We start from the raw sequence: 50,695 nt of genomic DNA on the forward strand, positions 1-50,695 counted from the left end.
TGATCCCGGCCCGCGGAAACAGGTCCGAAACAGGCATCATCGCAGAGCCGATAATGCCAAAGGCATGCTCGATCCCGTGCAATTGAAGGGTTTTGACAAAAGACTCCTCAGTCGTCATCTTCATGGCGATGGCTCCTTATCTGCGCTCGTCGCGATAGTGGTAAAACTTGTAGAGGCCCCATTGGCCGAGGCGCCGGAACGGCGTCCGCCAGCCCTCATGCGGCAATTCGTTGTTGAAGATCGGCAGGTCCGGCACCGCCTCGCCCGCCACCAGCTGCGCCATGCGCCGCCCGGCCATGGCCGAATACATCACGCCGTTGCCGCCATAGCCCAAGGCGTAGAAGGCGCCCGGCAGGTCCGGCAGCCCGGTGATGCGCGGCATCATGTCGTGGCTGACATCCACCCAGCCCCACCAGCTGTAGTCCAGCGCGATGCCGCGCAGCGCCGGGAACTTGCGGGCCATCCCCTCGCGCAGTGCGTCCAGATGTGCCGGGTTCGCCGCGTCGCGGCCGGTGATCGCGGCGCGCGAGCCGATCTGCAGCCGGTTGTCGGGCAAGAGCCGGTAGTAATGCCGCAGCGTCCGCGTGTCGGTCAGCGGCGAGAGCTTTCGGATGCCCACCGCTTCCAGCTCGGCGGGCGTCAGCACGCGGGTGACGATGCTGTTCGACATGATCGGCATCAGCCGGTCCCGGAGCCGCGGATGCAGGCTGCGCGGCGCATAGGCCGCCGTCGCCACCGCCACCCGCCGCGCCCGCACCGTGCCGCCCGGCGTGCGCAGGTGATGCACGCCGTTCCGGTACTCCCAGCCCTGCACCGGGCTGTCGACATGCACCCTGGCGCCCAGCTCGCGGGCCGCGCGCAGATAGCCGAAGGCCAGCTTCGCGGCATGGATGCCGACGCCGTCCGCCTCCCACATGGCGCCATGCGCCTCCTGGTCGCGCGCCACGGTCTCGTGCAGCTCGTCGCGCGAGATCATCCGGGCGTCGTAGCCGAAGGTGTCGCGCAGCAGCGCCGTCTCCTTCTCCAGCGCCGGCATCGCCGAAGCCTTGTGGGCGATGTAGTAATGCCCGCCGTCCTGCGGATCGCAGTCGATCGCATGGTCGCGGATCAGCCCGCGGAACAGATCGAAGCCCTCGCAGACCTCGGCATGCAGGCGCCTGGCCACGTCCAGGCCCCAGCGCTCGATCCACTGGCTGCGCTTGAGCCGGCCGGAACTGACCTGCGCCTGCCCGCCGTTGCGGGTCGAGCAGCCATAGGCGACGCCGTTCGCTTCAAGCACCACGGCCTTGATGCCGTGCATCTTCGCCAGGTGGAGCGCGCAGGACAGGCCCGTGTAGCCCGAGCCGATCACCACCACATCGGCATCCATGTCGCCCGTCACCGGGCCGTCGTCCGGCGGCGGGGCGCCGGCGGTGCCGATCCAGTAGGTCGGCGCATAGTCGCTGCGCGGACCCAGCCCCCGGGCGGTGACCGGATCATAGAGCGGGTCGTAGGGCAGCGCGCCCGCACGTTTCTCGATTGCCTGCATCGCCGCCCTCATTTCCCGGCAAGGGCGGGCGCGGTGGCGGCGGGAATGGCCGGGCGCTGCTTGCGGATCGCCTGCTTCTCGACGATCCGGCCGTCCGCGATGCGGAACAGGTCGACGCCCTGCACTTCGGTCCGGCTGCCGTCGGGGTTGGTGGCGCGGAAGGTCCATTGCGAGACGCCGCGCGTGCCGTCCTCGGACAGGAAATGCGTGTGCTCGGCCCATTGAACGTCCGGCATCGTGGTCCAGACCGCCTCGAAGGCCCTGGCGATGGCCGCCTTGCCCTCGATCCGGTTGCCGTATTCATGCTCGCCGGAGACCGTGTAGAACACGCAGTCATCCGCAAAATGGGTCATCACACCGTCGATATCGTGGCGGTTGAAGGCATCAAAGGTCGCCTGCAAATCGGCGGCAGTCAAAGTGCGGGGCATTGGTAACTCCTTGGTCAGTAGCCCAGCAGGGCGGGAAGCCAGAGGGCGATTTGCGGGAACATGGCGATGACGAAGATCGCGGCGGTCGAGGCGATGGCGAAGGGCAGCGCGGTCGCGCTGATCTTCTCGATGGTCTCGCCGGAGATGCCGGAGGCGATGAACAGGTTCTCGCCCAGCGGCGGGGTCTGGAAGCCGACGGAGAGCGTGCAGATCATCACGATGCCGAAGTGGATCGGATCGATGCCCACCATATAGGCCACCGGCAGCATGACCGGGACGAGGATCATGATCGCGGCTAGCGTCTCCATGAACATGCCCACGATCAGCAGCATGCCGATGATCAGCGCCCAGATCGCATAGATGTTGGTGGTCAGGCCGAGGATGCCGCCGGCGATGATGCCGGGGACGTTGTTCTCGACCAGGATGCGGCCGAAGATGGTGGCGGCGAACAGCACCAGAAGCACCCGCCCGGCCAGCCAGGTCGTCGCCTCGAGCGCCTTGAAGACCTCGCCCAGATCCAGTTCGCGGTAGATGAAGATCCCGACGAACAGGGTGTAGAAGATGGCGATGATGGCGGCTTCGGTGGGCGTGAACATGCCGGTATAGATGCCGCCCAGGATCACCACCGGGGCCAGCAGCGCCCAGAAGCCCTGATAGCAGGCGCACATGAACTTGCGCAGCGACAGCGGCTCGGACGAACCGTGATAGCCCCGCCGCTTGCAGCGGACATAGTTCATCAGCAGCAGGCCGCCCGCCATGACCGCGCCGGGCAGGAAGCCGGCGATGAACATCTTCGAGATCGAGACCGACTGGAACTGGCCATGCGCCTCGACGGCGGCCGGATCGGGCGCGATGCCCATGGCCGAGATGCCGAAGATGATCATCGGGATCGAGGGCGGGATGACGATGCCCAGGCCGCCCGCGGCCGCGGTGGTCGAGGCCGCGTAATCGCGGCTGTAGCCGTTGCGGATCATCCCGGGGATCATCAGCATGCCGACGGCGGCGGTGGTGGCCGGACCCGAGCCCGAGATCGCGCCGAAGAACAGGCAGGCGACGACGGTCGCGGCGGAAAGGCCGCCGGTGAACGGACCGGCAAGGCTTTCGGCGACCGAGATCAGCCGGCGCGACAGGCCCGCGGCCTCCATCAGCGCCCCGGCCAGGATGAACGAAGGCAGCGCCATCAGCGGGAAGGACCCGACCGAGGACCAGGCCATCTGCACCATCTTGATCGGGTTGTCGCCCAGATAAAGCATGGCGGCCAGCGCGGCCACGCCAAGCGCGACGGTGATCGGGGCGCCCAGCACCATCAGCAAAGCGAAGGTGCCGAACAGGACCTCTACGACGTAATCGTTCATTTCTTGTGCTCCCGCTCGTAGGCGCGCTGCTCATCGGCGGCGAGTTCCAGCATTTCCTCGACCTCGACCTTGTCGGGGTCGCGCGGGTCGATGCCCTTCACGAGCTTCAGATAGTTCACCTGCAGGATGCGGATGGTCATCAGCGCAAAGGCGATGGGCAGCGCCATGTAGACGTAGCGCATTTCCCACCCCAGGGTCTGGGCCTTAACGAAGGGCTTCAGCCGGCTGATGAACTGGATGGCCTGCCAGATGAACACGACGTTGAAGATGATCCAGAACAGGTCCCCGATCGCCTCCAGCACGCGCGCCGTTTTGCGCGGCATCATGTTCAGGTGGAAGGTCACCCGGTTATGCGCCGACATGCGTGCCGCATAGGACGCGCCGAAATAGGCGAACCAGACGAAGAGGATGACGGACAGTTCCTCGATCCAGGTGATCGAGAAGCCGAAGATCTGCCGGGCGACGATCTGGACGAAAAGCAGCGTGACGAAGACCGCCAGCAGCGCGCGGCAGATGTAGCTCTCGAGATGATCGAGATGCTTCCAGAATGCAGACATGAATTGCCTCCGGGTAAGGGGCGTTTCAGGATGGATCGGGAAAAGGGCGGGCGCGGCCTGCGCGCCCGCAGTCGGGGGAGGAACCTATTCCACCGGATCGCGGCCCAGCGAGGTCAGCACGCCGTCGAGAACTTCCTTGCCGCCGATCTGGTCGTAGAATTTCGGCCAGACCTTGGTCGTCGCCAGTTCGATGAACTCCTTTTCCTCATCGGCGGGCTCGGTGATCTCCATGCCCCGGCCGACCAGCTCTTCCTTGATCTTGTTTTCCTGGTCGCGCAGGAACTGCGCCGAGACCTGCGTCGCCTCCTGCCCGGCTTCCAGGATCTGCTGCTGCTCTTCCGGCGAAAGGCTCTGGAACAGCGCCTCGCTGACGATCAGCGGCTCGATCGAGAACAGGTAGCGCAGGTTGGTGGCGTATTTCTGGACCTCGTAGAACTTCATCGCGTTGACGGTCATGTAGGGGTTGTCCTGACCGTCGACGACCTTCTGCTGAAGCGCGGCGAAGGTCTCGCCCCAGGCCATCGGGGTCGGGTTGATGCCCCAGCTCTTGTAGGTCTCGATCATGATCTCGTTCTTGGGCACGCGCACCACGACGCCCTGCAGGTCGGCCACCGTGGCGATCGGCTTTTTCGAGTTGGTCAGCACGCGAAAGCCCGAATAGGCCCAGCCGATGATGCGAACGCCCGCATCCTCCACGGTCTGGTCGACCATCTGCCGGCCGATTTCGCCCTGGGTGACCTTTTCGGCGTCTTCCTGGCTCAGGATGACGTAAGGCAGGGTCAGGGTGCCGACCGTGGGCGAGAAAGGCGTGATGTTGTTGATCGCGAGGATCGAGAAATCCAGCGTGCCGGTCGCGGCGGCGGTCACGGTGTCCTGCTCGTCGCCGAGCTGGCCGTTGAGGAAAAGCCTGCCGGTCATCTTGCCGCCGGATTTATCTTCCAGCGCCGCGACGAAGGCTTTACCCAGCGCCTCCTGCGTGCCCCCGGCGCCGTCGCCGACCGCGATGCGATATTCGGCCGCCGAAACCGGCAGGGCAGCAGCGCCAAGGCTCAGCGCAAGCGCGGTGCCGGACAGGATACGGGTAAGAAAAGACATCGGAGGCTCCCTGTTGAGATATGCGTCGCCTTTGTTTGCGATCGCTGATGCGGCAAAATGTTGCAGGTGACGCGGCGTAACGATATGTCCAGTTGAAAGCAAAGATAGGTCCAGATGAGCGACCGGATCCCCGTCGAGATGTTCTTCCTGCGCGACAGCGAGGCAGGGACGCTGCAAGCGCGGCTGGCGGCGGCCATCGTGCGGGCAATCCTGGAAACGCGGGCGCGTCCGGGCACGCGGCTGCCCTCGTCGCGCGGCCTGGCCGATACGCTCGGCATCTCGCGCATGACGGTGACGCTGGTCTATCAGGAGCTGATCAGCCAGGGCTATCTGGAGACGCGGCCGCGTTCCGGCATCATGGTCGCCGCCACCGTGCCGCACCGGCGGCTGAAGGTGCAGGAACCCCGGCCGCACGAAACCGCGCTGGACTGGGACAACTGGCTTGCCGACCAGTTGCCGCGCCAGCGGGTGATCCGCAAGCCGGCGAACTGGCGCGATTTCCGCTATCCCTTCATCTATGGGCAAAGCGACCCGGCGCTTTTCGACCACAACGCCTGGCGCGACTGCGCCCGCCGCGCCTGGGGCACGCGGGATTTCGGCGAACTGGCCTCGGATCTCTACGGGGCCGACGATCCGATGCTGATCGACTATATCTGCTCGCACTCGCTGCCCCGGCGCGGCATCCAGGCCGAATCGGACGAGGTGCTGGTCACGCTGGGCGCGCAGAATGCGCTGTTCATCACCGTCGAGCTTCTGGCGCGTGGCGACCGGCTGGCGGTGACCGAGGACCCCGGCTATCCCGATTTCGCCGAGACCCTGCGCCGCGCCCACAGCCCCACGACCTTCCTCGACGTGGACGAGGGCGGGCTGAACCCCGAACTGCTGCCGCAGGGCACGCGGCTGGTGATCGTCACGCCCAGCCACAACATCCCGACCGGCGCGACCATGCCGCTGGGCCGCCGCCGCGACCTTCTGGCCCGGGCCGCCGCACATGATTTCCTGATCATCGAGGACGACTACGATTTCGAGATGTCCTATCTGGCGCCGCCGGCGCCGGCGCTGAAGTCACTCGATCGCGCCGGGCGGGTGATCTATATCGGCAGCTTCTCGAAATCGCTGTTCCCGGGGCTGCGCATCGGCTACATGGTGGCACCCGCGCCGCTGATCGCGCGGGCCCGGGCCTTGCGCGCCATCATGCTGCGCCACCCGCCGAACCACCTGCAAAGGATCACTGCCTATTTCCTGGCGCTCGGCCATTACGACGCGCATATCGTGCGGCTGCGCGGCGCGCTGAAGCGCCGCCGGGCGCTGATGGAGCAGGCGCTGGCCGCCACGGGCCTGCGCATCGCCGGGGCCGCGCGGGCGGGAGGGTCGAGCCTGTGGATCGAGGGGCCGGCCGCCAGCGACAGCGGCATCCTGGCCACCCGGCTGCAAGCCGACAGCGTGCTGATCGAACCGGGCGAGGTGTTCTTCGAAACCCCGCCGGTGCCCTGCCCCTTCTTCAGACTGGGCTATTCCTCGATCCGCGAGGGCGACATCGCGCCGGGCATCGAGCTGATCGCCCGCCGGGTCCGCGAACTGGCCGCCGAACAGGCGGGCTGACCGGCCGCCGCACCCCCGTCCCGCAAGGCGGGATGCGCGACCCGCGATCTTGCGGACCAGACTGCCCCAGCGCTGCCCCGGCCACGATGCGCCCGGACGCGGCCGCCGCGGATCGGAAGGATCGGCCGCGGCAAGATGACCCGCGGCGTTTCCCGCTTGGGCAATTGCGGGCAACAGGGTGCAAAAACCCGGAAAACCTGCGCTCTTGCGCCTTGCCGGGGCGGAATGATAGACCCAAGGACAAGTTTCGCGCCGGCCTTGCCCGGCGGTGATCGCAGCAGATAACGCAACGTCGGATCGAGGGGAAAACACGCGCATGACGATGACAAGGACCAGCTTTGACAAGGAAGATCTGCTGGCCTGCGCCCGTGGCGAGCTGTTCGGCCCCGGAAATGCCCAACTCCCCGAACCGCCGATGCTGATGATGGACCGCATCACCGAGATTTCCGCCGATGCCGGCCCGCATGGCAAGGGCCATGTCGTCGCCGAATTCGACATCCACCCCGACCTGTGGTTCTTTTCCTGCCATTTTCCCGGCAATCCCATCATGCCCGGCTGCCTCGGCCTTGACGGGCTGTGGCAGTTGACCGGCTTCAACCTGGGTTGGCGCGGCTGGCAGGGGCGCGGCTATGCGCTTGGCGTGGGCGAGGTCAAGCTGACCGGCATGGTCCGCCCCGACCGCAGGATGCTGCGCTATTTCGTCGATTTCACCAAGGCGATCCAGACCCGCCGCCTGACCATGGGCGTCGCCGATGGCCGCGTCGAGGCCGACGGCGAAACCATCTACGAGGTCAAGGATATGAAGGTGGCCCTGTCGGCCGCCTGACACATGAACAAGGAGCACGCCATGCGCCGTGTCGTCATCACCGGGCTGGGCATCGTCTCTCCCATCGGCAACAATGCCGCCGAAGTCACCGAAAGCCTGCGCGCGGGCCGCTCGGGCATCGTCTTCGCCCCCGAATATGCCGAGCGCGGCTTTCGCAGCCAGGTCCACGGCATGCCGCAGATCGTGCTCGAGGACCATGTCGACAAGCGCAACCTGCGCTTCATGGGCGCCGGAGCGGCCTATAACTTCATCGCCATGCAACAGGCGATCGAGGATGCGGGCCTGGCGCCCGAGGATGTCTCGAACGAGCGTTCGGGCCTGGTCATGGGCTCGGGCGGGCCATCGACCGCGAACCTGTTCGAGGCGCATCGCACCGTGATCGAGAAGGGCGCGCCCAAGCGCATGGGCCCCTTCATGGTCACGCGCTGCATGTCCTCGACCAACTCGGCCTGCCTGGCCACCCCGTTCAAGATCAAGGGCGTGAACTATTCGATCACCTCGGCCTGCTCGACCTCGGCGCATTGCATCGGCAACGGCACCGAGCTGATCCAGATGGGCAAGCAGGACATCGTCTTTGCCGGCGGCGGCGAGGAACTGGACTGGACCCTCAGCTGCCTGTTCGACGCGATGGGCGCGATGTCGTCGAAATACAACGACACGCCGCAAACCGCCTCGCGACCCTTCGATGCGACCCGCGACGGCTTCGTCATCGCCGGCGGCGCCGGCGTGGTCGTCCTTGAGGAACTGGAGCACGCCCTGGCTCGCGGCGCCCGGATCTATGCCGAGGTGACGGGCTATGGCGCGACCAGCGACGGCTATGACATGGTCGCACCTTCCGGCGAGGGTGGCGAGCGCTCGATGCGGCTGGCCCTGTCCACCCTGCCCGAGGGCCGGCGCATCAGCTATGTCAATGCGCATGGCACCTCGACCCCGGTGGGCGATGTGGGCGAGATCAAGGCTCTGCGCCGGGTCTTCGGCGAGGGTGAGGTGCCGCCGGTTTCCTCGACCAAGTCGCTGACCGGGCATTCGCTGGGTGCGACCGGCGCGCATGAGGCGATCTATTCGCTGCTGATGATGCAGAACCGCTTCATCGCCGCCTCGGCCAATGTCACCGAGCTGGACCCCGAGATCCGGCCCGAGGAGATTGCGCTTGCGCGCGTGGATGATGTCGATTTCGATAGCGTCCTTTCCAACAGTTTCGGTTTTGGCGGCACCAACGCCACGCTGGTCCTGTCGAAATACCGCGAATAAACCAAGAAAAGGTTAAGCCATGGGCGAATTGATGAAAGGCAAGCGCGGCCTTGTGATGGGGGTCGCGAATGACCGCTCGATCGCTTGGGGAATTGCCCGGGCGCTGTCCGAGCAGGGCGCGGAGCTGGCCTTTTCCTATCAGGGCGAGGCTTTCGGCAAGCGGGTCGAGCCGCTGGCACAATCCCTGGGCTCGGATTTCCTGATGGATGTCGATGTGCTTGACGACGAATCGCTCGACCGCGCCTTTGCCGACATCGAGGCGCGCTGGGGCGGGCTGGATTTCCTGGTCCATGCCGTCGCCTATTCCGACAAGAACGAACTGACCGGGCGATTTGTCGACACGACCCGCGACAACTTTAAGAATTCCTTGACGATTTCCTGCTATTCGCTGATCGACCTGGCCCGGCGGGCGCAGCCCCTGATGACGAATGGCGGCTCGATCATCACGCTGACCTATGCCGGCTCGAACCGGGTCACACCGTTCTACAACGTCATGGGGGTGGCGAAGGCCGCATTGGAATCATCCGTCCGCTATCTGGCCAACGACCTGGGCCCCGAGGGGATTCGCGTCAATGCGATCAGCCCCGGCCCGATGAAAACCCTTGCCGGCGCGGCCATCGGCGGCGCACGCAAGACCTATCGCCATACCGAGGCGAACGCACCCTTGCGCGCCAATGCCACGCTGGAGGCGATCGGCGGCACGGCGGTCTGGCTCTGCTCGGATTGGGGCGCCTGCACCACCGGCGAGATCGTGCTGGTCGATGGCGGCTATCATGTGCTGGGCATGCCGCAATCGGACAATCTCTGATGGCCGTCCAGTTCTTCCAGGCCGAGGACGGCGCCCGGCTGGCCTATCGCGACGAGGGCGAGGGCCTACCCGTCCTGGCCCTGCCGGGGCTGACCCGGACGGGACGGGATTTCGACTATCTGGCGCCGCATCTGCCGGGTGTGCGCCTGATCCGGCCGGACTATCGCGGTCGCGGCGATTCGGACTGGACCGGCGCGGAGAGCTATACCGTCCCGCAAGAGGCCCGCGACGTTCTGGTGCTGCTGGATCACCTGGGCGTGGCTCAGGCAGCCGTGCTGGGCACCTCGCGCGGGGGGATCATCGGCATGCTTCTGGCAGCGACGGCGCGCGAACGGCTTCTGGGCCTGTGCCTGAACGATGTCGGTCCCGTGCTGCAACGCAGCGGGCTGGAACGGATCTTCGACTATGTGGGCCGGAACCCGGCCGCGAAAAACCTTGAGGATCTGGCGCAGCGCCTGCCCGCCGCCATGCCCGGTTTCGCCAATGTCCCGGCAAGCCGATGGCTGGAGGAAGCCGCGCGTCACTATGTCGAGACGCCCTCGGGCCTGAGCGTCAACTATGATCCCGCGCTGCGCGAGGCGTTCCTGGCGGCCTTCGACGGTCCCGAGACCGACCTATGGCCGTTGTTCGATGCCACGCAGGGATTGCCGCTGGCGCTGATCCGGGGCGCAAATTCGGACCTGCTGTCGCATGAGACCGCGACGGAAATGCTGCGCCGTCGCCCGGACATGATTCTGGCCGAGGCTCGGGACCGCGCGCATGTCCCCTTCCTCGACGAACCGGAATCCCTGGCCGCGATCCATGCCTGGCTGGCAGCGATGCGGTGAAACCACACCGGCCCCGGTCGCATATCTGACGCGGAAGCACCTGAAGAGACGCCCTTGATCCCCGAAGAAGGCGGCAGTCGGTGCCTTGCGATGGTGCGCTGCCGCCACTTCCCAGCCGCAACGATGCACTACCCCGGCCGAAAGCCTCTCCCCACCCAGGTGATCCGTCCCAATCGGGAAACGTCGCCGTTTTCCGCGCGGCGCGCGAGGCGAAGGCCCTTGCCGAAGATGAACGTCGAATCCGGCAAGAGCCTTGTTCACCCCCTGCCGGACCTCATGCGGTGCCGATGCCGGGAAGCGGCATCGCCGAACGAGACGTCGTTCGCACGATCCGCGCCCCGCGCAAGGCTCCTTCAGCCGCGGCGCAACTGCTCGAGCAGCGCGGCCGAGGGTTCGCCGGTGACGGGCAGTCCGCGCGACATCTGATAGGCCCTGATGGCGCTGATCGTATTCGAGCCGACATTGCCATCGACGCCCTGCGTGTCGAAGCCGCGTGCGGTCAGCAGGCGCTGCATTTCCTTGCGCTGCTCGATGCGCAGGCCGGGATGATCGGCCGGCCAGGGATTGGCAAGCCCTGGATACCCCTTCAGCCGGTCTGCCAGGTGCGAGACCGCCAGCGCATAGCTATCGGCATTGTTGTAGCGCAGGATGGCGTGGAAGTTGCGAGTGATCAGGAAGGCCGCGCCCGAGGCGCCGCCGGGAATGATCAGCTCGGTCGAGGCGCCGGCGGGTGGCAAGGGTCGCTGGTTGGCCTGGCGCACGCCCAGGGACTGCCATTCCGCGACGCTGCGCCGCTTGCCCTTGCCGGCCAGCCCGGTGTTGAAGCCGGGCGGAAGCGTGACCTCGACCGCAGCCGGCAGCCCGCGCTGCCAGCCCGATTTCGCCAGGTAGTTCGCCGCCGAGGCCAGTGCATCGGAGGGATCGTTCGACCAGATATCGCGCCGCCCGTCGCCGGTGAAATCGACCGCGAAGCTGAGATAGGTGGTCGGAATGAACTGGGTGTGCCCCATGGCGCCGGCCCAGCTGCCGGTCATGTGCGCAGGGTCGATGTCGCCGGCTTGCAGGATGCGCAGCGCCCCCATCAACTGGCTGCGGAAGAACTCGCCGCGATAACCCTCATAGCTGAGCGTGGCCAGGCTCTCGATCAGCGGCAGGTCGCCGCGCCGCTCGCCATAGGTCGATTCCATGCCCCAGACCGCCGCGACGACTTCCTTGTCGACGCCATAGGTCGCCTCGATGCGGCTCAGCACGCCGCCATATTGCGCCAGCGCCGCTCGACCATTGGCCTGGCGCTTCTCGGAAACCGCGTTCTCCAGGTATTCCCAGACGGATTTCTTGAACTCGGCCTGGCTTTGCGAGCGGCGGATGACCTCGGGGTTGTAGGTCACGTCGCGAAAGGCGAAATCCAGCGTGCTGTCGCTGATGCCCTGGCTGCGGGCATTGGCCTTGAAGCCCTGAACCCAGCTGTTCAGCCCGGCCACCTTGGCCGGAGGCGGATTCTGGTATCGACCCCACTTGATTTCCTGGCTTTGCTGGGGAACGCCCGTGCCGGGATAATTTCCGGCACAGCCGCCAAGCAACAGGGCCATGGCCGTAAGCGTCGCTGAAACTCGCAATGAAAGCCGCATGACTGTCCCCTCGGTCGGCGTTTTGGCCCAGCCTAGCGTCCCGCGCCCCGGGCCGAAAGCGGGAATCTCGGCGCCGGCAGAAGGCTGCTGTCCAAAGGGCACCCCTATGGTCGAAACGAGATCATATTTATCCGGTATCCATTTGATTTGACGTCAATCAATCAAGGGAGTCCAGATCACCTCGTCGATGCGCGGAGCGCCGGTGGCCAGCATCACCAGCCGGTCGAACCCCAGCGCACAGCCCGAGGCCGCCGGCATGAAGGCCAGGGCCGCCAGGAAATCCTCGTCCAGCGGGTAGCGCTCGCCATAGATTCGGGCCTTCTCCTCCATCTCCAGCTCGAAGCGGCGGCGCTGCTCGACCGGGTCGGTCAGTTCGCCGAAGCCGTTGGCCAGTTCGACGCCGCAGGCGTACAGCTCGAACCGCTCGGCCTCGCGCGGGTCGTCCCCGGCACGGCGGGCCAGCGCCGCCTCGGCCGCCGGATAGCGGTCAAGGATCAAGGGCCGGCCATGGCCCAGATGCGGCTCGACCTTTTCCACCAGCACGCGCGACAGGATGTCGGACCAGCCGTCATCCGGGGCCGTGCGGATCCCCTGCCGTTCGGCCTGCGCGCGCAGGGCCCGCGCATCAGTTTCGGTCCCGTCGCAAGTCGAAAGCAGGTCGATGCCGGCATGTTCGCGGAACGCCTCGGCGACGCTCATCACCTCGGGCGCGGCATAGGGATCGCATTCGGCGCCGCGAAAGCGCAGCAATTCGGCGCCCGCCACCTCGGCCGCATGCCGAAGGTATTGCGCGCAATCATCGAAAAGAACGCGATAATCCTCGCCGGCGCGATACCATTCCAGCATGGTGAATTCGGGACTGTGCAGCGCACCGCGTTCGCGATTGCGCCAGACATGGCTGAAGGCGAAGATGCGTTCCTCCCCCGCCGCCAGCAGCTTCTTCATGGCGAATTCCGGGCTGGTGTGCAGATACATCGGCTGGGCCAGCCCGTCATTGCCGATCCGGTGCGTGGCGAAGGCATGCAGATGCGCCTCGTTTCCCGGGCTGACGGCCAGCGCCAGCGGATCTGCCTCGATGAAGCCCTGCGTGCCCAGCCAGTCGCGGATCGCGGCCTGGATGCGGTTTCGTGCCAAAAGCAGCGGCCGGCGCCCCGCGTGCCGGTCGCGATCCCACCAGGGGCTTTCATCGGCGGATTTCATGCGCGGACCTCCTGCATCTGGGTCGTTTTCCGCTTGCGGCTGGCGCAAAGCTGCGAAAAACGCTATGGGACATCATCTTTGCCGGACTTCGTATCCGGCCCCCCGGAATTTGAAAAGCAGGCAAGGGAAACCGCCTTGAAAGTCATCGCCTCCAGCCTTCGCAAAGGCAATGTCGTCGAGATCGACGGCAAGCTCCACGTCGTCCTGACCGCGACCAACTTCCACCCCGGCAAGGGCACGCCGACGACGCAGGTCGACCTGCGCCGCATCTCGGACGGCAACAAGGTCTCGGAACGCTGGAAGACCACCGAACAGGTCGAGCGCGCGCATGTGGACGAACGCGCCTATAATTTCCTTTACGAGGACGGCGAAGGCTTCCACTTCATGGAGCCGGAAAGCTATGAGCAGGTCGTGGTCTCGCCCGACGTGGTCGGCGACGACAAGGTGTTCCTGGAGGACGGCATCAGCGTCTTCCTGCAAGTCCACAACGGCGTCGTCATCGCGCTCGAGCTGCCGCAGAAGGTCACCGTCGAGGTGGTCGAGACCGAGCCGGTGGTCAAGGGCCAGACCGCCTCGTCCAGCTACAAGCCGGCGATGGCGCATAACGGCGTGCGCATCATGGTGCCGCCGCATATCGGCGTGGGCACCAAGGTGATCATCAACACCGCCGACCTGACCTATGTCGAGCGCGCCAAGAGCTGACCTCTGAGACTTTCGGGGGCGGGGCGTCCTGGCGCCCCGCCCCTTTGCATTTCGCCGCATCATCCGCAGGCTCGCGGGATCATGCGGATCAATCCGCGGTCGCGGCGCCGATGGTTCCGCCCACGACCGCGCCGGCCGGGCCGGCGACGACCGCCCCGCCCAGACCGCCGGTCGCGGCACGTTCGGTGGGATTGTCGCCGCAGCCGGCAAGCGCAAGCACCATCGCGGAAACGGCAGTCGCAATCAGGCTACGCATCTTGTGTTTCCTCCTTTGAGGCGGCAGGCCGTGCCGTCCATATGGAACAAGACGCGCGGCCCCGCCCCGCGGTTCCGCGCGCCGCCATCGAGGAGCAGGGCCGAAATGCCGGCTTTCGGCACCCTTCAGGGAAAGATCGGCGCCAGCATCAGCCCTTCGGTTTCCGGCAGGCCCAGCATCAGGTTGGCATTCTGCACCGCCTGCCCCGAGGAACCCTTGCACAGGTTGTCCAGCGTCGAGACGACCAGCGCGCGCCCCGAGATCCGGTCGCCCGTCACGCCGATATGGCAGAAGTTCGAGCCCTGCACATGCGCCATCGCCGGCAGTTGCCCATAGGGCAGCACCACGACGAAAGGCTCGTCGGCATAGGCCGCCGCCAACGCGGCATGAACCGCCTGCGGTTCGCCCTTGAGATAGCAGGACGCCAGGATGCCGCGGTTCACCGGCACCAGATGCGGGGTGAACTGGATGCGCACCTCGCGCCCGGCCAGCACCGAGAATTCCTGGTCGAACTCGCCCAGGTGGCGATGCTTGCCGCCTTGGGAATAGCCCGCCACGTCCTCGGAGCGTTCGGCGAAGAGCATGTTTTCCTTGAGCGAGCGCCCTGCCCCGGACACGCCGTTCTTGAGGTCGCAGATGATGTCGTCAAGGTCGATCAGCCCCGAGCCGATCAGCGGCCGCAGCGCGAATTGCACGGTGGCCGCGTTGCAGCCGGTGCCGGCGACCAGCCGCGCCCCGCGGATCTGGTCGCGATAGAATTCCGTCAACCCATAGACCGCTTCCGGCTGGACCTCGGGCGCGGCATGGTCCAGCCCATACCATTTCTTGTAATCCGCCGGATCGCGCAGCCGGAAATCGGCGCCCAGGTCGACGATCTTCACATCGCGCGGCAATTGCCCGACCAGGGGCTGGCTAAGCCCGTGCGGCAGGGCACAGAACACCAGGTCGATAGCGGAGAAATCGATCTCTTCCATCCTGACCAGCGCCGGCAGCTTCAGGTGTCGCAGATGCGGGAAAACCTCGTCATAGCCCTGTCCCGCCTTGCGGTCGGCGGAAAGCGCGGCGATCTCGATCCGGGGATGGGTGGCCAGGATGCGGACGAGTTCCGCCCCCGTGTAACCCGAGGCCCCAAGGATGGCAGCTTTCAGCGTCATGTCTCGATCCCGAGGAAACGGCCGCGCGGACGCGGCGCTGGTTGGAGCGGCCCCGAAAGGGACCGGAACCGGCACTAGGCCCCGGTCCCTGTCATGTCAAGCAAAGGGGCATCGACGGGTCAGGCGCGAGCGCCGCGGAATCCTGAAATCGTTCGATATATGCCATGCAAAATCCTGTAAAAGAAAGGATTCGATGCGTCCTTTCTTGCAATATCCTTCGTCGCTCCGGCCCGGTTCGTCCGTTTGCACCGGATATTCCGCGTCCTGCGCCGACACCTGCTGCGTATCCTGCCAGGCTATTGAATTATCTTGGAAAATCTTCTTCCTGCGCAGCGGTCGCCATCGTCAGGCTTCTTTTCATGCGCAAGAATGCTGCATCTGCATCATTTTATTGCGAGACATGGCGGCGCGAATCCAATATTCGGGCAGCGGCCGCCAGGCCCCTGGAAAAACGGAGGAGTTGATGAGCGCGACCCCTGATCGCAAGGGCCAGCTTGGCCCCGGTGACATCCGTGCCCGCAAGGGCGGCGAACCCGTGGTTTGCCTGACCGCCTATACCACGCCCATGGCCCGGCTGGTCGATGCGCATTGCGACATCGCGCTGGTCGGCGACAGCCTGGGCATGGTGCTGCATGGCCTGCCCTCGACCATCGGCGTCAGCATGGAGATGATGATCCTGCACGGCAAGGCGGTGGCACGGGGCTGCTCGCGCGCCTGCATCGTGGTGGACATGCCCTTCGGCAGCTATGAAGAGGGGCCGGAGCAGGCGTTCCGCAACGCCGCGCGGCTGATGGCCGAGACCGGCTGCCAGGCGGTCAAGCTGGAGGGCGGGCGCCACATGGCCGAGACGGTGGCCTTCCTGGTCGCACGCGGCATTCCGGTGATGGGCCATGTCGGGCTGACGCCGCAATCGGTCAATACGCTGGGCGGCTACAAGGTGCAGGGCCGCGGCCATCACGAGGCCGACCGCATCGCCGCCGATGCCGCGGCGCTGGCGGATGCCGGCGCCTTTGCCGTGGTGCTGGAAAAGCTGCCCGAGGCGCTGGGGCGGCGCATCACGCAAGAGATCGCCGTGCCGACCATCGGCATCGGCGCCGGCCTCGATTGCGACGGGCAGGTGCTGGTGGTCGACGACATGCTGGGGCTGTTCTCGGATTTCCGGCCGAAATTCGTCAAGCGCTATGCCGAGTTGGGCCAGGATGCCGATGCCGCCATCGCCGCTTATGCCGCCGAGGTCCGCGCCCGCCGCTTTCCCGGTCCCGAGCATGTCTTCGGCGAGGGCAAGCCCGCATGAACGCCCCGATCGTCCGGCCGCTGGCCGAGCTGCGCTCGATGGTTCGCGGCTGGAAATCGCGTGGCGAAACCATCGGCGTGGTGCCGACCATGGGCGCGCTGCACGAAGGGCACCTGAGCCTTGTGCGCGCGGCGCGTGCCAGCTGCGACCGGGTGATCGTGACCCTGTTCGTCAATCCGCGCCAGTTCAACAATACCGAGGATTACGCGAAATATCCGCGCACCGAGCATACGGATGCGGCGTTGCTTGCCCCGCTGGGCGTCGATGCGCTGTTCGTGCCCGACGGCGATGAGGTCTATCCGCCGGACCACGCCACGGTGATCTCGGTCTCGGGCGTGACCGCGCCGCTGGAAGGGGCGCATCGTCCGGGCCATTTCGACGGCGTGGCCACGGTGGTGACGCTGCTGTTCAACATGACCCAGGCCGACCGGGCGTTTTTCGGGGAAAAGGACTGGCAGCAGCTGCAACTGGTGCGGCGGCTGGTTCAGGATCTGAAGCTGCCGGTCGAGATCGTGCCCTGCCCCTGCGTGCGGGCCGAGGATGGGCTGGCGCTGTCCTCGCGCAACCAGCGGCTGACGGCCGAGGGGCGCACCCGCGCCGCCGCCCTGCCCCGGACGCTGTTCGAGGTAGCACGCCGGATCGAAGCGGGTGCGCCGACAGCCGAGGCATTGGCGTTGGCACAGGAAGGGCTGGAGGCGGCCGGCATCGGGCCGGTCGAATACCTGGAACTGCGCGACGGCGAAACCCTGGGCGAGCCGCAGCTTGGCCGACCGGCGCGGCTGCTGGTGGCGGCCTGGCTGGACGGGGTGCGGCTGATCGACAACGTGGCCGTTACACTGCGCTGACAGGTTCCAAGCCGGCGGGCATTACCGCCCGGCCGCGCGGCTGTGTCAGGAGTATTTGGGGAACGAAGAAGCCGCCTCGGGCGGTGCCGCGTCGAGATGCAACTCGGCCAGAAAGCCGGGATGGGCGTTTGCAAGTCGCAATTCGCCCTGCGCAGCATCGACGATGTCGGCGACCACGGCCAGGCCGATGCCCTGCCCTTCGCCGCTGGGGTCGAGGCTCAGGCCGCGCCGGGTCAGCCGTTCCAGATCCGCCTCGGGCACGCCGGGGCCGTCGTCCTGGACGGAGATGACGACGCGGTTGCCTTCGGGGCGGGCCGCGACCTGGACGGTTTCACGGGCATGGCGCATGGCGTTTTCCAGCAGCGCGCCAAGCGCCTCGGTCAGGTCGTCGGGGTCGATGCGGGCGCAAAGCCCGGGCGGAGCCGAAAGCCGCCAGTCGATCCCGGCGCCCAGCGGCGTGCGGCGCAGCACGTCGACCAGCTTGGCCGCGATCCAGCCGGGCTCACTTCCCCCCGGCGCATTCCGCCCCGACTGGATGCGGGCGCGGGCCAGTTCGCGATCGACATGGCGGCGCATCTGATTGGCGACGGTTTCGATGCTGCGGGCGATCTCGGCCTCACCATTGCCGCGCAGCCGCGCCGCATCGCCCAGCAGCGCCTGCAGCGGCGTCTTGAACCCATGCGCCAGGTTGGCGGCGCGGTGGCGGGCGCGGTCCAGTTCCCGGTCGCGGGCGTCCAGCAGCTTGTCGATCTGGGTCGCCAGCGGGACGACCTCGGCCGGCAAGTCCTGGCCGATGCGCGGCCGCGCACCCGAGACCAGCGCCGCCACCCGCCCGCCCACCTGCCCAAGCGGGCGCAGCCCAACGGTGATCTGCACCCAGCTGGCCAGCAGCAGCGCCGCGCCCAAGAGGCCCAGATAGGGCAGCAGGTCGCCCAGAAAGCCGCGCCGGGCCAGCACCAGCTCATCCCGATCCGAGGCGACGACGATGCGCAGCGGCACCGCGTCCGGGCCGCGGCCGACCATCAGGCTTTGCTCGACCGCAAGCAGCGGCTCGCCCCGCGGGCCGGGCAGCGTCAGCACCGCGCTTTGGCCCGGCCTTGGCGCGGCCTGGTCGCCCGGCAGCGTATAATCCCAGAGCGAGCGCGAGCGGCGCAGCTCGTCGCCCAGCATGAGCTGCCAGTAATGGCCCGAGAAGGGTTGGTCGTAAAGCGGATCGTCGGGGGGCGCGCGCAGGCTGGCGCCGGCCGCGCCGCCGGGCCGCACCATGGCGGCCAGCGCCAGCGCACGGTCCTGGAGGTCGGCGACGGCGACGCGCTCGACATGGCGCTCGAACAGCACGGCAAGGCCCATGCCCGACAGCGCCAGGGCCAGCGCGATGGCCAGCGCCCCCGCCAGCACCAGCCGCCAGCGGATCGAGCGGATCATGCCCGGCCCTGCACCTGACCGGCCCCGTCCTCCAGATGATAGCCGAACCCGCGCCGGGTGCCGATGACGCCGGGCCCCAGCTTGCGGCGCAGCCGGGTGATGATGGCCTCGATGGCGTTCAACTCGCGCGACTCGTCGTCGCCGTAGAGATGCTCCAGCAATTCGGTCGGCGGCACGATACGGTCGCGGTTCAGCGCCAGATAGGAGACCAGCCGAAGCTCCAGCGGCGTGACCGCGACGGGGATGCCGTCGATGGCGGCGGTCATGCGGTTCAGGTCCACCGTCAGCCGCCCGACCTGCTGGGTCGCATTGCCCCGCCCGCCGGCGCGGCGCACCAGGGCGCGGGCACGGGCGATCAGTTCCTCCATGCGAAAGGGCTTGGGCAGGTAGTCGTCGGCGCCGGCATCGATGCCCTCGACCCGCTCGGTCCAGGCGCCGCGCGCGGTCAGGATCAGCACCGGGGTTTCGCAGCCCTCGGCCCGCCAGCGTTTCAGCACCGTCAGCCCGTCCAGCCGCGGCAGGTTCAGGTCCAGCACGATCAGGTCGTAATCCTCGGTGCCGCCGCGGAACCAGGCGGTCTCGCCATCGGCGACGGTCTCGACCAGAAAGCCCGCCGCCTTCAGCGCACGGTCCAGATCGGCGGCGATCCGGGGCTCATCCTCGACGATCAGGGCGCGCATCAGTCCTCGTCATCCTGGTCCAGGGCAAGGATACGTCCCGAGGCCGCGTCGATCTCGACCTCGATCAGGCGGCCGTCCGGGGTCACGAGTTCGATCTCATAGATCGTCATGCCGTCCTCCTCTTCAAGCTCGACCTCGCTTACCCGTCCGGGCTGCGTCTCGTGCAGCCGCGCCAGCACCTCGGCAAGCGGCAGGATCCTACCCTGCTCGACGGCATCGCGGGCATATTCGAAATCCGGCCCGGCGATATCCTGCCCGACCGTCGGGAACGGCGACAGCGAAAAGAACAGCGCGAATGCGGCAAGCGATCTCATGGGCCCGTCATAGCCGCAAGGAACTGACAGGCGACTGACAAAAGCCGGCGGCGAAGCTTGCAGCGGGCGCGACGTGCCGAAGCGGCAACAACCCCGGATCGGCGCCTTTCCGCCGGGCACGCGGTTTCTGACAAATCCCTGACAGGCCGGGTCAGAAGGCTGTCAGCCGGGCTGTGGCATGTCTCGCCCATCATCTTTGCGGCCGGGCGACCCGGACGCCGACACACAGGAAAGGACCACGGACATGGTGCGCAAGATCGGGACGAATTTCGCGGATGTGCTGAACGGCACGAAATTCAACGACTGGCTGTCGGGGCTGGGGGGCCATGACCAGCTGTCGGGCTTTGGCGGCAACGACAGGCTGCATGGCGGCGACGGCGACGACACGCTGAAAGGCGGCAATGGCAATGACGAGTTGGAGGGCGGCCGCGGCAACGACCGGCTATATGGCGGCAACGGCCGGGACGAGCTGGAAGGCGGTGCAGGCAACGACACCCTGTATGGCGGCGACGGCAATGACGAGTTGGAAGGCGGCGCCGGTGCCGACAGGCTTTACGCCGGAGCGGGCCGCGACGAGCTTGAAGGCGGCGCGGGCAACGACATCCTGTATGGCGGCGACGGCAATGACGAACTGGATGGCGGTTCCGGCAACGACCGGCTGAATGGCGGCAACGGCCGGGATCGGCTGGAGGGCGGCCGCGGCAACGACATCCTGACCGGCGGCGCCGGCGCCGATGTCTTCGAATTCGAGCGCGGCGACGGCCGCGACACCATCACCGATTTCCAGAACGGCATGGACCGGCTTGATTTCGACGATTTTAGCCGGACGCAGGTGCAGGCAATCATCGACAATGCCCGGCAGGTTGGTGACGATCTCGTGCTGCGGCTGTCCGCCGATACCACCATCACCATCGACGACATGCAGAAATCGCAACTCGACATGAGCGATTTCATCTTCTGAGCCGGCTCTCCGGCAGCCGGGATGATGCCGCCGCAACTCCCATGCGGCGGCATATATATTATGTATTACAGCTAACTGCCTTGAGTATTTGAAGCAAATTCAAGATCGCCTCACCCGCATACCCATGACCCTCAGGCTTGCCCGATCCTGACCTTGCCGCCGCTGATCGCCAGCGGCACGGCATCCAGTCCGCAATCGGCGCCCTGCACGGCCTCACCGCTGGCGATGTCGAACATCGCGCCATGGGCGGTGCACATCAGCCGCGTCCCATCGGCCGAGACGATCTGATCGCCGCGGTGATCCAGCGGCAGATACTGGTGCGGACAGGCATTCACATAGGCCCGGATGCCCTCCCCCAGCCGCACCAGCAGCAAGGGAAAGCGGCCATTGCGGCTTTCCACGGTCAGGCAGCGGATACGGTCCAGCTCGGCCTCGTCGCAGATCTCGGTCCCGGCGGGCGGGGCCGAGGCATAGTCGGTCCAGCCCATCGGTCACTCGGCCGCGTCGATCTTGAGCACGCCGCGGCGGACCTGGTCCTCTTCGATCGACTCGAACAGGGCGCGGAAATTGCCCTCGCCGAAGCCGTCGTCGCCCTTGCGCTGGATGAACTCGAAGAAGATCGGCCCGATCACGGTTTTCGAGAAGATCTGCAGCAGCACCCGCGTCATGCCGCCGCCCACGACGCCTTCGCCGTCGATCAGGATGCCGTGCTTCTTCATGCGCTCGATCGGCTCCTGGTGGCCCTTAACCCGGCGATGCGACATCTCGTAATAGGTATCGGGCGGGCCGGGCATGAACTCCATGCCGGCCGCGGCGATCTGGTCGGTGCCGGCATAGATGTCCTCGCTGGCGACGGCGATGTGCTGGATGCCCTCGCCCTTGTATTCGCGCAGGTATTCCTCGATCTGGCTGTGGTCGTCGGTCGATTCGTTGATCGGGATGCGGATCTTGCCGTCGGGCGAGGTCAGCGCCCGGCTGACCAGCCCGGTCTGCTTGCCCTTGATGTCGAAATACTTGATTTCGCGAAAGTTGAACGTGTCGTGGTAGAACTTGTACCAGGTATCCATGTTCCCGCGCACCACGTTATGCGTCAGGTGGTCGAGATAGTAGAAACCGAAACCCTCGGGGCGCGGGTCCGGCTCGCCCAGCCAGTCGTAATCGGCATCATAGGCGCTGCCCGCATCGCCGTAACGGTCGATGAAATACAGCAGAGAGCCGCCGATGCCCAGGACCGCCGGGGCGTCGATGGATTTGCCCGCACCCGTATATTCCTTGGCGCCCAGGTCCAGCGCACGCCTCAGGGCTGCCTGCGCATCGACCACGCGCCAGGCCATGGCCGGGGCGCAGGGACCGTGTTCACGCACGAAAGCGGCGGCATGGCCCTCGGGATCGGCGTTCAGCAGATAGTTGATGTCGCCTTGCCGATACAGCGTGATGTCCTTGCGCTTGTGCCGGGCCACCGGGACAAACCCCATCTGGCGAAAGATGCGGTCCAGGATCTCGGGCTGCGGATGGGCGAATTCGACGAATTCGAACCCGTCGGTGCCGGCGGGATTGCTGGGGCTGATCGTGGCTTTCGGGGCGTCATGCGGGAACGGTCCCATGGCGTCTCCTCCTGTGTTCGCGTGTCTGGAACCATGATCGCGCGAATGCGATGCAATCCGGGCGCAAACTGTGCCATGATCGGGGCGCGCAGGCATGAAATGCGCATGAGGGGGCAAATCAATGCAAGAAACCCGCATGGATGGATTCGATATCGCCATTCTCAACGCACTCCAGCGCGACGGGGGAATGACCAATGCCGCGCTGGCCGAACTGGTGAACCTGTCGCCCTCGCAATGCTCGCGCCGGCGGGCTGCGCTGGAGGAAGCGGGCGTGATCGAGGGGTATGCCGCGCGCCTGAACCCGCAGAAGCTGGGCTTCGGGCTGCGCGCCATCATCCGCGTGAACCTGCGCAGCCATGGCCAGGGCAAGGAGGACGATTTCGCCCGCTTCGTCGCCGCGCATCCGCAGATCCGCTCGGCCTTTTCGGTTTCGGGCGATGCCGATTACATCCTCGACGTGCGGTTGCGCGATCTGGAGGCGTTTTCCGATTTCATCCATCGCCACCTGCTGCCGCAGCCGCAAGTCGCGCAGGTGCGTTCCGAAATCGTGCTGAAAACGCTCAAGGACGACCGCAGCCTGGTTCTGGCCTGAGCCATGGGGCAAGTCCCGCCCTTGCCAAGACCGGCCAAGGGGTCGATAAACCGCCCTTCCCGTCCACCCCGAGAGGCCGTCTTGTCCCAGCGCCCCATCACCACCGTCCCTGCTCTGGTCGAGGCCGGGCTGGCCGATCCCGCCCGTGCCGAGGTGCTGGACAAGGTGGCGGCCGAGTTCCGCATCCGCATCTCGCCCGCCATGCGCGAGGCCATGGGCGCACCCGGCGACGGCATCGCCGCGCAATTCGTGCCCGATGCGCGCGAGTTGCAGATCCGTCCCGAGGAACTGGCCGATCCGATCAGCGACGCGGCCTTCAGCCCCACGCCCGGCCTGACGCATCGCTATCCCGACCGGGTGATCCTGCATGTCACCAGGACATGCGAGGTCTATTGCCGCTTCTGCTTTCGCCGCGAGGTGGTGGGCGAGGAAGGCACCCTGCCCGAGCCCGATCTGGCTGCGGCGCTGGACTATGTCGCCCGCACCCCGGCGATCCACGAGGTGATCCTGACCGGCGGCGACCCGATGGTGCTGTCGCCGCGCCGCATCGCGGCGTTGATGGCCCGGTTGGAGGCGATCCCGCATGTCGACATCGTCCGCTTCCATACCCGCGTGCCGGTGGTGGCGCCCAGCCGCATCGATGCGGCGATGCTGGCGGCGCTGCATCCCCGGCGGCTGGCGGTCTGGGTGGTGATCCATACCAACCACGCGCAGGAGTTGACGGCCGGGGCCCGCGCCGCGCTGGCCCGGCTGGCCGATGCGGGCATTCCGCTCTTGTCCCAGACCGTGCTGCTGAAGGGTGTGAATGCCGATCCCGAGGTGCTGACCGATCTGTTCCGGGCGCTGATCCGCAACCGGGTCAAGCCCTATTACCTGCATCATTGCGACCTGGCGCGCGGCACCGGCCATTTCCGCACCACCATCGCCGAGGGCCAGGCAATCATGGCGGGATTGCGCGGGCGGCTGTCGGGGACATGCCTGCCGACCTATGTGCTGGATCTGCCGGGCGGGCACGGCAAGGTGCCGCTGGGACCGGATCACGTCAAGGAAACCGGCCCCGGCCGCTATCTGATCCGCGACTGGCGCGGAAAGGATCACGAATATCGCGACCTGGAGGATTGAGGGCGGCGACAACGTGTCGCCGCCCCCAGGATCGGAAGCGCATCCCGGGTTGCCTGCCTACGCCCCCCGGGGTCGCCTTGTCCTGTCAGGCAGTCGCGGCGCGCAGCGCCTTGCGGCGTGCCACGCGCTCGCGGATCGCCTCGACATCCGTGATCGGAGTCGCGGCGAAAAGCTCGCGCGTATAGGGATGCTTGGGGTCGGCAAAGACCTCTTCCCGCGTGCCCTGCTCGACCGCCTCGCCCTTGTTCATCACCAGCACGTCGTCGGCGATATAGCGCACCACCGACAGGTCGTGGCTGATGAAGACATAAGCCAGGTTGAACTCTTCCTGCAGGTCGGCGAGCAGGTTCAGAACCTGCGCCTGCACCGACAGGTCCAGCGCCGAGACCGGCTCGTCCAGCACCAGCAGCGTCGGGTTCAGCATCAAGGCGCGGGCGATGGCGATGCGCTGCCGCTGCCCGCCCGAGAACATGTGCGGATAGCGGTTGAACACCTCGGCCGGCAGGCCGACCTTGACCAGCATCTCCTCGGCGCGGCGGCGGCGCTCGGCAGAGGGCGTGTCGGTGTTCAGAAGCAGCGGCTCCATCAGCACGTCGCCGATCTTCTGGCGCGGGTTCAGGCTGCCATAGGGGTTCTGGAACACCATCTGCACCTTGGAGCGCATCTCGCGCGTCAGCCGCGCCTTGGCGATATCGACCGGCTTGCCCTCGATCATGAGTTCGCCGCCCGAGGCCGGATCGATCAGCGCGATGATCCGCGCCAGCGTCGACTTGCCGGACCCGGATTCGCCGACGATGGCCAGCGTCTTGCCGCGATCCACCGAGAAGTTGATGCCCTTGACCGCGCGCACCGTCTTGGCGGCGCGGGTCAGCGAGCCGGGGACGTAATAGTCGCGGACCAGGTTGCGACCTTCGACGACATGGGTTTCGGTGCTCATGGCTGCACCTCCGGTTCAAGGAAGCTGCCGACGGTGGGCAGCCGGTCGCCGGTGGCGTTTTCCGGCAGCGCCGAAAGCAGCGCACGGGTATAGGGATGCGAAGGCCGCTCGAACAGCGTCAGCACGTCGGCCTCTTCCATCTTCTTGCCCTTGTATTGCACCTGCACGCGGTCGGCCGTCTCGGCCACCACGCCCATGTCGTGGGTGATCAGGATCAGCGCCATGCCGGTCTGTTCCTGCAGCTTCATCAGCAGGTCCAGGATCTGCTTCTGGATCGTCACGTCCAGCGCCGTCGTCGGCTCGTCCGCGATCAGCAGGCGCGGGTTGGTGGCGATGGCCATGGCGATCATCACCCGCTGGCACTGGCCGCCCGACATCTGGTGCGGATAGGATTTCAGCTTTTCCTCGGGGTCGGGAATGCCGACCTGGCGGTAAAGCTCCAGCGCCCTCGCCCGCGCGGCCCGTTTCGACAGGCCCGCGTTGAAGCGCAGCACCTCCTCGATCTGGTAGCCGGTGGTAAAGGACGGGTTCAGCGAGGCGATGGGCTCCTGGAAGATCATGGTGATCTCGCGCCCGATGATACGGCGGCGCTGGCGCGGGGTCATGCGCAGAAGGTCCTGCCCGTCGAAGCTCATCTCGTCGGCGGTAACGGTGGCGGTGTCGGGCAGAAGCCCCATCGCCGCCAGCATCGAGACCGACTTGCCCGAGCCCGACTCGCCCACGATGGCCAGCACTTCGCCCTTGTCCACGGTCACGTCGATGCCGTCCACGGCGGTGAAGCTGCCGGTCGAGGTGGCGAAGCGGACGGTCATGTTGCGGATTGTCAGCAAGGCCATGGCTCAGCTCCGCTTCAGTTTCGGGTCGAGCGCGTCGCGCAGACCGTCGCCCATCAGGTTGATCGCCAGCACCGAGACCAGGATGGCAAGGCCCGGGAAGGTCACAACCCACCAGGCGCGCAGGATGAACTCGCGCGCCTCGGCAAGCATGGTGCCCCATTCCGAGGCCGGCGGCTGCGCGCCCATGCCAAGGAATCCCAGCGCGGCCGAGTCGAGCACAGCGCTGGAAAAGCTCAGCGTCGCCTGCACGATCAGCGGCGCAAGGCAGTTGGGCAGGATGGTCTTGAACATCAGCCGCAGGTTCGACGCGCCCGCCACCTTGGCGGCGGTGACATATTCGCGCGCCTTCTCGCTCATCACCGCGGCGCGGGTCAGGCGGGCGAAATGCGGCTGGTAGACGATGGCGATGGCGATCATCGCATTGGTCAGGCCCGGCCCCAGGATGGCGACCAGCACCAGCGCCAGCAGCAGCGAGGGAAAGGCCAGCACCACGTCCATGACGCGCATGATGACCGTATCCACCCAGCCGCCGAAGAAGCCGGCGACCAGGCCGATGATGATGCCGCCGGTCAGCGCGATGGCGACGACGACGATGCCGATGAACAGCGAATATTGCGCGCCGTAGATCAGCCGCGACAGCATGTCCCGGCCCACGGCATCGGTGCCCAGAAGGAAGCCCGCGCGGCCGCCATCCTGCCAGATCGGCGGCACCAGGAGCGCGTCGCGATATTGCTGGGTGGGATCATGCGGCGCGATCAGCGATGCAAAGATCGCGGTCAGCACCAGCAGGATGAAGACGACGAGGCCGATCACCGCGCCGCGGTTCTGGCTGAAGTAGAACCAGAACTCCCTGAGCATCCGGCGGCGGATGGCCGCGTCCGAAATCTTGACGGTGGTATCGGTCATTTGTGCCGGATCCTCGGGTTGATGAGACCATAGGTCAGATCGACGATCAGGTTCACGATCATCACGATGGCGGCGATCAGCAGCAGGCCCGACTGCACCACCGGATAGTCGCGGCGCGAGATCGAGTCGATCATCCACTTGCCGATGCCGGGCCAGGAAAAGATCGTCTCGGTCAGGATGGCGCCGGCCATCAGCACGCCGACCTGCAAGCCGATGGTGGTGATCACCGGGATCAGGGCGTTGCGCAGCGCATGCACGCCGATCACCCGACGGCGCGACAGGCCCTTGGCGCGGGCGGTGCGGACGTAATCCTCGCCCATCACCTCCAGCATGGCCGAGCGGGTCTGGCGCGCGATCACCGCAAGCGGGATGGTCGCCAGCACGATCGAGGGCAGGATCAGGTGGCTGACCGCCGAGGCGAAGGCGCCCTTCTGCCCCGAGATCAGGCTGTCGATCAGCATGAATCCCGTCACCTGCGGAAAGAAATACATCAGCGAGATGCGGCCCGAAACCGGCGTCCAGCCCAGCACGCCCGAAAACAGGATGATGAGCAGAAGCCCCCACCAGAAGATCGGCATCGAGAACCCGACCAGCGCCGCGGTCATGGAAAACTGGTCGAACCAGGAACCGCGCTTGATCGCCGCGATCACGCCCACGGGCACACCGATCACCGTGGCGATGACGATGGCCACCAGCGCCAGTTCGACCGTGGCCGGGAACAGCGCCAGGAACTCGGTCAGCACCGGCTTCTTGGTCACCAGCGAATTGCCCAGGTCGCCCTGCAGCAAGTTGCCGAGATAGTGGAGGTATTGCTGCCAGACCGGCTTGTCATAGCCGAGCTGCGCCGCGATCTGGGCGTAGCGCTCGGGCGAGACGCCGCGCTCGCCGGCCATCAGCAGCACGGGATCGCCGGGCAGCAGCCGGATGAAGCCGAAGGCCACCAGCGTGATCCCGATCATCGTCGGAACCAGGTAAAGCAGTTTCTTGAGGATGAATCTGAGCATCGAACCCTAACCTAAGGGCCGTGCAAGGAAGTTTCCCTGCACGGCCGCGAGAGTTTTCAATCCGGGCGCGACCTTATTCGGTCAGGTCCACGGTGTCGAAGGCATAGTCGCCCAGCGGCGATTGCACGAAGCCGGTCACGTTCTTGGCCATCGGCACGTATTGCGTCGAATGTGCCAGCGTGGCCCAGGGCGCCTCTTGCTTGAAGATGACCTGCGCCTCTTCGTAAAGCTTCACGCGCTCGTCGTGGTCCGAACTCGCCTTGGCCTTGGCCAGCAGGTCCGAGAACGCCTCGTTGCACCAGAAGGCGCGGTTCGCGCCGCCCGGATTGGCCGACGCGCAGCTGAGCAGCACCGACAGGAAGTTGTCGGGGTCGCCGTTGTCGCCGGTCCAGCCCAGGATGACGGCGCCCTTGCGGCCCTCTTCCATCGACTTCTTCAGGTATTCGCCCCATTCGTAGCTGACGATCTCGACCTTGACGCCGATCTTGGCGAAGTCGCTCTGGATCATCTCGGCCGTGCGGCGGGCGTTGGGCATGTAGGGGCGCTGCACCGGCATGGCCCAGACTTCCATGGTCAGGTCCTTGACGCCGGCTTCCTCGAGCATCGTCTTGGCCGCCTCGGGGTCGTATTTGTCGTCCTCGATGGCGTCGTTATAGGACCACATGGTCGGCGGGATCGGGTTCTTGGCGACCTCGGCATTGCCCTGATAGACGGCCTCGATCAGCGCCGGCTTGTCCAGCGCCATGTTCAGCGCCTTGCGGACCTGCGGATTGTCGAAGGGCGCGACGGTGGTGTTATAGGCCAGATAGCCCACGTTCAGGCCGGGCTGCTCGTCCAGCTTGAGGTTCGGATCGGCCCGGATCTCGTCCAGGTCGGCGGGCGCGGGATAGGGCATCAGGTGGCATTCGCCGGCCTTGAGCTTTTGCAGCCGCACCGATGCGTCGGGGGTGATGGCAAAGACCAGGTCGTCGACCTTGGGCGCCTCGCCCCAGTAATCGGCGTTCTTCTGGTAACGGATCACCGCGTCCTTCTGATAGGCGACGAAGCGGAAGGGGCCGGTGCCGATCGGCGCGTTGTTCAGATCCTCGCGGGTGCCGGCGGTTTCCAGCGTATCGGCATATTCCTTGGAGACGATCGAGACGAAGGGCATCGCCACATTGGCGAGGAAGGGCGCCTCGGGCTGGCTCAGGGTGAACTTGACCGTGTGATCGTCTACCTTTTCGATGGACTTGATCAGCTTGTCCATCTCCATCGACGAGTAATACTCATAGGTGATGCCGGGGATGTATTCGTGCCAGGGATGGTCGGCGCTGGCCTGGCGCTCGAAGGTGAAGATCACGTCGTCGGCGTTGAAATCGCGCGAGGGCGTGAACTTGTCGTTGGAGTGGAACTTCACGCCCTGGCGCAGGTGGAAGGTGTACTCCAGTCCATCCTCGGACACGTCCCAGCTTTCGGCCAGCGCGGGCTCGATCTCGGTGGTGCCGGGCTTGAACTGCACCAGGCGGTTGTAGACCGCGTGGCCAGAGGCATCGAAGGTGGTGCCCGATGTATAGGGCGCCGCGTCGAAGCCCTCGGGCGAACCTTCCGAGCAATAGACGAATGTCTTGGCATGCAGCGGTGCCGCAGCCATCAGCGCAAAGGCCGACGCCGCGAGCATGCGGGTGGAGAAGAACGACATAATGCCTCCCATGTCTAGAGATATTCCCTGACCTGATGCAAACGAATCTGCCTGACAGGTCAAGTGCTCTGCCGGGCCTTGTCGTCATTTTGCCGCGATGACGCAGCGAAACGCCGAAAATTTCGCCTGATTTACGGCGTTTCGCGGGCAGGCATCGGCAGGAAGAGGCAGACCGTTTCCGCGAAAGCGGACTGAACGGGTCCGTTCAAGCGTTGTCGCGCTGCCAGATCCAGTCGTGGTCGGGATGATTCTCATAGCGCCATTTGCGGATCGGCCCGGCCATGACATTCAGGTAATACATCTCGTAGCCATAGGGCACGCCGCAGGGATGATGGCCGCGCGGCACCAGCACGACATCGTGGTTCTGCACCGCCATGGTCTCATCGAGGCTGCCGTCGTCGGTAAAGACCCGCTGGATGCCGTAGCCCTGCGCCGGATTGAGCCTGTGGTAATAGGTCTCCTCCAGGTAGGTCATGCGGGGAAAGTCATCCTCATCATGGCGATGCGGCGGATAGCTCGACCAGTTTCCGTCCGGCGTGAAGACCTCGGTAACCAGCAGGCTGTCGCAGTAATCCTCGTTCTCCATGGCGATGTTGTTGATGAAGCGAGTGTTGGCGCCCTGCCCGCGCTGGGTCAGGCTGATGCCCTGGGGGCCGATGCGGCGCGCGGGATGGCCGCCCTTGCCGGGGGCGAGGCAGACGGCCAGGGTCAGCGGCGTCGCGGCCTCGGCCCGCCAGTCGCTGCCATCGGGCAGATAGAGGCAATGCGGCGGCGTCTTTTCGAACACGTCCATCCGCCCGCCCATCTCGCCCCAATCCTGCCCGGCACCGGCGATGCGGGCCTTGCCCTCGACGATGACCAGGATCGCCTCGTTGCCGCCGGTATGCCCCTCGGCCACTTCGCCTGGTTCCAGTCGCCAGAGGTCGAAGCCGACATGGGACCAGCCCGCATCCTCGGGAGTGACGTGATGGACAAGGCCGTGCCGGCCGGCCGGTTTGCGCAAGAGTTTCATCGGTCCTCGCTGCGGTTCAGGAAAAGCGCCACGAACAGATAGATGCCCGCGGCACCGAACAGGATGGCCCAGAAGAGCGCCCCGCTGGCGGCCTCGAACCCCGCCCAGAGCAGGGGCAGCAGGACGCAGAGGATACGGATCCAGAGCGGGCGGAAGAACGGGTGTTTCGGATCGACCAGCATGGCACCAGCCTAGTGCAGCCCGGCGGCACGCGCCATGTCCTTGAGCGATTTCAGGCCCAGGGATTGGTATTCCAGCGGGTTGCGCCGGTCCGGGTCCTGCTCGGCCTCGATCACCAGCCAGCCGTCGTAGCCGGCATCGGCCAGGATCTTCAGCAGCGGCTGGAAGTCGATGGCGCCTTCGGGGTCGCCCGGCACGGTAAAGGCCCCGGCCAGCACGCCCTGAAGAAAGCTCATGCCCTTGGCGCGCACCTCGTCCGTCACGGCGCGGCGGATGTTCTTGGCGTGGAAATGCGCGACGCGGCCGACATGCCTTTTCAGCACCGCCTCGGGGTCGCCGCCGCCGAAGGTGCAATGCCCGGTGTCGAACAGCAGATGCGTCGCCGGTCCGGTCGCGGCCATGAAGGCGTCGATCTCCTCGGGGCTTTCGACCACGGTGCCCATGTGGTGGTGATAGGCCAGCGTCACGCCCCGGCTTGCCAGGTATTGCGCGAATTCCTCCATCTTGCGGCCGAATTCCGCCATGTCCTCGGCCGTCAGGCGCGGGCGGGCGTTGACCGGAACGTCGGGCCGGCCATGCACGGTATTCGAGCATTCGCAGGCGATGCAGACCTTGCAGCCATTGGCCTCGAGCCTGGCCAGATGCTCCTGCACCGCCGCGATCTCTTCCTCGACCGAGCGGGTCAGCAGCGCGGTGGAATACCAGCCCGAGACGAATTTCAGCCCATAGCGGCCCAGCAGGTCCTTGAGCTGCTGCGGGTCCGAGGGCCAGCGATGGCCGTTCTCGATACCGTCGAAGCCGATGACCTCGCCAGCCTCGTGCAGGATCTGCTCGGTCGGGATATGGGCGCCGATGGACTGGTCGTCATCATTGGCCCAGGCGATGGGATTGGTTCCGAAAAGGATCATTCTTTCGAGCCTCAATTGACAAGCTGCTGTTTTTGCATCCAGGTTTCATATCTTTCGCGGGCGGCGCCCAGCTTGTCGCCCTGGCCGGTCTGGGGCACGGCGACGTCCCACCAGCCGCCGCCGATGCCGGCCCCGGTCAGGGCCTCGGTGTCGATGACGACGACGCTGGGGATGTCGCGGCCACGCGCGGCCCGGATCGCGGCCTCCAGCGCGGCGATGTCCGAAACCTTCTCGGCATGCGCCCCCATGCTGGCGGCATGGGCGACGAAGTCGATCTGCGGCTCTTCGACCACGTTCGAGCTGGCATACATGTTGTTGAATTCCTCGCCGCCGCATTCCTGCTGCAGCCGGTTGATGCAGCCATAGCCGCGGTTGTCGGTCAGCACGACGGTGAAGGGCACCTTCAGCATGACGGCCGTCGCCAGCTCGCTGTTGGCCATCATGTAGCTGCCGTCGCCGACCATGCAGATCACCTCGGCCTCGGGTCGGGCCATGGCGATGCCAAGCGCGCCGGCGACCTCGTAGCCCATGCAGCTGTAGCCGTATTCCATGTGATAGCCGCCGGGGCTCGCGCGCCACAGCACCTGCAAGGCGCCGGGCATGGTGCCGGCCGCGCACATCACCACGGTATTCTCGCCGGCGACGCGCTGCACCGCGCCGATCACCTGCGCATCCGAGGGCAGCCCGTCATGGTTCGGCGCCGCCATGGCCTTGTCGGCCAGCGCGAACCAGTCGGCGCGCGGCGCCGCGTCGGGTTCGGCAAAGCGATGCGCGCCAAGCGCGGCACCGATCCGCTCCAGCGCCACCCGGGCATCCGCGACCAGCGGCACCGCGCCGTGCTTGGCCGCGTCATAGCCCGTGAGGTTGATCGAGACCAGCCGCCGCGCCGGATTGGCGAAAGCCGTCCAGGAGCCGGTGGTGAAGTCCTGGAACCGCGTGCCGACGCCGATGATCAGGTCGGCCCGCGCGCAGGCGGCATTGCCGGCATCGGTGCCGGTAACGCCGGGCGAGCCGAGGTTCAATTCCTCGCGCCAGTCGATGGCGCCCTTGCCGGCCTGGGTCTCGACCACGGGAATGCGGTGGCGCCTGGCGAAATCCAGCAGCGCGGCCTCGGCCCCGGAATAGATCACGCCCCCGCCCGAGACGATCACAGGCCGCTCGGCCTTTCGGATCAGAGCGACGACCTCGGCCAGTTCGGCGGCATCCGGCTCGGGACGGCGGATGCGCCAGACCTTGGGCGCAAAGAACGCTTCGGGCCAGTCGTAAGCCTCGGCCTGCACGTCCTGGCAGAAGGCCAGCGTCACCGGCCCGCAATTCGCCGGATCGGTCATCACCTGCATGGCGCGCGGCAGCGCCGTCAGCAGATGCTCGGGCCGCGAGATGCGGTCGAAATAGCGGCTCACCGGACGGAAGCAGTCATTGGCGCTGACCGTGCCGTCGCCGAAATCCTCGATCTGCTGCAGGACCGGGTCGGGACGGCGGTTGGCAAAGACATCGCCCGGGATCAGCAGCAGCGGCAGGCGGTTCACATGCGCCAGCGCGGCGGCGGTCACCATGTTGGTCGCCCCCGGCCCGATGGAGCTCGTCACCGCCATGGCACGGCGGCGCTTTCTGGTCTTGGTCCAGGCGATGGCGGCATGGGCCATGGTCTGCTCGTTCTGGCCGCGCAGCGTCGGCAGGGCGTCGCCGATGCCATGCAGCGCCTCGCCGATGCCCGCGACATTGCCGTGGCCGAAAATCGCCCAGACCGCCTCGATGAAACGCTCGCCCTCCTCGGTCATCTGCACCGACAGCCAGCGCATCATCGCCTGCGCGGCGGTCAACCGGATCGTCCCGCTCATGCCTTGCCTCCTTGGCGCGCATCGGCGCCGATGTCCCATTTGACCCGATCTTCCGGGGTGAACCGGCCCGCCCCGCTCATGCCGCCACCTTCGCGGCCGCGCGGGCCCGGTCCCAAAGCGCGCAAAGGCGGCCATAGCGCCGACCCATCTCGGCCACGGCCTCGTCGTCGGTGCGGCGCCCAGCGAGCCAGTCGCGCGCCACATCGCCGAAGATCGTCCGGCCGACGGCAAAGCCCCGGACCAGGTCGTGCCGCGCCGCCTTTTCGAAACTGGCCGCCAGTTCGGCCTCGGCCGCGTCCAGCCCCAGCACGACGATGCCGCGCAGCCAGGGATCATGCGCCCGGATCGCCTCCACCGCCTGATGCCAGGCGGCATCGGATTGCAGCGGTTCCAGCTTCCACCAGTCGGGATAGACGCCGATCTCGTACCAGCGCCGGATCAGCGCCGCCGTGGTCCCGTCATCCACCGGCCCGACCTTGGAGGGGATGATCTCCAGCAGGAATTCCAGGTCATTGGCCCGCGCCGCCTGATAAAGCCGGGTGACGGTCGCCTCCTGGTCCGCGCGCGTCGCCGCGTCGTCGCCGGGATGGCAGAAGCACAGCACCTTGACCACCTGCCCCGCCGGCCATTCCATCAGCCCCTCGCAGGCCGCGCCCAGCTCCGGCTCCAGCCGCAGGGGACGCGAGCCCGGCCATTCGCAGGGCCGCCCGACCCAGAGCCCGGTGCCGGCCGCGGCATGCAGCGCCGCCCGTCCCAGCCGGTCGTCGCACAGGATGCCATGGCCCGGGCGGCCGTCCTGCACCGCCAGCGCGGCCTTCAGGCACAGCCGCTTGAAGGCGCCGATCCGTTCGGGCGTCGCGCCCTGCATCTCTTCCAACTGGATGCGGTGATCGAAGGCAAAGGCGCGGATGTCGCCTTGCAGCGGATGCAGGTTGGTGGCGCGGTGGATGCGCTCAAGCTCGGCATCCTTGCGCAGCGCCCGCTCTCGGATGCCGCGCCTGAGAAAGAACTCCAGCTCGGCCAGCGAGGGATAGGCGGGCGTGCAGCCATGCCGGCTGACGGCAAAGGCGCCGCAGGCATTGGCGTATTCCAGCGCCCGGGGCCAGGGCTCGCCGTCGAGCCAGCCCTTGAGCAGCCCGGACATGAAGCCGTCGCCGGCACCCAGCACGTTGAAGACCTCGATCGGAAAGCCCGGCCCGGTCTCGCCGCTGTCCCAGCCCTCGACGGCGCCGGTAAAGGCCACCGCACCCGCCGCGCCGCGCTTGCAGACCAGCACCGCAGGCGTCAGGGCGCGGACGGCCCGCAGCGCCGCAAGCGTGTCGGTCGAGCCGCCGGCGATATGGAACTCTTCCTCGGTGCCGACGATCAGGTCGAAAAGCGGCAGATGCGCCTGCAGCTTCGCCGTCACGCTGTCGCTGGCGATAAAGCGGTTCTCGCCGTCGCCATGGCCGGACAGCCCCCAGAGGTTGGGGCGATAGTCGATGTCCAGCGCCGTCTGCCCCCCCGCTTCGCGCGCCAGACGCAGCGCCTTGAGGACCGCCGCCTCGGTGCGCGGATGGCTCAGATGCGTGCCGGTGGCGACCACGGAGCGCGCTTCGGCGATCAGCCCCTCGTCGATGTCATCCTCGCACAGCGCCATGTCGGCGCAATTCTCGCGATAGAAGATCAACGGAAAGCTGTCCTCGTCGCGAATGCCCAGCAGGACAAGCGCCGTCAGCCGTTCGGGGTCGGTCGCGACGCCGCGCACGTCCACCCCCTCGCGCACCAGTTCCTCGCGCAGGAAGCGGCCCATATGCTCGTCGCCCACCCGGGTGATCAGTGCCGAGCGCAGCCCCAGCCGCGCCGTGCCACAGGCCATGTTGGTGGGCGAGCCGCCGACATATTTGCTGAAGGACCGCATGTCTTCGAGCCGGCCCCCGATCTGCGCGCCGTAAAGGTCGACCGAAGAGCGGCCGATGGTGATGACGTCCAACGTCCTGCTCATCCCTCAGCCCTCCACGGGTTCCGACAGGGCGGCGCGCAGGTGGTCCATGCTGGCGCGCAATGCCGCTTCGATATCGTCCAGCGCATGAACCTCGGGCGCGAAAGGCTCGAAGCTGACCGGCCCGTCATAGCCGTCGGCCAAAAGCGCGCGCAGTTGCGCCAGGTTCTCCAGCCGGTCGCCGGCGTCGACCAGCAGGCGATGGCCGTCCAGCATCTCGGCGACCGCCAGCGACGGATCGGTCACGCCCGAGACATGCACCAGCCCGGTGCGATGCGGGAAGAACGCGGTTTCGCCCGCCAGATGGTGGTGGAACGTGTCGTGCAGCAGGCGGAAGGCGTCGAAGCCGCCCGCCTCGGTGATGGCGGCGACGGCCTCGGCCTTGCGGCGCAGCGAGCTTTGCGGGAAGCCCAGCGGCTCGACCAGCCCGGTCAGCCCGCGCGGCTGCAGGATGGCGCGCAGCCTGTCCAGCGCCGCCACCGTCTGGGAATGGGCGATCTCGGTGCCGTCGTTCAGCGGGCACAGCACCAGCGCCTGCGCCCCTGCCCCGGCGGCGAAATCCGCCAGGCGCTCGGCGCGGCCGGCCAGATCCTCGCTCCATAGGTTGAAGGGATAGAGCGCGTTGACCGACAGGATGGCCACGCCGGCATCGGCAGCCATGCGGGCGACCTCGGCCGGGGCCAGCCCGGTCACGTCGGGCAGGTCGTTGCGGATCTCGACCTCGGTGCAGTCGAGGCGGCGGGCCAGGGCAAGGAACTCGGCCAGCGGCAGGCGCGGGGCGACGATATGGTTCAGGGCAAAGCGCATGGCGAACCTCAGGCGTAAAGGGCGGGACGGGCGGGCAGTTCGATCGCGACGGACTCGCCCCCGGCTTCCTGCGCGGCGACGCAGGCATCGGCGGTGACCGCGGCGACATAGCCGTCCCAGGCGGTCGGGCCGGCGGCGGTGCCCCTGGCGGCGGCCTTCAGGAAATCGGCCAGTTCATAGTCGTAGCTGTCGATGAAGCGGTCCTTCCAGTCCATCAGGATCGGCTGGCCAAGCACCGCGCCCGAACGGGTCTGGATGCCCATCGGCTCGGGCAGCCGGGCGATGCCGTCCTCGCCCACGATCTCGCACTGGATGTCGTAGCCGTAATGGCAGTTCACAAAGACCTCGACATCGATCACCACGCCCCGGGCAGTCTCCAGCACCACCACCTGCGGGTCGCGCAGCTTTTCATGGGCACGCGGCGACTTGCGCGGGAAGAGCACCCGGGCGCCGACATAGTCGTCGTCGAGCAGCCAGCGCAGCACGTCGATCTCGTGGATCAGCGTGTCGTGGATCGCCATCGGGGTCAGGTAGTTCTCGCCCACCCGCGGATTGCGATGCGCGGCATGCACCATCAGCGGCGCGCCGGTCACCTCGGCCACCGCCTTTTTCAGCGCGACATAGCCCGGATCGTAGCGGCGCATGAAGCCGACCTGCACCAGCCGCTTGCCGGCCGCCTCTTCGGCCTCGACGATGCGGCGCGCGCCTTCGGCGGTGGTGGCCAGCGGCTTTTCGCAAAAGCACGGCTTGCCGGCGGCGATGGCGGCCAGCACGTATTCCTCATGCGTCTGGCCCCAGGAACAGACGAGGATCGCATCCACCTCGGCATCGCGGATCAGCGCATGCGGGTCGTCGAAGATCCGCGCCTCGGGGGCATGGTCGCGCTGGCAGGCCTCGGCATTGGCACGGTTCACGTCGTTCAGCGCCGCGACCCTGGCGCCGGCCAGGACCTGGTTGATGCGCCGGGTATGGTCCTGGCCGATGGCGCCGGTGCCGATCACTCCGATCTTCAGGGTCATGCTCATTTGCTCCAATAGGTGTCGATGTAGCGCTGCATTTCGTTGCGCATGAATTTGCCGGACTGGTCGGCGCGGTCCTCCCAGGCAAAGACGCAGGCGGTCATGATGCCGTCGAAGCCGATCTCGGCCAGGGTGCCGAAGAAGTCGTCCCAGGGCACCTCGCCCTGGCCGATGTCGAGATGCTGGTGGATGCGCGCCTGCGTGCCCGGAGGGTTCAGGATATAGCGCAGGCCCGAGCTGGCCTTGTGGTTGAAGGTGTCGCCGACATGGACATGCGCCAGCACGTCGGCGGCCTCGCGCAGCATCGCCCGGGTGTCGTCGCCGAAATAATAGGTATGCGGCGCGCAATAGAGGAACTTCACCCGCGGCGAGTTCACCGTGCGGATGATGTCGAGCGCGGGCTGCAGCGTCTCGCACCAGTCCTCGGGATGGGGCTCGACATGCAGGTTGATGCCCTCGCGCTCGAAGATCGGCACCAGCTCTTCCATGCTGCGCCACCAGGCGTCCTCGCAAGCCTCGATCATCGAGCCGGTGTGGCAGCAGTAGCACGAGCCCTTGTCGGGATGCGGGCCGCGGCCGAATTCGCTGTTCATGGTGTCGACGCCCAGCTCGACCGCGATCTCGATGGCGCGCTTCCAGTGCTTGACGGCGGCCTGCCGCTCGGTCTCGTCATTGCTGGCCCAGCGATACATCGGCAGCAGGCTGGCGATGCCGACCTCGGCCTCGCGCAGCGCCTGCTTCAGCGCCTTGATGCGGTCGGGAAAGACGCGGGGCGCCTTGAACCATTCCAGAAAGTCGCCGCGCGGGCTCAGCTCGATCCAGTCGTAGCCGAGTTCCCTGACCTTTGCGGGGATCTGCTCCAGCGGCAGGTGGCGGTGCATGAAGGGGTCGATGGCGATTTTCATTGCGTCCTCAGAAAGTGACGGGCTGGCCGGTCTCGGCGGACCGGGCCATGCCGTGGATGATGCGTTCGATGACCAGGCCGTCAGTGAAGTCGGGCCAGGCGCGGGCGGTGCCGGCGATGGCCTGGCGCAGCATTTCCGCCTCGACCACCTTCTGCTCGTTGAAGCCGAAATTATGGCCGGCGGCCGGGCAGAAGGCGGCAAAGCCGGGCTGCGCCGGGCCGGTCAGGATGCGGCGGAAACCGTCCGCCTCGGGCGGGCCGGGCCGGTAGAGCCAAAGCTCGTTCATCCGCTCCTGGTCGAAGCGCAGCGTGCCCTCGGTGCACTGCACCTCCCATGCCAGGCGGCAGCGATAGCCGCGGGCCACCCGCGAGCAGGAGAATTCGCCCGAGGCGCCCGAGGCAAAGCGGATCAGCGCCTGGGCCTGGTCTTCGTTCTCGACCGGGGCCGTGCCGTCCTGATGTGGACGCCGGGCGATCACCGTGTCCATCTGCGCCTGGACCCGCGCCACCGGCCCCATCAGCGCCAGCATGACCGAGACCAGATGGCAGCCCAGATCCCCCAGCGCGCCCAGCCCGCCTTCGGCACTGGTCAGCCGCCAGCTCCAGGGCAGCTGCGGATCGGCCATGTAATCCTCGTCATAGATGCCGCGGAAATGGATCGGTCGGCCGATGGCGCCCGCGGCCACCATCTCGGCGGCGGCGCGGAAGGCGGGCGAGCGGGCGTAGTTGTAGCCCAGGATGGTGACGCGGCCCGAGGCGCGGGCGGCGGCCTCCATCGCCTCGGCATCCGCGACGGTCAGCGCCATGGGCTTTTCCAGCCAGACATGCTTGCCCGCCGCCAGCGCCGCCTCGGCCATCTCGCGATGCATGCCGTTCGGCGTGGCGATCGAGACCACGTCGACGGCCGGATCGCCGACCGCCGCGCGCCAGTCATCGGTGGCGCGAGCAAAGCCGAAGGCTGCGGCATGTTCGGCGGCCTTGCGGGCGGGCGTGTCGGCCAGCACCTCCAGCCGGGGCGGCAGGCCGCCGAATGCGGTGGCAAGATTGCGCCAGGCCATCGCATGGCACTTTCCCATGAACCCGGTGCCGATCAGGGCGACACCGAGGGATTTCTCCGTTGCGGTCATCGGGCTTACTCGTAGTTCGAGAGGTTCTCGGGGGTGACGGGCTCGAAGGGCACCCAGATATTGCGTTCGGGCGTTTCGCCCCCCGCCATGGCGATGGCGGTCTGGACCGCGACCTCGCCCTGACGGGTGGCGTTCTGGTAGACGGTGACGTCCAGGTCGCCGGCCCGCATCGCCGCGAGGCCGTCGGGCGTCGCGTCGATGCCGGCGACGACGACCTTGTCCATCGCCACCCCCGCCGCCTTCAGCGACTGGATGGCGCCGATGGCCATCTCGTCATTGTTCGAGATGATGGCGTCGAAGGCGATGCCCGAGCTCAGCCAGTTGGTGGCGATGTCCTGCCCCTGGGTGCGGTTCCAGTTGCCGACCTGCCTGTCGACGATACTCATGCCCGAGCATTCCGGGGTGGCGATCACCTCTTCGATGTCGCGGGTGCGGATGGCCGAGGCCTCGTTCTCCAGCGGCCCCATCAGCACCATCACGTTGCCCTTGCCGCCCAGCATCCGGCAGACCTCGCGCGTCTGCATGGTGCCGCTTTCCACCTCGTCCGAGCCGACGAAGCTGGTGCCCTTGGGCAGCGCCTCATGGCCGATCGGCGGGTGGTTGACATAGACCAGCGGCACGCCGGCCTGGGTCGCCATCTGCGTCATCGCCGGGGTGGCGGCGCCGTCGACGGCGTTGACGATGATCGCATCGACACCATTGGCGATGAAGTTCTGCACCTGGTTCTGCTGGCGGGCGACGTCGAGCTGCGCGTCCTCGAGGATCAGCTCGGCGCCATCCTGCGCCGCCTGCTGCTTGATGCCGTTCAGCAGGATGGTCAGGAAGGGATTGTCGAAGCTGGTCATGCTGACCCCGATCCGGGTGCCCCCGGCCAGGGCCGGGGCGGAAAGCCCCAGCACCAGCGCCATTGCGGTCAAGCCTTTCATCATCGGTCCCCTTACGCCTTCTTGCGCTTTTTCTGGCGGTAGACATCGGCGACCACGGCGGCGACGATGATCACGCCCTTGATCATCTCCTGGTAATAGGCGTCGAGCCGCAGGAAGGTGAAACCCGAGATGATGACGCCAAAGATCACCATGCCGATCATCGTTCCCAGGATCGAGCCGCGCCCGCCGGTCAGGGACACGCCGCCGATCACCGCCATGGCGATGGCGTCCAGCTCGTACATGGTGCCCATGCCGGCCTGCGCCGTCAGGCCGCGGGCGGCGACCACGATCCCGGCCAGCGCCGACAGAAGCCCGGCGATGGCATATATCCTGACCAGCTGGCGCTCGACGTTGATCCCCGAGACGCGCGCGGCCTGCGGATTGGCGCCGATGGCATAGGTGAACTTGCCGTAGCGGGTGTATTTCAGCGCGACATGGAAGATCAGCGCCACCACCAGGAAGATGAAGACCGGCATCATGCCCTTGCCGATGGCGGCGAAGCTGTCCGAGGGAAAGCTGATCGGCTGGCCCTTGGTATACCATTTGGCAAAGCCCCGCGCCGTCACCATCATGCCCAGCGTGGCGATGAAGGGCGGGATCCTGGTATAGGCGATCAGCACGCCGTTGATCGTGCCGCAGAGCAGCCCGAAAAGCAGCCCGGCCAGCAGCGGCACCACCACCGGCAACCCGGTCAGGTCGGGATAGATCGCCCGCTCGTAGCCGGCGGCCTGCGCAAGGCTCATCGAGATCATGGCGGTGGCGCCGACGATCGAGCCCGACGACAGGTCGATGCCGCCCGAGATGATGACCTGGGTCACGCCGATGGCGATGATGCCCACCACCGAGACCTGCAGGATCATGATGGACAGCCGTTGCCAGTTGCCCAGGAAGCTCTGCCCCTGCATGATCCAGCCCAGGATCTCGAAGGTCAGGCTGATGCCGACCAGGACCAGAAGGATGTTGAGTTCCGCCATCATCGGGCGGTGGCGGCGCGGTGCCGCGGCCATGCTTGCGTCTGACATGGGGTTCCCCTGTTACTTGGCGGCCAGCGACATGATCTTGACCTGATCGGCCTCGGCCCGGTCGAGAAAGCCCGACACATGGCCCTCGTGCATGACCATGATGCGGTCGCTCATTCCCAAGACCTCGGGCATTTCCGAGGAAATCATGATGACGGCCACGCCCTGCGCGGCCAGCTTGGTGATCAGCCGGTGGATTTCCGCCTTGGCGCCCACGTCGATGCCGCGGGTGGGCTCGTCCAGGATCAGGATGCGCGGTTCGGTCAGCAGCCAGCGAGCGATCAGCAGCTTCTGCTGGTTGCCGCCCGACAGGTTCTCGACCGTCTCGCGCAGGCTGGGTGTCTTGATGCGCAGCGTCGCGGCCATCTCCTCGGCCTTGGCGGCGACGGTCCGCAGGTCGATGAAGCCGTTTTTCACATGGCTTCTGGTGATCAGCGCCGACTGGATGTTTTCCAGGCAATCGAGGATCAGGAAGCAACCGCTTTCCTTGCGGTCCTCGGTCAGGAAGGCCATGCCATGCCCCATGGCGTCCGAGGGACAGGTGATCTGCACATGCCGGCCGTCGATCAGGATGTCGCCGATGGGCGCGGGATGGACGCCGAAGATCGCCTCGGCCACGTTCGAGCGCTTCGAGCCGACCAGCCCGGCGATGCCCAGGATCTCGCCGGCGCGGACCTGGAAGCTGACGTCGTGGAACACGCCCGGCAGGGTCAGGTTCCTGACCTCGAGCACGGTCTCGCCGATCTCGCATTCGATCTTGGGGAACATCTCGGTGATCTCGCGGCCGACCATCATGCGGATGATGTCGTCGCGGGTCACGTCGGCGCTGGGATGGGTGCCGACATACTTGCCGTCGCGAAAGACGGTGAACTCGTCGGCGATCTCGAACAGCTCGTTCATCTTGTGGGTGATGTAGACGATGCCGATGCCGCGCGACTTCAGGTCGCGGATGATGGCGAACAGATGCTCGACCTCGGCCTCGGTGATGGCGCTGGTCGGCTCGTCCATGATCAGCACGTCGGAATTGTAGGAAACCGCCTTGGCGATCTCGACCATCTGCTTTTGCGCCACGGTCAGTTCGCCGACCTGCTGGTCGGGGTCCAGGCGGATGTTCAGCCGGCCCAGCAGTTCGGCCGTCATCTGCCGCATCCTGCCGTGATCGACCAGCCCCAGCCGGTTCAGCGGCTCGCGCCGGATCCAGATGTTCTCGGCCACCGTCATCCAGTTCATCAGGTTCAGTTCCTGGTGGATCATGGCGATGCCCGAGTTCAGCGCGTCGAGCGGCGTCCTGACATCCAGCGGCTGCCCGGCAAAGCGCACCTCGCCGCCATCGGGCGTATAGACGCCGGCGATGATCTTCATCAGCGTGGATTTCCCGGCGCCGTTCTCGCCCATCAGCGCATGGACGGTGCCGGGGCGGATCTTCAGCTGCACCCCGTCCAGGGCCTTCACGCCCGGGAATTCCTTGGTGATGTTGTCGACTTCCAGAATGTATTCGCCATGCCAGGCGCTGGTCCGGTCAAGCATCGTCTCCCCCTTCGTCTTGATCGGGCGGGGCCGGGACGACCCCGCCGCCGGCATCAGTTCCTGGAAAGGAACTCGTCCAGATTTTCGGGGGTGACGAGTTGGAAGGGCACATAGACCTTTTGCTCGACCGTCTCGCCACGGGCGAGCTTCAGCGCCGTGTCGACCGCCCCGTGGCCCTGCCCGGCCGCATCCTGGAACACCGTCACGTCCAGATCGCCGGCCTTCATCGCCGCCAGCGCGTCCTGCGTCGCGTCGATGCCGCCGATCACCACGTCATCCATCGGACGGCCCGCCGATTTCAGCGCCTGGATCGCGCCGATCGCCATCTCGTCGTTGTTCGAGATCACCGCGTCGAACTCGGTCCCGGCCGAAAGCCAGTTGCTGACCAGGTCGGCGCCCTGGGTGCGCGACCAGTTCGCCGTCTGCTCCTGGACGATGGTGATGAAGCCGCATTCCGGCGTGGCCAGCACGTCCTTGATGTCCTGCGTGCGCATCCGCGCCGCCTGGTTCGACAACTCGCCCATCAGCACCACGGCCCGGGCCTCGGTCTTGCCCTGTTCCTTGAGCAGGCGGCAGATCTCCTGCGTCTCCAGCGTGCCGGATTCCTTTTCGTCCGAGGCGACGAAGGCCTGCTTCTCGGGCAGGCTGTCCAGGTTCACCGGCTGGCGGTTGACAAAGACCATCGGGATGCCGGCGTTCTGCGCCGCCGCGCTCATGGCGATGGTGGCGTCGGTATCGACCGGGTTCACGATGATCGCATCGACGCCCGAGGCGACGAAGTTCTCGATCTGGTTCAGCTGCTTGCCGACGTCGTTCTGCGCATCGTCGATCTGGATCGTCACGCCGTCCAGCGATGCCGCATGCTCCTGCATGCCGTTGCGCAGCACGGTCAGGAAATTGTCGTCGAACAGCGCCATGCTCACGCCGATATTCTCGGCCATGGCCGTGCCCGAGACCGTGACGGCACAGGCGGTCGTCAGCAGTAATGCTTTCATTCTCGTCATCCTCCCCAATCGGTTCCGCAGGCACCCAGGGCCCGCACAGGGCGGGCGGCATGTCCGATACCGGCCCTGCGCCCTGCCACCGGACCGCGACTCCCGAGCGCGGACCGTGGGGAGAGACTTCTGCCAGAAAGCGATTCCCGTCAAACTCTTTGAGAGGTTTTATCCATCATGAATGATAGAAAGATGGTCAATAATGATGGTTTTCCATCATTCTGGCCGATCACAGGCTTTCGGGCGTCACGACCAGAGAGGTGACGAAACGCTGGCCGGGATTCTCCGCCATGCCATGTTCCAGCACATGCGCGACGGCGCTCAGCAGATCCGCCGCCAGCGGCTGCAAGGGCGTCGCCAGCACCACCGAGACGATGCCCTGCATCAGCCCCTGGCGGGATTCCGGCGTCAGTTCGTTCACGATCAGCGCCACCTTGCCGCCCAGCTGCAATTCCTGGATCGCGGCGATGGCGCCCTCCATGCCGCCGCCGGCACAATAGATGCCGGCAAGGTCGGGGTGGCGCGCGGCGATCTCCAGCGTGGTCTCATAGGTCAGTTGCCGGGTTTCGAGGTTGATCATCGTGTCCAGAAAGGCGATCTCGGGCGCGTATTCGCGGAAATAGCTGCGAAACCCGGCCTCGCGCAGGTCGTGGCCGTGAAAGCGATGGCCGCCGATGAACAGCGCCAGCTTGCCCGGACGGCGCATGATGCGATGCATCAGCCAGGCGGCGGTGCGCCCGGTCTTGAGATTGTTGGTGCCCAGATAAGCCTCGCGCACGCCGGCGGCGAAATCGGACAGCAGCGAAAACACCGGAACGCCGCGCCCGCGCAGCATGGCGACGGCCGAGGTCACGTCGTGATGGTCGATGCCGGTCGCCGCCACGGCCTGCACCTTGCCGGCCATGCCGGCGATGGTTTCGGCGAAATCGGCCGGCGACTGGCCGGGCGAAAACCGGATGGTCAGCCGCCAGCGGCGCAGCGGATCCTGGCGCGCGGTCTCCTGGATGCGTGCGGCGAAATCCTGATAGAAAGCGTGGCGTTCCTTTTGCAGAACGATGCCCAGATGCAGTTCCGGCACATGCGCCAGCGCCCGCGCCCGGATCGCCGGCGCCGCGTGATAGCCGACCGCCTCGGCAGCTTCGGAAACCTTGCGCGCGGTTTCCTCGCGCACCCTGGCACGGCCGTTCAGCACGCGGTCGACCGTCGCCACGCTGACTCCGGCCGCCTTGGCCACATCCTCGATCGTCGGGCGTCCCGGCATGTCTTCCCTCATCCATATGAGGGTAAGCGTGATGGAATCACGTCAGGATTGCAATGCCCCGCAAAAGCGTTTCACCCCATGCCGAGGGGATCGCGGCGCCAGCGCGCCCGCTTGCGATCCTCGCGCAGGCTCCACAGCGCGATGGCGCCCCAACTGAAGCAGTAAAGCAGGCCCACCCCCAGCACCAGCCAGCCCGGGATCGGCCCGATGGCGGCGCGCTCCAGCAATTCGCCAAAGGATTGCAGCGCGGCCGGATGCACCGCCAGCTTGCCCAGATAGGCGGCGGTCTGGATCAGCAGGATCCAGAAGTAGTTGCGCCGGATGCGCCGGCCGATGGCGGTGCGCAGGCTGACGTGATAGGCGGGGCGGCGGTAATCCTCGGCCAGCCTGTCCTGCCAGCCGGTATCCATCCGCAAGTCGCCGTCGTTCAGCATCGGCGCCATGAAGTTCAGCTCCATCCAGCGGCAGCGTGCGCGCCAGACGTTGAAATAGCGATAGCGCCGCGCCTCCAGCATCAGGAAGAAGATGATGAGAATGCCGACCAGCACCAGCGGCAGGGGCGAAGCCTGGGGCGAGGAAAAGGTGATCGACAGCGCCACCCCCAGCGTCACCACCGACCAGTTGGTGGTGGTGTCGAGCCGTGTTCGCCAGATGGTCGAGCGATAGATCTCTGCCCGATAAAGATGCGCCAGCGCCCCGATCTCCGCCGTATCCAGCGGTTTGCGGCCGTTCCCCTGTCCGTCCATTTGCGCGTTCTCCCTGCCTCGCAGCTTGGCAGGGGACGCGTTTGGGGGCAAGTGCCCGCTATCCGGGCAGGCATGCGGATCGGCGCCTCATTCCCCCGTGCGCTTGCGGGTCAGCGAGAACTTGTAGGGCGAGACGCCGTATTGCCCCCGAAACACCTTGGAGAAATACGAGGACGAGCCAAAGCCGCAGGCCACCGCCACCTGCATGACGCTGAGATTGGTCTCGGTCAGCAGAGAGCGGGCATGCTGCAGCCGCACCTTGTTGAGATATTGCAGCGGCGTCGTGTCGAGGTAGCGCTGGAACAGCCGCTCCAGCTGGCGGCGCGAGATGCCCAGGTGGCTGGCGCATTCGCCCAGATCGACCTCGTCCTCGACATGGGCCTCGATATAGGCCACCGCGCGGATCAGGTGGTCGTTGCGCGTGCCCAGCCGGACGGAAAGCGAGCTGAGCTGCTCTTCCTCGCCGCGCCGGATCTGGCCCAGCAGGCACATGTTCATCACCGCCTGGCCGAGTTCGGCGCCGTAGTAATCCTCGATCAGCTTCAGCGCCAGCTCGGCCGAGGCGACGCCGCCGGCACAGGTGACGATGCGCTCGTCGATACAGAAGATGCGCCGCTCGGGCGCGAGGTCGGGATATTTCTCGGTGAAGTTCGGAAGGTTCTCCCAATGCAGGGTAAAGCGACGGCCGTTGAGAATGCCGGCGCGGGCCAGGGCATAGGCGCCGGTGCAAAGCCCGCCCACCGTGCCGCCATGGCGCCATTGCTTGCGGATCCAGTCGGTCAGTTCGGCGCTGCATCCCGCATCCGGCTCGACCCCGCCGCAGACCAGCACATAGTCCGAGGCGGGCGCCTCGGACAGCGGTGCGTCCGGCACCAGCGGCACCCCGTTCGAGCAGGCGATCGGCGCGCCCGTCTCGCTGTGGATGCGCCATTTGAACAGCAGCCTCTCGGTCAGCTGGTTGGCCACGCGCAAGGGCTCGATCGCCGAGGTGAAGGCCAGCATGGTGAAACGCGGCATCAGCACGAAAGAGATCGTGATCGGCGCCCGGGGCGGCGTCGAAAGCTTCACATGGGCAATGCCCCGCGCGATATAGCGCTCGCTGTCTTCGGCAACGGATTGCGGCACGATACCTTTCCCGAATGCTTCGCCCGGCCGGCGGACCGCGCGTCAGCTTTCGCATTGCCACAATGCGCGGCGGGCTGCCAAGCCCCTGCCCGCACGGTTCCCCCCGATCCGCGCCGCTTCCGGCGTCTCGTGCGGGGAAACCCCGCGGGATTTGCAGCGCCTGCGGCCATGGCGCGAAGGCGCCGGGCAACGCACCGGCATGAAGGCCGCGCTAGAACAGCCCGTGACGGCCGCCGACCGCGCCGACCACTGCCACCACCGACAGCGCCAGCAGAATGCGATGCATCCGCGCCAACCGCACGAAATCGCGCCCCGGATCGCGCGACCGGCGCATGCGGCGATGCAGGAACAGCGGCTCGATCAGGTAGAGCATGACCGAAAAGGCCAGCCAGACCGCCAGCATGGCATGCATCCACCAGAACCGCATCTCGGCGAAGCCGTGCCACATGTCGCCGCGCCAGACCATCCAGAATCCGCTGGCCCCGGCCAGCAGCACCCAAAGCCGGGCCTGCGGGGCGAACCGGCCCTCGATGCGGTGAAAGAAGCGCAGCCGCTCCGCCGCAGGGAAGGCGGCGGCGACGGCGGGGATCAGAACCGTGGTGACGAAGGCCACGCCGCCGATCCAGAACAGGACGGCGACGACATGGACGATCCGCGCCAGGGCAAGATCGTCCATGACGCGCCCCGCCTCAGGCCGCCAGCAATTCGTCGGCCGGACCGAAGAATTCGTAATGGATCCGGTCCGAAGGCACGCCCGCCAGCGACAGCGCCGCGACCGCCGCGCGCAGGAAGGGGCGCGGGCCGCAGATATAGTAATCCGCCTCGCCCGCCGGCGTATTGGCCAGCAGCCATTCCTCGGTGATCAGCCCGGCATGGTCGTAGTCGCGGCCGGCGACCTCGTCCGCCAGCGGGGTCTGGTGGAAATCGGTGACACGGATCTGCGGCCGCCCCTCGGCCAGCGCGCGGACATGGGCGCGCATCGCATGGGTGTCGCGGTCATGCGTGCCGTGGATGTAATGCACCGGAACCTGCGCGCCGGACTGCACCAGCGCCTCCAGCATCGCGACCATCGGCGTCAGCCCCACGCCCCCGGACAGCAGCACCACCGGCCGCTCGGGTCGCTCGGCCAGGAAGAACTCGCCCGCCGGCGCGGCAATCTTCAGCACCGCCCCCGGCGCCTGCTCATGCAGCCAGCCCGAGGCCAGCCCCTGCGGCTCGCGCTTGACCGAGATGCGATAGGTCCGGCCATTCGGCGCGGCCGAGATCGAATAGTTGCGCTTGGCCGGGGCATGGCCGGGGATCTCCAGCCAGAAGGTCAGGTACTGGCCCGGCTTGTGGGCCATCACCGGCCCGCCATCGACCGGGCGCAGCACGAAAGAGGCGATGGTGCTGCTTTCGCGGATCACCTCGTCGATGCGGAACGCGCGCCAGCCGTTCCAGCCGCCCTCGCTGGCCTGCTGTTCGTCGTAGATCCGCCGCTCACGCGCGATCAGGATGTTGGCGAGGAACCAATAAGCCTCGCCCCAGGCCTCCAGAACCTCGTCGGTGGCGGCGTCGTCCAGCACCGCCCGGATCGCGCCCAGCAGCGCCTCGGCGACATGGGGGTAATGTTCGGGCAGGATCTGCAGGCCGACATGCTTCTGGGCGATACGCTCGACCGCCGGGACCAGCGCCGTCACGTTGTCGATATTGTTTGCATAGGCCAGGATCGCTCCGGTCAGCGCGCGCGGCTGCGCCTCGGCCCCGTCCTGATGCGACTGGTTGAACAGGTCGCGGATTTCCGGGTTCTGGAACATGCGCGCATACATTTCACGCACGATATCAAGACCATGAGCCTCGATCGCGGGGACGGTGGCTTTGACCAGCGCAATGGTCTGCGCGCTCAAGGGCTGCGGCATTCGGTTTCTCCTGCAAGGTTGCGCGGCAGGGATCCCGGCCGCGACTCAAAAACATGTATTCTGGATACATCTATCCTTGCCGCCAGAAACATGCAATCAGGATGCATGTTTTATCGGAGACCGCGATGCGCCTGACGCGCTATACCGATTACGCCATGCGCGTGCTGCTGTATCTGGGCCGAGAGCCCGAGCGGCTGTGTTCGATCGGCGAGATCGCACAGGCCTACGGCATCTCGCAGAACCATTTGATGAAGGTCATCAACGATCTGGTGAACGCGGGCTTCCTGGCCAGCCTGCGCGGCCGCCACGGCGGCATCCGGCTGGCGCGGCCGCCGGCCGAGATCAATATCGGCGCGCTTGTGCGCCATACCGAGGACGATTTCGACTTGGTCGGCTGCGGCAATTGCATCATCGCGCCAGCCTGCGGGCTGACTTCGGTGCTGGACGAGGCGATGGCGGGCTTCATGGCGGTTCTGGACGGCTACAGCCTGGCCGACGTGCTGGCGCGGCGGCCGGATTTCTCGTATCTGCTGAACCCGGTCGCGCCACGCGAAACGGCGCGGTCCTGACCCGGATCAGGCGCCCTCGCCGTCCCGTTCCCGAAACGCCCAGTCCTGGAAGGCCCGGGCGTTCTCGGCGAGGTCGGCGGGCGGTGGGTCGGTCGCCAGCAGATAATAGCCGTAATTCTCCAGCACGGTGACCGGCGACAGTTGCACCAGCCGGCCGGCGTCCAGATCGTCCCGGATCATCGCCAGCGGACACAGCGCCACGCCCTGCCCGGCCAGCGCGGCGGCGCGCAGCAGGTTGAAATCCTCGAAGACCGGCCCGGCCTCGCCCGGCTCGATGCCGCTGCCGACGCGCGCAAACCAAGCGTGCCAGGCGGATGTGTCGGTATCGTAAAGCAACCCCGCCGCCTTGATGCCGGCGGCCGAGGGCGGCCCCTCGCCCAAGGCGGGCAACAGCGAGGGGTTGCAGACCGGCGCGCTTTCGCCCGGCAGAAAGGCCAGCACCCGCACGCCGGGCAAAACCGGCGGGCTGTCGGCGAAGACGAAGGCGAAATGCGTGCCGCGAAAGTCGATCTCCTGCCCGTGAATGGCATAGACCACCCGCAGCGCCACATCGGGATGCGCCTGGCGAAAGCGCGAAAGCCGCGGAATCAGCCAGCAGATCGCCACCGACGGGATGGCGGCGATCACCAGCGGCTGCGCCTCGCCGGCCCGGCGCACCCGCTTGCAGGCCGCCTCGATCTCGGCCAGCGACAGGCTCAGCGTGCGCGCAAGCTCCTGCCCGCGCGGCAGGATCTCGGGCCGCGCCCCCGAGCGGTCGAACAGCGCCACGCCCAGGAATTCCTCAAGATGGCGGACCTGATGGCTGACCGCCGACTGGGTGACGAACAGCGCCTTGGCCGCCTCCTTGAAGCTTTTCAGCCGGGCGACGGCCTCGAAGGCGCGCAGGGCATTCAGCGGCAAAAGCGACATGGGATTCCTCAAACGTTTGAGATTTTCTCAAGTGAACCATGAGAAACCGTCTTTTGACAAGGGCCCGTCCCGGCCCGATCCTGCCGCCATCCGAACCCCAAAGGACGAAAGGGAGATCCCATGCAACGCGACCGGCTTCAGAGTTTCATCGGCAATGGCGAGAAGGCGGTCCCGACCTTCTCGGCCTCCGAGATGCAGCGCCGCCAGGACGGCATCCGCGCGCATATGGCGCAGGCGGGCGTCGATGCGGCGCTGTTCACCTCCTATCACAACATCAACTATTACGCCGATTTCCTCTATTGCCAGTTCGGCCGCCGCTACGGCCTGCTCATCGACCACGACAAGGCCACCACCATCAGCGCCGGTATCGACGGCGGCCAGCCATGGCGCCGCAGCTTTGGCGGAAACATCACCTATACCGACTGGCAGAAGGACAATTATTTTCATGCCATCCGCCAGATCGTCGGCAGCGCCAAACGCATCGGCATCGAGTTCGACCATGTCAGCATCGACCTGCTCGCCCTGC

The 50,695-nt window shown here is 66.6% G+C and carries 51 protein-coding genes; 13 read left to right on the plus strand and 38 right to left on the minus strand.

Annotation, left to right across the window (positions count from 1 at the left end):
- Positions 1-136: 136 nt before the first annotated feature.
- The 5 genes from QPR87_RS20215 to QPR87_RS20235 all read right to left on the minus strand — a co-directional run bounded on the left by QPR87_RS20215 (position 137) and on the right by QPR87_RS20235 (position 4,963).
- Positions 137-1,528 carry an NAD(P)/FAD-dependent oxidoreductase gene (locus tag QPR87_RS20215; RefSeq protein ID WP_104492276.1) on the minus strand — a complete coding sequence of 464 codons (1,392 nt, stop codon included), beginning with the start codon at positions 1,526-1,528 and terminating at the stop codon, positions 137-139.
- An 8-nt stretch (positions 1,529-1,536) separates the two neighbouring features.
- Positions 1,537-1,956 (minus strand): nuclear transport factor 2 family protein, encoded by a 420-nt coding sequence (locus QPR87_RS20220; protein ID WP_011747939.1) that lies wholly within the window; start codon positions 1,954-1,956, stop codon positions 1,537-1,539.
- Positions 1,957-1,970: 14 nt separating this feature from the next.
- Entirely contained in the window at positions 1,971-3,311 is a 1,341-nt protein-coding gene (locus tag QPR87_RS20225; RefSeq protein ID WP_104492274.1) for a TRAP transporter large permease, read from the minus strand.
- A complete protein-coding gene (locus QPR87_RS20230) occupies positions 3,308-3,868 on the minus strand; it encodes a TRAP transporter small permease (protein ID WP_285051103.1) in 561 nt (186 codons plus the stop codon). The genes QPR87_RS20225 and QPR87_RS20230 overlap by 4 nt, the downstream gene beginning before the upstream one ends.
- Before the next feature lie 84 nt (positions 3,869-3,952).
- On the minus strand, positions 3,953-4,963 hold the full coding sequence (locus QPR87_RS20235; protein WP_285051104.1) for a TRAP transporter substrate-binding protein: 1,011 nt from the start codon (positions 4,961-4,963) through the stop codon (positions 3,953-3,955).
- Positions 4,964-5,077: 114 nt separating this feature from the next.
- Between QPR87_RS20235 and pdxR the strand changes: the two genes are divergently transcribed.
- From pdxR to QPR87_RS20260, 5 genes are all read left to right on the plus strand, one after another.
- Positions 5,078-6,565, plus strand: coding sequence for a MocR-like pyridoxine biosynthesis transcription factor PdxR (gene pdxR / locus QPR87_RS20240; RefSeq protein WP_285051105.1), 1,488 nt, complete (start codon positions 5,078-5,080; stop codon positions 6,563-6,565).
- Positions 6,566-6,881: 316 nt separating this feature from the next.
- Positions 6,882-7,391 (plus strand): bifunctional 3-hydroxydecanoyl-ACP dehydratase/trans-2-decenoyl-ACP isomerase, encoded by a 510-nt coding sequence (gene fabA, locus QPR87_RS20245; RefSeq protein ID WP_011747944.1) that lies wholly within the window; start codon positions 6,882-6,884, stop codon positions 7,389-7,391.
- Between the two features lie 21 nt (positions 7,392-7,412).
- Entirely contained in the window at positions 7,413-8,642 is a 1,230-nt protein-coding gene (gene fabB, locus QPR87_RS20250; protein WP_285051106.1) for a beta-ketoacyl-ACP synthase I, read from the plus strand.
- 19 nt (positions 8,643-8,661) lie between these two features.
- Positions 8,662-9,450 (plus strand): enoyl-ACP reductase FabI, encoded by a 789-nt coding sequence (locus QPR87_RS20255; RefSeq protein ID WP_011747946.1) that lies wholly within the window; start codon positions 8,662-8,664, stop codon positions 9,448-9,450.
- Positions 9,450-10,277: an alpha/beta fold hydrolase gene (locus tag QPR87_RS20260; protein WP_285051107.1), complete on the plus strand. Its 828-nt coding sequence runs from the start codon at positions 9,450-9,452 to the stop codon at positions 10,275-10,277. Before QPR87_RS20255 ends, QPR87_RS20260 begins: the two co-directional genes overlap by 1 nt.
- 353 nt (positions 10,278-10,630) lie before the next feature.
- On the opposite strand, the gene QPR87_RS20265 is transcribed toward QPR87_RS20260, so the two are convergent.
- Together QPR87_RS20265 and epmA are read right to left on the minus strand one after the other, a co-directional pair.
- The gene (locus QPR87_RS20265; protein WP_104492262.1) at positions 10,631-11,905 is read right to left on the minus strand and encodes a lytic murein transglycosylase; all 1,275 of its coding nucleotides are present in this window, start codon (positions 11,903-11,905) and stop codon (positions 10,631-10,633) included.
- Between the two features lie 153 nt (positions 11,906-12,058).
- Positions 12,059-13,105, minus strand: a complete 1,047-nt coding sequence (gene epmA, locus QPR87_RS20270; protein ID WP_285051108.1) for an EF-P lysine aminoacylase EpmA — start codon at positions 13,103-13,105, stop codon at positions 12,059-12,061.
- 135 nt (positions 13,106-13,240) lie between these two features.
- On the opposite strand from epmA, the gene efp reads away from it, so the two are divergent.
- A complete protein-coding gene (gene efp, locus QPR87_RS20275; protein ID WP_041529873.1) occupies positions 13,241-13,807 on the plus strand; it encodes an elongation factor P in 567 nt (188 codons plus the stop codon).
- Positions 13,808-13,895: 88 nt separating this feature from the next.
- Here the strand turns inward: efp and QPR87_RS20280 are convergent, their stop codons facing one another.
- Positions 13,896-14,063 (minus strand): hypothetical protein, encoded by a 168-nt coding sequence (locus QPR87_RS20280; RefSeq protein WP_086000144.1) that lies wholly within the window; start codon positions 14,061-14,063, stop codon positions 13,896-13,898.
- Between the two features lie 125 nt (positions 14,064-14,188).
- Complete coding sequence (gene argC, locus QPR87_RS20285; protein WP_285051109.1) at positions 14,189-15,217, minus strand: N-acetyl-gamma-glutamyl-phosphate reductase; 1,029 nt, start codon at positions 15,215-15,217, stop codon at positions 14,189-14,191.
- 463 nt (positions 15,218-15,680) lie between these two features.
- Here argC and panB point away from each other — a divergent pair, with 463 nt between their 5' ends.
- Both panB and panC read left to right on the plus strand, forming a co-directional pair.
- Complete coding sequence (gene panB, locus QPR87_RS20290; protein ID WP_011747952.1) at positions 15,681-16,511, plus strand: 3-methyl-2-oxobutanoate hydroxymethyltransferase; 831 nt, start codon at positions 15,681-15,683, stop codon at positions 16,509-16,511.
- A complete protein-coding gene (gene panC / locus QPR87_RS20295; RefSeq protein WP_285051110.1) occupies positions 16,508-17,356 on the plus strand; it encodes a pantoate--beta-alanine ligase in 849 nt (282 codons plus the stop codon). The genes panB and panC overlap by 4 nt, the downstream gene beginning before the upstream one ends.
- 45 nt (positions 17,357-17,401) lie before the next feature.
- Here the strand turns inward: panC and QPR87_RS20300 are convergent, their stop codons facing one another.
- The 3 genes from QPR87_RS20300 to QPR87_RS20310 are packed head-to-tail and all read right to left on the minus strand — an operon-like array spanning position 17,402 to position 19,775.
- Positions 17,402-18,781 (minus strand): sensor histidine kinase, encoded by a 1,380-nt coding sequence (locus QPR87_RS20300; protein WP_285051111.1) that lies wholly within the window; start codon positions 18,779-18,781, stop codon positions 17,402-17,404.
- The gene (locus QPR87_RS20305; RefSeq protein WP_285051113.1) at positions 18,778-19,461 is read right to left on the minus strand and encodes a response regulator transcription factor; all 684 of its coding nucleotides are present in this window, start codon (positions 19,459-19,461) and stop codon (positions 18,778-18,780) included. Before QPR87_RS20305 ends, QPR87_RS20300 begins: the two co-directional genes overlap by 4 nt.
- Positions 19,461-19,775, minus strand: a complete 315-nt coding sequence (locus QPR87_RS20310) for a PepSY domain-containing protein (RefSeq protein ID WP_011747956.1) — start codon at positions 19,773-19,775, stop codon at positions 19,461-19,463. The genes QPR87_RS20305 and QPR87_RS20310 overlap by 1 nt, the downstream gene beginning before the upstream one ends.
- Before the next feature lie 244 nt (positions 19,776-20,019).
- Here QPR87_RS20310 and QPR87_RS20315 point away from each other — a divergent pair, with 244 nt between their 5' ends.
- On the plus strand, positions 20,020-20,736 hold the full coding sequence (locus QPR87_RS20315) for a calcium-binding protein (protein ID WP_285051114.1): 717 nt from the start codon (positions 20,020-20,022) through the stop codon (positions 20,734-20,736).
- 131 nt (positions 20,737-20,867) lie between these two features.
- Here QPR87_RS20315 and QPR87_RS20320 read toward each other — a convergent pair whose 3' ends face one another.
- Both QPR87_RS20320 and hppD read right to left on the minus strand, forming a co-directional pair.
- A complete protein-coding gene (locus QPR87_RS20320; RefSeq protein ID WP_011747958.1) occupies positions 20,868-21,224 on the minus strand; it encodes a Rieske (2Fe-2S) protein in 357 nt (118 codons plus the stop codon).
- A 3-nt stretch (positions 21,225-21,227) separates the two neighbouring features.
- Positions 21,228-22,340: a 4-hydroxyphenylpyruvate dioxygenase gene (hppD, locus tag QPR87_RS20325; protein WP_285051115.1), complete on the minus strand. Its 1,113-nt coding sequence runs from the start codon at positions 22,338-22,340 to the stop codon at positions 21,228-21,230.
- A gap of 136 nt (positions 22,341-22,476) precedes the next feature.
- On the opposite strand from hppD, the gene QPR87_RS20330 reads away from it, so the two are divergent.
- A complete protein-coding gene (locus QPR87_RS20330) occupies positions 22,477-22,932 on the plus strand; it encodes an Lrp/AsnC family transcriptional regulator (RefSeq protein WP_230999015.1) in 456 nt (151 codons plus the stop codon).
- 81 nt (positions 22,933-23,013) lie between these two features.
- On the plus strand, positions 23,014-24,054 hold the full coding sequence (locus tag QPR87_RS20335) for a lysine-2,3-aminomutase-like protein (RefSeq protein ID WP_285051116.1): 1,041 nt from the start codon (positions 23,014-23,016) through the stop codon (positions 24,052-24,054).
- A gap of 85 nt (positions 24,055-24,139) precedes the next feature.
- Here QPR87_RS20335 and QPR87_RS20340 read toward each other — a convergent pair whose 3' ends face one another.
- From QPR87_RS20340 to hmpA, 23 genes are all read right to left on the minus strand, one after another.
- Positions 24,140-24,991 carry an ATP-binding cassette domain-containing protein gene (locus QPR87_RS20340; RefSeq protein WP_285051117.1) on the minus strand — a complete coding sequence of 284 codons (852 nt, stop codon included), beginning with the start codon at positions 24,989-24,991 and terminating at the stop codon, positions 24,140-24,142.
- Positions 24,988-25,827: an ABC transporter ATP-binding protein gene (locus tag QPR87_RS20345; protein WP_011747963.1), complete on the minus strand. Its 840-nt coding sequence runs from the start codon at positions 25,825-25,827 to the stop codon at positions 24,988-24,990. The genes QPR87_RS20340 and QPR87_RS20345 overlap by 4 nt, the downstream gene beginning before the upstream one ends.
- Positions 25,828-25,830: 3 nt before the next feature.
- A complete protein-coding gene (locus QPR87_RS20350) occupies positions 25,831-26,733 on the minus strand; it encodes an ABC transporter permease subunit (protein WP_011747964.1) in 903 nt (300 codons plus the stop codon).
- The gene (locus tag QPR87_RS20355; protein ID WP_011747965.1) at positions 26,730-27,737 is read right to left on the minus strand and encodes an ABC transporter permease subunit; all 1,008 of its coding nucleotides are present in this window, start codon (positions 27,735-27,737) and stop codon (positions 26,730-26,732) included. Before QPR87_RS20355 ends, QPR87_RS20350 begins: the two co-directional genes overlap by 4 nt.
- Before the next feature lie 73 nt (positions 27,738-27,810).
- The gene (locus QPR87_RS20360) at positions 27,811-29,415 is read right to left on the minus strand and encodes an ABC transporter substrate-binding protein (RefSeq protein ID WP_285051120.1); all 1,605 of its coding nucleotides are present in this window, start codon (positions 29,413-29,415) and stop codon (positions 27,811-27,813) included.
- A 205-nt stretch (positions 29,416-29,620) separates the two neighbouring features.
- Positions 29,621-30,427, minus strand: coding sequence for a 5-deoxy-glucuronate isomerase (gene iolB, locus QPR87_RS20365; RefSeq protein WP_230999020.1), 807 nt, complete (start codon positions 30,425-30,427; stop codon positions 29,621-29,623).
- The gene (locus tag QPR87_RS20370; RefSeq protein ID WP_011747968.1) at positions 30,424-30,609 is read right to left on the minus strand and encodes a hypothetical protein; all 186 of its coding nucleotides are present in this window, start codon (positions 30,607-30,609) and stop codon (positions 30,424-30,426) included. Before QPR87_RS20370 ends, iolB begins: the two co-directional genes overlap by 4 nt.
- A gap of 9 nt (positions 30,610-30,618) precedes the next feature.
- Positions 30,619-31,515, minus strand: coding sequence for a myo-inosose-2 dehydratase (iolE, locus tag QPR87_RS20375; protein WP_285051122.1), 897 nt, complete (start codon positions 31,513-31,515; stop codon positions 30,619-30,621).
- An 11-nt stretch (positions 31,516-31,526) separates the two neighbouring features.
- Entirely contained in the window at positions 31,527-33,356 is a 1,830-nt protein-coding gene (iolD, locus tag QPR87_RS20380) for a 3D-(3,5/4)-trihydroxycyclohexane-1,2-dione acylhydrolase (decyclizing) (protein ID WP_285051123.1), read from the minus strand.
- A 76-nt stretch (positions 33,357-33,432) separates the two neighbouring features.
- Positions 33,433-35,340, minus strand: a complete 1,908-nt coding sequence (locus QPR87_RS20385) for a bifunctional 5-dehydro-2-deoxygluconokinase/5-dehydro-2-deoxyphosphogluconate aldolase (RefSeq protein ID WP_285051124.1) — start codon at positions 35,338-35,340, stop codon at positions 33,433-33,435.
- A gap of 3 nt (positions 35,341-35,343) precedes the next feature.
- Positions 35,344-36,144, minus strand: coding sequence for a TIM barrel protein (locus QPR87_RS20390; protein ID WP_285051125.1), 801 nt, complete (start codon positions 36,142-36,144; stop codon positions 35,344-35,346).
- 8 nt (positions 36,145-36,152) lie between these two features.
- Positions 36,153-37,163 (minus strand): Gfo/Idh/MocA family protein, encoded by a 1,011-nt coding sequence (locus tag QPR87_RS20395; protein WP_011747973.1) that lies wholly within the window; start codon positions 37,161-37,163, stop codon positions 36,153-36,155.
- A 2-nt stretch (positions 37,164-37,165) separates the two neighbouring features.
- Complete coding sequence (locus QPR87_RS20400) at positions 37,166-38,068, minus strand: sugar phosphate isomerase/epimerase family protein (RefSeq protein ID WP_011747974.1); 903 nt, start codon at positions 38,066-38,068, stop codon at positions 37,166-37,168.
- Between the two features lie 7 nt (positions 38,069-38,075).
- Positions 38,076-39,194, minus strand: coding sequence for a Gfo/Idh/MocA family protein (locus QPR87_RS20405; protein WP_285051126.1), 1,119 nt, complete (start codon positions 39,192-39,194; stop codon positions 38,076-38,078).
- A gap of 5 nt (positions 39,195-39,199) precedes the next feature.
- Complete coding sequence (locus QPR87_RS20410; RefSeq protein WP_285051128.1) at positions 39,200-40,120, minus strand: sugar ABC transporter substrate-binding protein; 921 nt, start codon at positions 40,118-40,120, stop codon at positions 39,200-39,202.
- 11 nt (positions 40,121-40,131) lie between these two features.
- Positions 40,132-41,142 (minus strand): ABC transporter permease, encoded by a 1,011-nt coding sequence (locus QPR87_RS20415; RefSeq protein ID WP_011747977.1) that lies wholly within the window; start codon positions 41,140-41,142, stop codon positions 40,132-40,134.
- 12 nt (positions 41,143-41,154) lie between these two features.
- Positions 41,155-42,666, minus strand: a complete 1,512-nt coding sequence (locus QPR87_RS20420; protein ID WP_104492299.1) for a sugar ABC transporter ATP-binding protein — start codon at positions 42,664-42,666, stop codon at positions 41,155-41,157.
- A 53-nt stretch (positions 42,667-42,719) separates the two neighbouring features.
- Positions 42,720-43,661, minus strand: coding sequence for a sugar ABC transporter substrate-binding protein (locus tag QPR87_RS20425; protein ID WP_285051129.1), 942 nt, complete (start codon positions 43,659-43,661; stop codon positions 42,720-42,722).
- Positions 43,662-43,890: 229 nt separating this feature from the next.
- Entirely contained in the window at positions 43,891-44,922 is a 1,032-nt protein-coding gene (locus tag QPR87_RS20430; RefSeq protein WP_285051130.1) for a LacI family DNA-binding transcriptional regulator, read from the minus strand.
- Positions 44,923-44,993: 71 nt separating this feature from the next.
- Positions 44,994-45,668 carry a DUF2270 domain-containing protein gene (locus QPR87_RS20435; protein WP_104492225.1) on the minus strand — a complete coding sequence of 225 codons (675 nt, stop codon included), beginning with the start codon at positions 45,666-45,668 and terminating at the stop codon, positions 44,994-44,996.
- 87 nt (positions 45,669-45,755) lie between these two features.
- Positions 45,756-46,793, minus strand: coding sequence for a GlxA family transcriptional regulator (locus QPR87_RS20440; protein WP_011747982.1), 1,038 nt, complete (start codon positions 46,791-46,793; stop codon positions 45,756-45,758).
- Between the two features lie 211 nt (positions 46,794-47,004).
- Positions 47,005-47,469 (minus strand): hypothetical protein, encoded by a 465-nt coding sequence (locus tag QPR87_RS20445; RefSeq protein WP_285051131.1) that lies wholly within the window; start codon positions 47,467-47,469, stop codon positions 47,005-47,007.
- 13 nt (positions 47,470-47,482) lie between these two features.
- Complete coding sequence (gene hmpA, locus QPR87_RS20450) at positions 47,483-48,691, minus strand: NO-inducible flavohemoprotein (protein ID WP_285051132.1); 1,209 nt, start codon at positions 48,689-48,691, stop codon at positions 47,483-47,485.
- A 125-nt stretch (positions 48,692-48,816) separates the two neighbouring features.
- On the opposite strand from hmpA, the gene QPR87_RS20455 reads away from it, so the two are divergent.
- Positions 48,817-49,260: an RrF2 family transcriptional regulator gene (locus QPR87_RS20455; RefSeq protein WP_285051133.1), complete on the plus strand. Its 444-nt coding sequence runs from the start codon at positions 48,817-48,819 to the stop codon at positions 49,258-49,260.
- A gap of 6 nt (positions 49,261-49,266) precedes the next feature.
- Here QPR87_RS20455 and QPR87_RS20460 read toward each other — a convergent pair whose 3' ends face one another.
- Positions 49,267-50,169, minus strand: a complete 903-nt coding sequence (locus tag QPR87_RS20460) for a LysR substrate-binding domain-containing protein (RefSeq protein ID WP_285051134.1) — start codon at positions 50,167-50,169, stop codon at positions 49,267-49,269.
- Between the two features lie 120 nt (positions 50,170-50,289).
- Here QPR87_RS20460 and QPR87_RS20465 point away from each other — a divergent pair.
- A partial coding sequence (locus QPR87_RS20465; RefSeq protein WP_285051135.1) for an aminopeptidase P family N-terminal domain-containing protein occupies positions 50,290-50,695 on the plus strand: 406 nt, incomplete at its 3' end.

The organism is Paracoccus sp. SSJ (genome assembly GCF_030234105.1).
In the GTDB taxonomy this organism is placed as follows: Bacteria; Pseudomonadota; Alphaproteobacteria; order Rhodobacterales; family Rhodobacteraceae; genus Paracoccus; species Paracoccus denitrificans.

Excerpts from the sequence above, each read along its gene's own strand:
- QPR87_RS20260 (WP_285051107.1), top strand. The coding sequence starts at position 9,450 with ATGGCCGTCCAGTTCTTCCAGGCCGAGGACGGCGCCCGGCTGGCCTAT.
- iolE (WP_285051122.1), bottom strand. The coding sequence starts at position 31,515 with ATGATCCTTTTCGGAACCAATCCCATCGCCTGGGCCAATGATGACGAC.
- iolB (WP_230999020.1), bottom strand. The coding sequence starts at position 30,427 with ATGAAACTCTTGCGCAAACCGGCCGGCCGGCACGGCCTTGTCCATCAC.
- QPR87_RS20345 (WP_011747963.1), bottom strand. The coding sequence starts at position 25,827 with ATGGCCTTGCTGACAATCCGCAACATGACCGTCCGCTTCGCCACCTCG.
- QPR87_RS20420 (WP_104492299.1), bottom strand. The coding sequence starts at position 42,666 with ATGCTTGACCGGACCAGCGCCTGGCATGGCGAATACATTCTGGAAGTC.
- QPR87_RS20460 (WP_285051134.1), bottom strand. The coding sequence starts at position 50,169 with ATGTCGCTTTTGCCGCTGAATGCCCTGCGCGCCTTCGAGGCCGTCGCC.
- QPR87_RS20215 (WP_104492276.1), bottom strand. The coding sequence starts at position 1,528 with ATGCAGGCAATCGAGAAACGTGCGGGCGCGCTGCCCTACGACCCGCTC.
- QPR87_RS20415 (WP_011747977.1), bottom strand. The coding sequence starts at position 41,142 with ATGTCAGACGCAAGCATGGCCGCGGCACCGCGCCGCCACCGCCCGATG.
- QPR87_RS20320 (WP_011747958.1), bottom strand. The coding sequence starts at position 21,224 with ATGGGCTGGACCGACTATGCCTCGGCCCCGCCCGCCGGGACCGAGATC.
- QPR87_RS20405 (WP_285051126.1), bottom strand. The coding sequence starts at position 39,194 with ATGACCGCAACGGAGAAATCCCTCGGTGTCGCCCTGATCGGCACCGGG.
- QPR87_RS20435 (WP_104492225.1), bottom strand. The coding sequence starts at position 45,668 with ATGGACGGACAGGGGAACGGCCGCAAACCGCTGGATACGGCGGAGATC.
- QPR87_RS20370 (WP_011747968.1), bottom strand. The coding sequence starts at position 30,609 with ATGCTGGTCGATCCGAAACACCCGTTCTTCCGCCCGCTCTGGATCCGT.
- epmA (WP_285051108.1), bottom strand. The coding sequence starts at position 13,105 with ATGAAATCCGCCGATGAAAGCCCCTGGTGGGATCGCGACCGGCACGCG.
- QPR87_RS20425 (WP_285051129.1), bottom strand. The coding sequence starts at position 43,661 with ATGAAAGCATTACTGCTGACGACCGCCTGTGCCGTCACGGTCTCGGGC.
- QPR87_RS20315 (WP_285051114.1), top strand. The coding sequence starts at position 20,020 with ATGGTGCGCAAGATCGGGACGAATTTCGCGGATGTGCTGAACGGCACG.
- panC (WP_285051110.1), top strand. The coding sequence starts at position 16,508 with ATGAACGCCCCGATCGTCCGGCCGCTGGCCGAGCTGCGCTCGATGGTT.
- argC (WP_285051109.1), bottom strand. The coding sequence starts at position 15,217 with ATGACGCTGAAAGCTGCCATCCTTGGGGCCTCGGGTTACACGGGGGCG.
- QPR87_RS20340 (WP_285051117.1), bottom strand. The coding sequence starts at position 24,991 with ATGAGCACCGAAACCCATGTCGTCGAAGGTCGCAACCTGGTCCGCGAC.
- panB (WP_011747952.1), top strand. The coding sequence starts at position 15,681 with ATGAGCGCGACCCCTGATCGCAAGGGCCAGCTTGGCCCCGGTGACATC.
- QPR87_RS20455 (WP_285051133.1), top strand. The coding sequence starts at position 48,817 with ATGCGCCTGACGCGCTATACCGATTACGCCATGCGCGTGCTGCTGTAT.
- hppD (WP_285051115.1), bottom strand. The coding sequence starts at position 22,340 with ATGGGACCGTTCCCGCATGACGCCCCGAAAGCCACGATCAGCCCCAGC.
- QPR87_RS20445 (WP_285051131.1), bottom strand. The coding sequence starts at position 47,469 with ATGGACGATCTTGCCCTGGCGCGGATCGTCCATGTCGTCGCCGTCCTG.
- QPR87_RS20360 (WP_285051120.1), bottom strand. The coding sequence starts at position 29,415 with ATGTCGTTCTTCTCCACCCGCATGCTCGCGGCGTCGGCCTTTGCGCTG.
- QPR87_RS20330 (WP_230999015.1), top strand. The coding sequence starts at position 22,477 with ATGGATGGATTCGATATCGCCATTCTCAACGCACTCCAGCGCGACGGG.
- QPR87_RS20280 (WP_086000144.1), bottom strand. The coding sequence starts at position 14,063 with ATGCGTAGCCTGATTGCGACTGCCGTTTCCGCGATGGTGCTTGCGCTT.
- QPR87_RS20265 (WP_104492262.1), bottom strand. The coding sequence starts at position 11,905 with ATGCGGCTTTCATTGCGAGTTTCAGCGACGCTTACGGCCATGGCCCTG.
- QPR87_RS20235 (WP_285051104.1), bottom strand. The coding sequence starts at position 4,963 with ATGTCTTTTCTTACCCGTATCCTGTCCGGCACCGCGCTTGCGCTGAGC.
- iolD (WP_285051123.1), bottom strand. The coding sequence starts at position 33,356 with ATGAGCGGGACGATCCGGTTGACCGCCGCGCAGGCGATGATGCGCTGG.
- QPR87_RS20255 (WP_011747946.1), top strand. The coding sequence starts at position 8,662 with ATGGGCGAATTGATGAAAGGCAAGCGCGGCCTTGTGATGGGGGTCGCG.
- QPR87_RS20385 (WP_285051124.1), bottom strand. The coding sequence starts at position 35,340 with ATGAGCAGGACGTTGGACGTCATCACCATCGGCCGCTCTTCGGTCGAC.
- QPR87_RS20355 (WP_011747965.1), bottom strand. The coding sequence starts at position 27,737 with ATGCTCAGATTCATCCTCAAGAAACTGCTTTACCTGGTTCCGACGATG.
- fabB (WP_285051106.1), top strand. The coding sequence starts at position 7,413 with ATGCGCCGTGTCGTCATCACCGGGCTGGGCATCGTCTCTCCCATCGGC.
- QPR87_RS20430 (WP_285051130.1), bottom strand. The coding sequence starts at position 44,922 with ATGCCGGGACGCCCGACGATCGAGGATGTGGCCAAGGCGGCCGGAGTC.
- fabA (WP_011747944.1), top strand. The coding sequence starts at position 6,882 with ATGACGATGACAAGGACCAGCTTTGACAAGGAAGATCTGCTGGCCTGC.
- QPR87_RS20310 (WP_011747956.1), bottom strand. The coding sequence starts at position 19,775 with ATGAGATCGCTTGCCGCATTCGCGCTGTTCTTTTCGCTGTCGCCGTTC.
- QPR87_RS20410 (WP_285051128.1), bottom strand. The coding sequence starts at position 40,120 with ATGAAAGGCTTGACCGCAATGGCGCTGGTGCTGGGGCTTTCCGCCCCG.
- QPR87_RS20225 (WP_104492274.1), bottom strand. The coding sequence starts at position 3,311 with ATGAACGATTACGTCGTAGAGGTCCTGTTCGGCACCTTCGCTTTGCTG.
- QPR87_RS20395 (WP_011747973.1), bottom strand. The coding sequence starts at position 37,163 with ATGACCCTGAAGATCGGAGTGATCGGCACCGGCGCCATCGGCCAGGAC.
- QPR87_RS20400 (WP_011747974.1), bottom strand. The coding sequence starts at position 38,068 with ATGAAAATCGCCATCGACCCCTTCATGCACCGCCACCTGCCGCTGGAG.
- QPR87_RS20220 (WP_011747939.1), bottom strand. The coding sequence starts at position 1,956 with ATGCCCCGCACTTTGACTGCCGCCGATTTGCAGGCGACCTTTGATGCC.
- QPR87_RS20350 (WP_011747964.1), bottom strand. The coding sequence starts at position 26,733 with ATGACCGATACCACCGTCAAGATTTCGGACGCGGCCATCCGCCGCCGG.
- QPR87_RS20305 (WP_285051113.1), bottom strand. The coding sequence starts at position 19,461 with ATGCGCGCCCTGATCGTCGAGGATGAGCCCCGGATCGCCGCCGATCTG.
- QPR87_RS20300 (WP_285051111.1), bottom strand. The coding sequence starts at position 18,781 with ATGATCCGCTCGATCCGCTGGCGGCTGGTGCTGGCGGGGGCGCTGGCC.
- QPR87_RS20230 (WP_285051103.1), bottom strand. The coding sequence starts at position 3,868 with ATGTCTGCATTCTGGAAGCATCTCGATCATCTCGAGAGCTACATCTGC.
- pdxR (WP_285051105.1), top strand. The coding sequence starts at position 5,078 with ATGAGCGACCGGATCCCCGTCGAGATGTTCTTCCTGCGCGACAGCGAG.
- QPR87_RS20390 (WP_285051125.1), bottom strand. The coding sequence starts at position 36,144 with ATGCGCTTTGCCCTGAACCATATCGTCGCCCCGCGCCTGCCGCTGGCC.
- hmpA (WP_285051132.1), bottom strand. The coding sequence starts at position 48,691 with ATGCCGCAGCCCTTGAGCGCGCAGACCATTGCGCTGGTCAAAGCCACC.